The 57,671-nt window shown below is 71.8% G+C and carries 43 protein-coding genes, 1 other RNA gene and 3 pseudogenes (2 of these 47 running past the window's edge); 20 read left to right on the forward strand and 27 right to left on the reverse strand.

Features of this window, described 5'->3' with window-relative positions:
- The 3 genes in view from RWE79_RS15140 to RWE79_RS15150 are tightly spaced (at most 15 nt apart) and all read right to left on the reverse strand, a layout consistent with a single transcriptional unit that may run on beyond the window.
- Positions 1-69, reverse strand: the 5' portion of a protein-coding gene (locus tag RWE79_RS15140; protein ID WP_475940596.1) for a hypothetical protein. 1,002 nt of this gene lie to the left of the window's left edge; only the first 69 of its 1,071 coding nucleotides appear in the window; the start codon lies at positions 67-69; the stop codon falls past the left edge of the window.
- A 15-nt stretch (positions 70-84) separates the two neighbouring features.
- On the reverse strand, positions 85-372 hold the full coding sequence (locus tag RWE79_RS15145) for a DUF3039 domain-containing protein (protein ID WP_360906149.1): 288 nt from the start codon (positions 370-372) through the stop codon (positions 85-87).
- 11 nt (positions 373-383) lie between these two features.
- A complete protein-coding gene (locus tag RWE79_RS15150; protein ID WP_475940597.1) occupies positions 384-968 on the reverse strand; it encodes a YqgE/AlgH family protein in 585 nt (194 codons plus the stop codon).
- 238 nt (positions 969-1,206) lie between these two features.
- Between RWE79_RS15150 and murA the strand changes: the two genes are divergently transcribed.
- Positions 1,207-2,547, forward strand: coding sequence for a UDP-N-acetylglucosamine 1-carboxyvinyltransferase (murA, locus tag RWE79_RS15155; protein WP_475940598.1), 1,341 nt, complete (start codon positions 1,207-1,209; stop codon positions 2,545-2,547).
- Positions 2,548-2,639: 92 nt separating this feature from the next.
- Here murA and RWE79_RS15160 read toward each other — a convergent pair whose 3' ends face one another.
- The 7 genes from RWE79_RS15160 to RWE79_RS15190 all read right to left on the reverse strand — a co-directional run bounded on the left by RWE79_RS15160 (position 2,640) and on the right by RWE79_RS15190 (position 11,984).
- Positions 2,640-2,921 (reverse strand): HU family DNA-binding protein, encoded by a 282-nt coding sequence (locus RWE79_RS15160; protein ID WP_127360223.1) that lies wholly within the window; start codon positions 2,919-2,921, stop codon positions 2,640-2,642.
- A gap of 205 nt (positions 2,922-3,126) precedes the next feature.
- Entirely contained in the window at positions 3,127-4,548 is a 1,422-nt protein-coding gene (locus tag RWE79_RS15165; protein WP_475940599.1) for an NAD-dependent malic enzyme, read from the reverse strand.
- Positions 4,549-4,888: 340 nt separating this feature from the next.
- Positions 4,889-7,189, reverse strand: a complete 2,301-nt coding sequence (locus RWE79_RS15170) for a HelD family protein (RefSeq protein WP_475940600.1) — start codon at positions 7,187-7,189, stop codon at positions 4,889-4,891.
- A gap of 235 nt (positions 7,190-7,424) precedes the next feature.
- A complete protein-coding gene (locus RWE79_RS15175) occupies positions 7,425-8,027 on the reverse strand; it encodes a CGNR zinc finger domain-containing protein (protein ID WP_475940601.1) in 603 nt (200 codons plus the stop codon).
- A 96-nt stretch (positions 8,028-8,123) separates the two neighbouring features.
- On the reverse strand, positions 8,124-9,290 hold the full coding sequence (locus RWE79_RS15180) for a uroporphyrinogen-III synthase (RefSeq protein WP_475940602.1): 1,167 nt from the start codon (positions 9,288-9,290) through the stop codon (positions 8,124-8,126).
- A gap of 152 nt (positions 9,291-9,442) precedes the next feature.
- On the reverse strand, positions 9,443-10,825 hold the full coding sequence (locus RWE79_RS15185) for a nitrate/nitrite transporter (RefSeq protein WP_475940603.1): 1,383 nt from the start codon (positions 10,823-10,825) through the stop codon (positions 9,443-9,445).
- A gap of 127 nt (positions 10,826-10,952) precedes the next feature.
- Positions 10,953-11,984, reverse strand: a complete 1,032-nt coding sequence (locus RWE79_RS15190; protein ID WP_475940604.1) for a LysR family transcriptional regulator — start codon at positions 11,982-11,984, stop codon at positions 10,953-10,955.
- A 143-nt stretch (positions 11,985-12,127) separates the two neighbouring features.
- On the opposite strand from RWE79_RS15190, the gene RWE79_RS15195 reads away from it, so the two are divergent.
- Positions 12,128-13,378: an MFS transporter gene (locus RWE79_RS15195; RefSeq protein WP_475940605.1), complete on the forward strand. Its 1,251-nt coding sequence runs from the start codon at positions 12,128-12,130 to the stop codon at positions 13,376-13,378.
- Here RWE79_RS15195 and RWE79_RS15200 read toward each other — a convergent pair.
- On the reverse strand, positions 13,366-13,626 hold the full coding sequence (locus RWE79_RS15200) for a hypothetical protein (RefSeq protein ID WP_475940606.1): 261 nt from the start codon (positions 13,624-13,626) through the stop codon (positions 13,366-13,368). The genes RWE79_RS15195 and RWE79_RS15200 overlap by 13 nt on opposite strands.
- A gap of 158 nt (positions 13,627-13,784) precedes the next feature.
- Complete coding sequence (locus RWE79_RS15205) at positions 13,785-14,168, reverse strand: helix-turn-helix domain-containing protein (protein ID WP_475940607.1); 384 nt, start codon at positions 14,166-14,168, stop codon at positions 13,785-13,787.
- A gap of 196 nt (positions 14,169-14,364) precedes the next feature.
- Here RWE79_RS15205 and RWE79_RS15210 point away from each other — a divergent pair, with 196 nt between their 5' ends.
- The 4 genes from RWE79_RS15210 to RWE79_RS15225 all read left to right on the forward strand — a co-directional run bounded on the left by RWE79_RS15210 (position 14,365) and on the right by RWE79_RS15225 (position 17,702).
- Positions 14,365-14,580, forward strand: a complete 216-nt coding sequence (locus RWE79_RS15210; RefSeq protein WP_475940608.1) for a hypothetical protein — start codon at positions 14,365-14,367, stop codon at positions 14,578-14,580.
- Between the two features lie 98 nt (positions 14,581-14,678).
- The gene (locus RWE79_RS15215) at positions 14,679-14,897 is read left to right on the forward strand and encodes a hypothetical protein (protein ID WP_475940609.1); all 219 of its coding nucleotides are present in this window, start codon (positions 14,679-14,681) and stop codon (positions 14,895-14,897) included.
- 104 nt (positions 14,898-15,001) lie between these two features.
- Entirely contained in the window at positions 15,002-16,987 is a 1,986-nt protein-coding gene (locus RWE79_RS15220) for a zinc metalloprotease (RefSeq protein WP_475940610.1), read from the forward strand.
- A 46-nt stretch (positions 16,988-17,033) separates the two neighbouring features.
- Positions 17,034-17,702, forward strand: coding sequence for a hypothetical protein (locus RWE79_RS15225; RefSeq protein ID WP_475940611.1), 669 nt, complete (start codon positions 17,034-17,036; stop codon positions 17,700-17,702).
- Between the two features lie 70 nt (positions 17,703-17,772).
- Here RWE79_RS15225 and ssrA read toward each other — a convergent pair.
- From ssrA to ftsE, 5 genes are all read right to left on the reverse strand, one after another.
- Positions 17,773-18,161: a transfer-messenger RNA gene (gene ssrA / locus RWE79_RS15230) on the reverse strand.
- 88 nt (positions 18,162-18,249) lie between these two features.
- Complete coding sequence (gene smpB, locus RWE79_RS15235; RefSeq protein ID WP_475940612.1) at positions 18,250-18,732, reverse strand: SsrA-binding protein SmpB; 483 nt, start codon at positions 18,730-18,732, stop codon at positions 18,250-18,252.
- An 18-nt stretch (positions 18,733-18,750) separates the two neighbouring features.
- Positions 18,751-19,899: a S41 family peptidase gene (locus RWE79_RS15240; RefSeq protein WP_475940613.1), complete on the reverse strand. Its 1,149-nt coding sequence runs from the start codon at positions 19,897-19,899 to the stop codon at positions 18,751-18,753.
- 75 nt (positions 19,900-19,974) lie between these two features.
- The gene (ftsX, locus tag RWE79_RS15245) at positions 19,975-20,892 is read right to left on the reverse strand and encodes a permease-like cell division protein FtsX (RefSeq protein ID WP_475940614.1); all 918 of its coding nucleotides are present in this window, start codon (positions 20,890-20,892) and stop codon (positions 19,975-19,977) included.
- Positions 20,893-20,912: 20 nt separating this feature from the next.
- A complete protein-coding gene (gene ftsE, locus RWE79_RS15250; protein WP_475940615.1) occupies positions 20,913-21,602 on the reverse strand; it encodes a cell division ATP-binding protein FtsE in 690 nt (229 codons plus the stop codon).
- Between the two features lie 257 nt (positions 21,603-21,859).
- Here ftsE and RWE79_RS15255 point away from each other — a divergent pair, with 257 nt between their 5' ends.
- Positions 21,860-22,054: a hypothetical protein gene (locus RWE79_RS15255; protein WP_127360233.1), complete on the forward strand. Its 195-nt coding sequence runs from the start codon at positions 21,860-21,862 to the stop codon at positions 22,052-22,054.
- Positions 22,055-22,187: 133 nt separating this feature from the next.
- On the opposite strand, the gene RWE79_RS15260 is transcribed toward RWE79_RS15255, so the two are convergent.
- From RWE79_RS15260 to RWE79_RS15270, 3 genes are all read right to left on the reverse strand, one after another.
- Positions 22,188-23,060 (reverse strand): hypothetical protein, encoded by an 873-nt coding sequence (locus tag RWE79_RS15260; protein ID WP_475940616.1) that lies wholly within the window; start codon positions 23,058-23,060, stop codon positions 22,188-22,190.
- Positions 23,061-23,356: 296 nt separating this feature from the next.
- Positions 23,357-24,475, reverse strand: coding sequence for a peptide chain release factor 2 (prfB, locus tag RWE79_RS15265; protein ID WP_475940617.1), 1,119 nt, complete (start codon positions 24,473-24,475; stop codon positions 23,357-23,359).
- A gap of 69 nt (positions 24,476-24,544) precedes the next feature.
- Positions 24,545-27,610 (reverse strand): FtsK/SpoIIIE domain-containing protein, encoded by a 3,066-nt coding sequence (locus RWE79_RS15270; protein ID WP_475940618.1) that lies wholly within the window; start codon positions 27,608-27,610, stop codon positions 24,545-24,547.
- Positions 27,611-27,867: 257 nt separating this feature from the next.
- Here RWE79_RS15270 and RWE79_RS15275 point away from each other — a divergent pair, with 257 nt between their 5' ends.
- The 9 genes and pseudogenes from RWE79_RS15275 to RWE79_RS15315 all read left to right on the forward strand — a co-directional run bounded on the left by RWE79_RS15275 (position 27,868) and on the right by RWE79_RS15315 (position 42,324).
- On the forward strand, positions 27,868-29,637 hold the full coding sequence (locus RWE79_RS15275; protein WP_475940619.1) for a serine/threonine-protein kinase: 1,770 nt from the start codon (positions 27,868-27,870) through the stop codon (positions 29,635-29,637).
- A 147-nt stretch (positions 29,638-29,784) separates the two neighbouring features.
- Positions 29,785-31,029, forward strand: a pseudogene (locus RWE79_RS15280) (serine/threonine-protein kinase); the annotation flags it as partial.
- Positions 31,030-31,098: 69 nt separating this feature from the next.
- Positions 31,099-31,917: pseudogene (locus tag RWE79_RS15285) on the forward strand (DUF8189 domain-containing protein); the annotation flags it as partial.
- Positions 31,918-32,112: 195 nt separating this feature from the next.
- Positions 32,113-33,480 (forward strand): ABC transporter substrate-binding protein, encoded by a 1,368-nt coding sequence (locus tag RWE79_RS15290; RefSeq protein ID WP_475940620.1) that lies wholly within the window; start codon positions 32,113-32,115, stop codon positions 33,478-33,480.
- An 11-nt stretch (positions 33,481-33,491) separates the two neighbouring features.
- Positions 33,492-34,823 (forward strand): carbohydrate ABC transporter permease, encoded by a 1,332-nt coding sequence (locus RWE79_RS15295; protein ID WP_475940621.1) that lies wholly within the window; start codon positions 33,492-33,494, stop codon positions 34,821-34,823.
- On the forward strand, positions 34,820-35,734 hold the full coding sequence (locus tag RWE79_RS15300; protein WP_475940622.1) for a carbohydrate ABC transporter permease: 915 nt from the start codon (positions 34,820-34,822) through the stop codon (positions 35,732-35,734). The genes RWE79_RS15295 and RWE79_RS15300 overlap by 4 nt, the downstream gene beginning before the upstream one ends.
- Positions 35,735-35,858: 124 nt before the next feature.
- Positions 35,859-38,135 (forward strand): bifunctional glycosyltransferase/CDP-glycerol:glycerophosphate glycerophosphotransferase, encoded by a 2,277-nt coding sequence (locus RWE79_RS15305; protein WP_475940623.1) that lies wholly within the window; start codon positions 35,859-35,861, stop codon positions 38,133-38,135.
- Between the two features lie 55 nt (positions 38,136-38,190).
- Complete coding sequence (locus RWE79_RS15310; protein ID WP_475940624.1) at positions 38,191-40,428, forward strand: bifunctional glycosyltransferase/CDP-glycerol:glycerophosphate glycerophosphotransferase; 2,238 nt, start codon at positions 38,191-38,193, stop codon at positions 40,426-40,428.
- A gap of 213 nt (positions 40,429-40,641) precedes the next feature.
- On the forward strand, positions 40,642-42,324 hold the full coding sequence (locus tag RWE79_RS15315; RefSeq protein ID WP_475940625.1) for a hypothetical protein: 1,683 nt from the start codon (positions 40,642-40,644) through the stop codon (positions 42,322-42,324).
- On the opposite strand, the gene RWE79_RS15320 is transcribed toward RWE79_RS15315, so the two are convergent.
- Positions 42,209-47,158, reverse strand: a complete 4,950-nt coding sequence (locus tag RWE79_RS15320) for an NAD-glutamate dehydrogenase (protein WP_475940626.1) — start codon at positions 47,156-47,158, stop codon at positions 42,209-42,211. The two genes, RWE79_RS15315 and RWE79_RS15320, sit on opposite strands and share 116 nt — an antisense overlap.
- Positions 47,159-47,426: 268 nt before the next feature.
- Here RWE79_RS15320 and RWE79_RS15325 point away from each other — a divergent pair, with 268 nt between their 5' ends.
- Complete coding sequence (locus RWE79_RS15325) at positions 47,427-47,993, forward strand: DJ-1/PfpI family protein (RefSeq protein WP_475940627.1); 567 nt, start codon at positions 47,427-47,429, stop codon at positions 47,991-47,993.
- Between the two features lie 37 nt (positions 47,994-48,030).
- Here the strand turns inward: RWE79_RS15325 and RWE79_RS15330 are convergent, their stop codons facing one another.
- The 3 genes from RWE79_RS15330 to RWE79_RS15340 all read right to left on the reverse strand — a co-directional run bounded on the left by RWE79_RS15330 (position 48,031) and on the right by RWE79_RS15340 (position 51,762).
- Complete coding sequence (locus tag RWE79_RS15330) at positions 48,031-50,343, reverse strand: ATP-binding protein (protein WP_475940628.1); 2,313 nt, start codon at positions 50,341-50,343, stop codon at positions 48,031-48,033.
- Between the two features lie 41 nt (positions 50,344-50,384).
- Positions 50,385-51,044, reverse strand: coding sequence for an HAD family hydrolase (locus tag RWE79_RS15335; RefSeq protein WP_475940629.1), 660 nt, complete (start codon positions 51,042-51,044; stop codon positions 50,385-50,387).
- A gap of 211 nt (positions 51,045-51,255) precedes the next feature.
- Complete coding sequence (locus RWE79_RS15340) at positions 51,256-51,762, reverse strand: DUF6912 family protein (protein WP_475940630.1); 507 nt, start codon at positions 51,760-51,762, stop codon at positions 51,256-51,258.
- 163 nt (positions 51,763-51,925) lie between these two features.
- On the opposite strand from RWE79_RS15340, the gene RWE79_RS15345 reads away from it, so the two are divergent.
- Positions 51,926-52,375, forward strand: coding sequence for an Rv3235 family protein (locus RWE79_RS15345; RefSeq protein WP_475940631.1), 450 nt, complete (start codon positions 51,926-51,928; stop codon positions 52,373-52,375).
- Positions 52,376-52,435: 60 nt separating this feature from the next.
- On the opposite strand, the gene secA is transcribed toward RWE79_RS15345, so the two are convergent.
- Complete coding sequence (gene secA / locus RWE79_RS15350; protein ID WP_475940632.1) at positions 52,436-55,261, reverse strand: preprotein translocase subunit SecA; 2,826 nt, start codon at positions 55,259-55,261, stop codon at positions 52,436-52,438.
- Positions 55,262-55,444: 183 nt separating this feature from the next.
- Between secA and RWE79_RS15355 the strand changes: the two genes are divergently transcribed.
- Both RWE79_RS15355 and RWE79_RS15360 read left to right on the forward strand, forming a co-directional pair.
- Positions 55,445-56,032 (forward strand): GNAT family N-acetyltransferase, encoded by a 588-nt coding sequence (locus RWE79_RS15355; RefSeq protein ID WP_475940633.1) that lies wholly within the window; start codon positions 55,445-55,447, stop codon positions 56,030-56,032.
- Positions 56,033-56,071: 39 nt separating this feature from the next.
- Positions 56,072-57,256: a winged helix-turn-helix domain-containing protein gene (locus RWE79_RS15360; protein ID WP_475940634.1), complete on the forward strand. Its 1,185-nt coding sequence runs from the start codon at positions 56,072-56,074 to the stop codon at positions 57,254-57,256.
- A gap of 39 nt (positions 57,257-57,295) precedes the next feature.
- Here RWE79_RS15360 and RWE79_RS15365 read toward each other — a convergent pair.
- Together RWE79_RS15365 and RWE79_RS15370 are read right to left on the reverse strand one after the other, a co-directional pair.
- Positions 57,296-57,412 (reverse strand): annotated as a pseudogene (locus RWE79_RS15365) (response regulator transcription factor); the annotation flags it as partial.
- Positions 57,413-57,488: 76 nt separating this feature from the next.
- Positions 57,489-57,671: the end of a response regulator gene (locus RWE79_RS15370; protein WP_475940635.1), read on the reverse strand. Its footprint extends 537 nt past the window's final position; 183 of the gene's 720 nt are visible here — the last part of the coding sequence; its start codon lies beyond the right edge, outside the window — the gene reads right to left on this strand; the stop codon is at positions 57,489-57,491.

The following is a 57,671-nucleotide window of genomic DNA, read 5'->3' on the forward strand; positions in this document are numbered from 1 at the left end:
CTCGGTGGGGCGCCGCTCGTCCGCGAGGGCCTTGGCGCGCACCAGATAGTCGTAACTGTCGGGCACCACGAAAGACCGTTCCGGCTACTTCTTGCCACTCTTGTCCTTGTCGCCGCCACCACCGGCCGGCATCGACTCGAAGATCTCCTTGCACATCGGACAGACCGGGTACTTCTTGGGATCGCGGCCCGGCACCCAGACCTTGCCGCACAGCGCGACGACCGGGGATCCGGAGAGCGCGCTCTCCATGATCTTGTCCTTCTGGACATAGTGCGCGAAGCGCTCGTGGTCGCCATCGCCGTTCGACACCTGCGGGGTCGGCTCGACGAGGGTGCCGGTGCCCGCCCCGCGCTCGGGCTCAAGAGTGCTCATGACGGACAAGCCTAATTCAGAGACGGATCGTCGGGATACGTAGCCACCATCGCCAGTTCGCTGCGTTGCCGGCGCAGCACGGAGCGCCACAGCTGCTCGGGATCCGGGGCCGACACATCACCGGGCTCGGACTCCACCACGTACCAGGCGCCCTCGACCAGCTCGTCCTCCAGCTGGCCGGGGCCCCAGCCGGCGTAACCGGCGAAGATCCGCAAAGATCCCAGCTCGGAGGCGAGCAGTTCGGGCGGTGCCTCCAGGTCGACCAGGCCGATGGCGCCGTGCACCCGCCGCCAGCCCAGCGGATCGCCGGCGTCACGGTCGCGGGAGCGGGCCTCGCCGGGGACGACCGCCAGGGCCAGGGCGGAGTCCAGCGACACCGGGCCGCCCTGGAAGACCACCGGCGGCGCACCCGCCAGGGTGGCCCAGGACTCCAGTACGTCGCCGACGCCGACCGGCGTGGGGCGGTTGAGGACAACACCGAGCGTCCCCTCCTCGTCGTGGTCGAGAAGGAGCACCACCGCCCGGTCGAAATTCGGGTCCGCGAGCGCGGGCGTCGCCACGAGAAGACGCCCGGTGAGCGAGGACACCTCGGTCATGGTCAACATGATCCCGCATCCGGGGCCTTCGCGTATGGGCAATACCCGGGGCAAACGGTCCGGGGTGCCGGGCGGCGGTCAATACCGGCCACCCTCCGCTGTCACGCGTGCGCGGACCGTGCTGTAGCGAAGATATGACATGAGCAGTGCCTCACAGGGCTCTCTCAGGCGCTCCCGTGGCCATTACCCTTGCATCTTGGCTTCACAGCTCCACTGCCCCTCTCCAGGAACGAGAGCAATGACCGGCTCAGACGACGTACTGCTTGTCCACGGCGGCACCCCGCTGGAGGGCGAGATCCGCGTCCGCGGCGCGAAGAACCTCGTGCCCAAGGCCATGGTGGCCGCGCTGCTCGGCAGCGGACCGAGCCGCCTGCGCAACGTCCCCGACATCCGCGACGTGCGCGTCGTACGGGGCCTGCTGCAGCTGCACGGGGTGACCGTGCAGGCGGGCGAGGAGTCCGGCGAGCTGGTGCTCGACCCGTCGAAGGTCGAGAGTGCCAACGTCGCCGACATCGACGCGCACGCGGGCTCGTCGCGGATCCCGATCCTCTTCTGCGGCCCGCTGCTGCACCGCCTCGGCCACGCCTTCATCCCGGGCCTGGGCGGCTGCGACATCGGCGGCCGGCCCATCGACTTCCACTTCGACGTGCTGCGGCGCTTCGGCGCCGTCATCGAGAAGCGGCCCGAGGGCCAGTACCTGGAGGCCCCGCAGCGGCTGCGCGGCTGCAAGATCGAGCTGCCCTACCCGTCGGTCGGCGCGACCGAGCAGGTGCTGCTGACGGCCGTGCTGGCCGAGGGCGTCACCGAGCTGCGCAACGCCGCCGTCGAGCCCGAGATCGAGGACCTCATCTGCGTACTGCAGAAGATGGGCGCGATCATCACCATGGGCCTGGACCGCACGATCCTCATCACCGGCGTCGACAAGCTCGGCGGCTACAACCACCGCGCCCTCCCGGACCGCCTCGAAGCCGCCTCCTGGGCCTGCGCCGCGCTGGCGACCGAGGGCAACGTCTACGTACGCGGCGCCAGCCAGCGCGAGATGATGACCTTCCTCAATGTCTTCCGCAAGGTCGGCGGCGCCTTCGAGGTCGACGACCACGGCATCCGCTTCTGGCACCCCGGCGGCCCGCTGAACGCCATCGCGCTGGAGACCGACGTACACCCCGGTTTCCAGACCGACTGGCAGCAGCCGCTCGTCGTCGCCCTGACGCAGGCCTCGGGGCTGTCCATCATCCACGAGACGGTCTACGAGTCCCGGCTGGGCTTCACCTCCGCCCTGAACCAGATGGGCGCCCACATCCAGCTCTACAGGGAGTGCCTCGGGGGCACCCCCTGCCGCTTCGGCCAGCGCAACTTCCTCCACTCGGCGGTCGTCAGCGGCCCGACGAAGCTCCAGGGCTCCGACCTGGTCATCCCGGACCTGCGGGGCGGCTTCTCCTACCTGATCGCGGCGCTGGCCGCCCAGGGCACGTCCCGGGTGCACGGCATCGACCTGATCAACCGCGGCTACGAGAACTTCATGAGCAAGCTCGCGGAGCTCGGCGCGAAGGTGGAGCTCCCCTCCCCCGTACACACCTGATCCCCGCGCCCGCCCCGACCGGCGGGCGGACGGGCTCAGCACCAAGGGCGGCCACCCCGGTCCGGGGTGGCCGCCCTTGTGGATGCTGCCGCTTACTTGCCCTTGGCGGCTTCCTTGAGCTTCGAGCCCGCGGAGACCTTGACGCTGTAGCCGGCCGGGATCTGGATCGGGTCACCGGTCTGCGGGTTCCGGGCGGTGCGAGCGGCACGGTGGGTGCGCTCGAAGGTCAGGAAACCGGGGATGGTGACCTTCTCGTCGCCCTTGGAGACGATCTCGCCGACGATCTCGGCGAAGGCGCCGAGAACGGCGTCGGCGTCCTTGCGGGTCACCTCGGCGCGCTCGGACAGAGCAGCAACCAGCTCACTGCGGTTCATCTGAATCTCCTTGCATGGAAACCCCGGCGTTCACTGCCGGGGAAGACGCGTTGAAGACGCTTCTCGCGCTTCTTGCGGTGCGGCCCTCACCGCCACAGGAACGCATCCTGCCCCCATTTCTGGGGGAAAAGCCAATCCGCGCCCAGGTGAGTCACACAAAAAGCGGGTGACGCTCGGCACTATGACGCTGCGTTGTCACCAATGATCATCCCGCGACCGTGGAAGCCTGAGCCTTGGCCGCGTCCCGTACCGCGCCGGCCACCGCGCCGGCCACCTTGTCGTTGAAGACGCTGGGAATGATGTAGTTCGGGTTGAGTTCGTCCTCGCCCACGACACCCGCCAGGGCGCGCGCGGCGGCCAGCATCATCTCGGTGTTGACGGTGCGGCTCTGAGCGTCGAGCAGGCCCCGGAATACGCCGGGGAAGACCAGCACGTTGTTGATCTGGTTCGGGAAGTCGGAGCGGCCGGTGGCGACCACCGCGGCCGTCTCGCGGGCGATGCCGGGCTCGACCTCGGGGTCGGGGTTGGCGAGGGCGAAGACGATCGCGCCGTCGGCCATCGCGGCCACGTCCTCACCGTTGAGGACGTTCGGGGCGGAGACGCCGATGAAGACGTCCGCGCCGCGCACGGCCTCCTTGAGGGTGCCCGTCATGCCCTCGGGGTTGGTGTTGTCGGCGATCCAGCACAGCGGCGACTCCGGGTCGGCGTCGACCAGGTCCTTGCGCTCGCTGTGCACGACGCCGTGGATGTCGGCGACCACCGCGTGCTTGACTCCGGCGGCGATCAGCAGCTTCAGGATGGCCGTACCGGCCGCGCCCGCGCCGGACATGACGACCCGTACGTCGCCGACCTGCTTGCCGACCACGCGCAGCGCGTTGGTCAGCGCGGCGAGCACGACGATGGCGGTGCCGTGCTGGTCGTCGTGGAAGACCGGGATGTCCAGGGCCTCGCGCAGCCGTGCCTCGATCTCGAAGCAGCGGGGGGCGGAGATGTCCTCCAGGTTGATGCCCGCGAAGCCCGGGGCGATCGCACGGACGATCTCAACGATTTTGTCGGTGTCCTGGGTGTCCAGGCAGATCGGCCACGCGTCGATGCCGGCGAAGCGCTTGAAGAGCGCCGCCTTGCCCTCCATGACGGGCAGCGCGGCCTGCGGGCCGATGTTGCCCAGGCCGAGCACGGCGGAGCCGTCGGTGACCACCGCGACGCTGTTGCGCTTGATGGTGAGGCGGCGGGCGTCCTCGGGGTTGTTGGCGATCGCCATGCACACACGGGCCACACCCGGCGTGTAGATCATGGAGAGGTCGTCACGGTTGCGGATCGGGTGCTTCGACGCCATCTCGATCTTGCCGCCGAGGTGCATCAGGAACGTACGGTCCGAGACCTTGTCGACGACGACGTCCTCGATGCCGCGCAGCTTCTCGACGATCTCGGCCGCGTGCTCGGTGCTGCTGGCCGCGATGGTCACGTCGATACGGAGCTTCTCGTGGCCCGAGGCGGTCACGTCGAGGCCGTGCACCGCCCCGCCGGAGGACTCCACGGCGTGGGTGAGCTGGCTGACCGCGGATCCGCTCGCGGGCACCTCCAGCCGTACGGTGATCGAGTACGAGACGCTGGGCGCCGTTGCCATTCCGGTCTTCCTCCGCTGTAGCTGCTGTCGCGTCCCCGATGCTCCCACCTACCGGTGAGTACGGGTAACCCGGGCCGCTTTGCGTACTTAACGTTCATCGCGGCGTCCCCCATGGCGTCCCCGCGGCGTCCCCGCGGGGACGCCATGGGGACGAACGACGACGGGGCGCCCTTCGTGAGAAGGGCGCCCCGTCGGACGCTGTGACACCGGCCCGCCATGCTCGCCTCGCGGCAAGTGGGCGCTCGAAGCGCCTAAGGTTGGGCCCGGGGGCTTGGATCGAGCCGGTGCCTCACCCAGGCTAACAAACGTTCCCGGGATTCGTCGGCGAGTGCGCCGCCCGTCATGCCCGCAAGAGGTCGGGAACCCCTTCGGGGTCGGGCCGGTCGCGGTCGCCGGACAGGACGGTGAGCCGTTGCGTGGCGCGGGTGAGGGCCACGTACAGCACACGCAGACCGGCGGGCGACTCGTCGGCGATCTCGGCCGGGGACACGACCACGGTGGCGTCGTACTCCAGCCCCTTCGCCTCAAGGCTGCCCAGGGCGACGACCCGGTCACCGAGTCCGGCGAGCCAGCGCCGGGCCTCGGCGCGGCGGCCCATCGCCACCACGACGCCGACGGTGCCGTCGACCTCGGCCAGCATCCGTTCGGCCTCGGCCCGGACCGCCCTGCCGAGGTCGCCCCGGTCCGCCGCGGCGAAGCGCGGCACGACCCCGGTGGAACGGACCGCGCTGGGCGACTCCATCCCCGGCATGGCCAGGGCCAGCACCTTCGCCGCGAGGTCGGCGATCTCGGCGGGGTTGCGGTAGTTGACGGTGAGGGTGAAGCGGCGGCGGGCCCGCGCGCCCAGCGCCTCGTCACGGGCGGCTGCTGCCTCGTCGGGGTCGGTCCAGGAGGACTGCGCGGGGTCGCCGACGATGGTCCAGGTGGCGGTCCGGCCGCGGCGGCCGACCATCCGCCACTGCATCGGCGTGAGGTCCTGCGCCTCGTCGACGATGACGTGGGCGTACTCCGTGCGCTCCGCGTCGAGCCGGTCCTGACGCGACCGGCGGCCCGAGGCCATCCGGTCGGCGAAGGTGGTGACCTCCTCCAGGCCGGTGAGCTGGTCGAGCGGATCGGCGTCCCGGGCCCGCACCTTCGGGGGCGGGCCGAGCAGCGCCTCCAGTTCGTCGAGCACGGCGACGTCGTGGACCGACAGCGGCCCCTTGCCGGTCTCCGCGTCGACCCGGCGCAGCGAGCGGGCGACCCGCCGGACCTCGGGCGGGGTGAGGACCCGCCGGGCCCAGCGGCCGAGCCGCTTCTCGTCGGCCAGCGCGGCCAGCACACCGCGCGGGGTGAGGACCGGCCACCAGTCCGCCAGGAAGCCGGTGAAGGCGTCCTCGGTGGCGACGTCCTCGTCGAAGCCCTGGCGCTCCTCGGCGGCCAGCTGCTGGTCGTCGGGCAGGCTGCGGCCGGTCTTGCGCCACAGCGCGTCCAGCAGCAGCCGCCGGGCGCGCGGCCGCAGCAGGTTGACGGGGGCGGTGCCGCCGAGCACGGCGTGCCGGATGGCCGACAGCTCCTGCTCGTCGAGCTCCAGGCGCCGCCCGTAGGCCACCACGCGCAGCCGGTCGGGGGCGGCGGGGCCGTCCAGGACGCCACGGGCGGCGTTGCGGAGCACCTTGAGCATGCGCAGGGAGCCCTTGATGCGGGCGACGGCCGGGTCGTCGTAGGTGTCGGCCTCGGCGCCGTCGACGAGGGAGCCGACGGCGCGGATGGCGACCTGGCCCTCCTCGCCGAGGGACGGCAGCACGCCCTCGGTGTAGGCGACGAGCAGCGGGGTGGGGCTGACGACGAGGATGCCGCCGGCGTAGCGGCGGCGGTCCTGGTAGAGCAGATACGCGGCGCGGTGCAGCGCGACGGCGGTCTTGCCGGTGCCGGGGCCGCCGGTGACCTCGGTCACGGAGGCCGCGGGAGCGCGGATGACCAGATCCTGCTCCGCCTGGATACTGGATACAATATCCCGCATGGTGTGGCTTCGGGCCTGTCCGAGCGCCGCCATCAGCGCTCCGTCGCCGACCACCGGCAGGCCGGTGACCAGCTCCGGACGCAGCAGATCGTCCTCGACGCCCAGCACCCTGCGGCCCCGGGAGCGGATGACCCGGCGGCGTACCACCCGCCCCGGCGCGACCGGGGTGGAACGGTAGAAGGGCGCGGCGGCCGGCGCCCGCCAGTCGATGACCAGCGGCGCGTAGTCGGCGTCCAGGACCCCGATGCGGCCGATGTGCAGCGTCTCGGCGATCGCGGCGCGGTTGTCGCCGCCGATGGCGTCCTCGGCGGGCTCGACGGAGATGTACGCCCCGTCCGGGCCCTTCTTGCCGTCCATGCCACGCAGCAGATCGATCCGGCCGAAGAGGAAGTCCTCGAACTCGGCGTTGAGCCGGTTGAGGTGTATCCCGGCCTGGAACACCTGCGCGTCACGCTCGGCGAGCGCGCCGGGCGTGCCGACCTGCCCCCGCTTGGCGGCGTCGCTCACGAGGAACTCCGCCTCGTGGATCTTCTCCTCCAACCGGTCGTAGACGCGGTCCAGATGCGTCTGCTCGACCGCGATCTCCTGGTCCCGGACGCCAGCCCCCACCCCACCGGGTGCTGTGGTCTGCGCTGCCAACGCGAGACCCCCTTCTTCCTGGTGCTCGTACGCTCCGCGCGCGGCGCGGGGCAGCCTGCAACCGTACGCGAGTCGGAGGGGTTCCGCCCAGCCGACCGTCAGGCTCACGCCTCGCCGCCCCCCGCCAGGCCCGCGTCCGGCCCCCGTCAGGCCCGCGCCAAACCCGCGCCAAACCCGCGCCCGGCCCGCGTCAAACCCGCGTCCGGCCCGCGCCAAACCCGCGCCCGGCCCCGCGTCAGGTCTGTGCCAGGGTCCGGCGGCGGTGCCGGGCGACGCGTTCGCGGTTGCCGCAGATCTCGCTGCTGCACCAGCGGCGTCGGCGCCCCCGGGAGGTGTCGAGGTAGACCAGGGAGCAGTTCTCGCCCTCGCAGTGGCGCAGCCGCGTCCGGGCGTTCGCGTCGGTGAGCAGGTCGACGGCGTCGCGGGCGACGACCGCCAGCAGGCTTTCGCAGGTGGGCGGGCCGGCCAGGGCCCGGGTGAGCGTGCCGTCGGGGCCTCGGTGCGCGCGGGGCGCGGGCGGGGGTGCGAGCGCGGTGGCGTTGAGGGCGTCGAGGTCGGCGGGGGCCACCGGACGGGCGGCGAGTTCGGCGTCGACCAGGCGCCCCAGGACGGCCCGCAGCCCGTGGAAGCCGGTGAGCCAGGCCGGGTCCGGCGCCGGCGGGGTGCCGGGCGGTACGAGCCCGCTGCCGCTGAGCCACTCGGCGAGCCGGCCGGGACTGCCGAGCCGGTCCGCGACCGGCGCCTCGGGCCCGTCGGGCGCGGACACCGTCGCGACCAGGTCCAGGCTGATCCGCCCGGTGTCGTACCGGAGGTCGGCCGCCGATCCCGACATTGCCATGCCCCTGTCACCTCTTCACCGCGCCTGGTGAACCCGCCGGCCCACGGTTCCAGGGTGCCCTGCGGCCGGGCCCGCCCTCAACAGTGCGGCCCGGGGCTACGCGGGAGGCGCGTACTTGGCGTCGGCGGCCGAGGGGTCCAGGGCCAGCCGGTAGCCGCGCTTGACGACGGTGTGGATGAGCTTGGGGGCGCCCAGGGCGCTGCGCAGCCGGGCCATCGCGGTCTCGACGGCGTGTTCGTCGCGCCCGGCGCCGGGCAGCACGCGGAGCAGGTCGGCGCGGGGGACGACCCAGCCGGGGCGGCGGGCCAGGGCCCGGAGCAGGGCCATCCCGGCGGGCGGGACGGCGCGCAGCTCGCCGTCGACGAGCACGGCGTGGCCGCGGATCTCGACGCGGTGCCCGGCGACGGGCAGCGGGCGCACCCGGCCGGGCAGCTCGGCGGCGAGGAGCTGGACCAGCGGGCCGAGCCGGAAGCGTTCGGGCTGGAAGGTGGGCACGTCGTGGGCCTCCAGCGGCAGGGCGGTGACCGGACCGACGCAGGCGGGCAGGACGTCGTGCCGCAGCGCGTCGAGGACCTCGGCCCGCATGCCCCGCCGCTCGGCCCGGTCCAGCAGGGACGCGGCGGCGGGGGCGCTGGTGAAGCTGACGGCGTCCAGCGCGCGGGCCACGATGGCGTCGAGCATGCGGTCGACGGGCGCGATGTCCTCGGGCGGCATCCAGCGGTAGACCGGGACGCCGACGACCTCGGCACCCGACTCGCGCAGCGCCTCGATGAAGCCGGGCAGCGGCTCGCCGTGCAGCTGGATCGCCACCCGGCGGCCCTCGACCCCCTCGTCGAGGAGCCGCTCCAGGACCTCGGCCATCGACTCGGACGCCGGTGACCAGGCGTCCGTCAGGCCGGCGGCGCGGATGGCGCCGCGCACCTTGGGCCCCCGGGCGAGCAGTTCGACGCCCCGCAGCCGCTCCAGCAGGGCTTCGCCCAGACCCCAGCCGTCGGCCGCCTCGATCCAGCCGCGGAAGCCGATCGCGGTGGTGGCGATCACCACGTCGGGCCGCAGGTCGATCAACTGCTTGGTCGCGTCGAGCAGTTCGGTGTCGTCGGGCAGCGGCACGATGCGCAGGGCGGGCGCGCGCAGCACGGCCGCACCGCGCCGTTCCAGCAGCGCGGCCAGCTCGTCGGCCCGCCGGGCGGCCGTCACCCCGACCGTGAATCCGGCCAGCGGCAGCACGGTTCGCTGCTCAGGTGTCTGCGCTTGCGCCTGCATGGCTCTGCCTCGTTCCGGTGGAGGTACACGTGCATTCGCGGAGAGGAGCCGTCCCAGGGCTCCTCTCCGCGCCGGTTTTGCCGCATGTTGTCAACCCCGCGTGACGTACGCGGTTCGCCCGGATTTCACCCTTGTTACGCGACCGGGGGCGGCTACACCTCCGCGTAGCTCAGCTGCGGCTTCGGCTCGGCCTGCGCGGCCGGGGCCGGCGCCGCGGACCGGCCGCGCAGGTATACGGACCAGGTCAGGGCGAAGCACACCGCGTAGAAGGCCAGGAAGGAGACGAAGGCGGGGGTGCCGCTGCCCTGCGTCATGAAGGACTGCCGGAAGGCGAAGTTGATGCCGACCCCGCCGAGTGCGCCGACCGCGCCGATCAGTCCCATGGAGGCGCCGGACAGCCGCCGCCCGTAGGAGGCCGCCTCCTCGCCCTCCAGGCCCTTGGCGAGCGCCTTGGCGGCGTAGATGCCGGGGATCATCTTGTACGTCGAGCCGTTGCCGAGCCCGGTGAGGACGAACAGGGCGATGAAGGCCGCCGTGAACAGCGGCAGCGACTTCTGGCTGGAGGCGATCACGATGACGCCGGTGGCGACCGCCATGGCGAGGAAGTTCCACAGGGTGATCCTCGCGCCGCCGAAGCGGTCGGCCAGCCGGCCGCCGACCGGGCGGATGAGGGAACCCAGGAGCGGGCCGATGAAGGTGATGGAGGCCGCCTGCAGCGGGGTGCGGGCGAACTGGTTCTGCAGGACCAGCCCGAAGGCGAAGCTGTAGCCGATGAAGGAGCCGAAGGTGCCGATGTAGAGGAAGGACATGATCCAGGTGTGGGGGTCCCTGACGGCCTCCTTCGCGGCACCGGTGTCGTTGCGCACGGGGGCGAGGTTGTCCATGAAGAGCGCGGACAGGGTCGCGGCGACGACGACCAGCGGGATGTACACACCGAGCAGGATCCGGGGGTGGGTGGCGCCGGCCGTGCCGATGATCAGCAGTCCGACCAGCTGGACCACGGGCACACCGATGTTGCCGCCGCCCGCGTTGAGGCCGAGCGCCCAGCCCTTCCTGCGCAGCGGGAAGAAGGAGTTGATGTTGGTCATGGAGGAGGCGAAGTTGCCGCCGCCGACCCCGGTCAGCGCGGCGACCAGCATGAAGGTGCCGTAGGACGTGCCGGGCTTCATCACCAGGGCGGCGGCGATCGTCGGCAGCAGCAGCATCAGCGCGCTGAAGACCGTCCAGTTGCGGCCGCCGAAGCGGGCCACCGCGAAGGTGTACGGGACGCGGACGAGGGCGCCGACCGCGGTCGCCGTGGCCACCAGGAAGAACTTGCCGGCCGGGTCGACGCCGTACTCCGGGCCCATGAACAGGACCATGACCGACCACAGGCTCCAGACCGAGAAGCCGATGTGCTCGGAGAGAACGGAGAAGAGCAGATTGCGGTTGGCGGTCCTGCGTCCGCCGTTCTCCCAGAACTCGGTGTCCTCCGGGTCCCACTGCTCGATCCAGCGGCCCCCCTTGCGTGCGGTGGTCGTGCTAGCGGCAGTCATCACGCCTCGCCTCCAGGTACCTGGCCCTACTGAGCCCTGCTGACAGATGTCGGGGTCGTCGCTCACGACAGTAGGAACAGTGCGTTTCGCCCCGATGGCACGAGGTGACCGGTACGCAACCTTGCTCTCACCCCGGGCCGGGGCCCGCTGTGAGCCGCGCGTCCGGCTCGGGCAGCCACGCGCCCGGCGGCCGGGCCAGCCAGTGGCGGTCGGCCGAGAGCCGGGAGGCGGCACGTCGCAGCGCCGTGAGGCCGTCGTGCCGCAGGCCCCGGCGCCAGACGATGGAGACCGGCGACAGGGGGACGGGGTCGGTGAGCGGGCGCAGTACGAAGCCGCCGTCGGGCAGTTCGATGAACTCGGTACTGGCGAGAACCGGCCAGCGGTGCTTGGTGACCAGGCGGATGAACTCGTCCGGGCCGTCGATCTCCGGGAACGGGGCGGCGACCTCGATCCCGCGCCCCGCGAAGAGCCGCTCGGCCAGGTCGGTCCACTCGGCGGTGGCGGGGTTGCCGGCCGCCGCGTACAGCGCCTCACCGGCCAGCGCGTCCAGCGGTACCGCGGCGAGCGGGGCGAGCCGGTGGTCCTGCGGCAGCAGTACGGCCATCCGCTCGTACCGTACGGGCCGGTGCTCCAGGGCGGCCAGGACGGCCGGGGAGAGACCGGCGACCCGGCCGAAGGACACATCGAGCCGCCCGGCGAGGATGTCGGCCGCGGCACCGGTCAGGCCGCTGTGGAAACGGGCCGTCATCTCGATCGCCGGCGCGGCCTCCCGGGCGGCCGCCAGCACCTGGTGGGCGGTGCCGACCGGGGCGCCGATGTCGACCAGCAGTGGCCGTCCGGAGGCGGTGAACGCCGCGCCCAGCTCGTCATGGGCGGCCAGCACCCGGCGGGCGTACGGCAGCAGCCGCTCCCCGTCGGCCGTCAACTCCACCCTGCGGGTGCTGCGGAGCAGCAGTTCGGTACCCAACTCCCTTTCCAGACGGCGTACATCACGGCTGAGGGCCTGCTGCGCCACATAGAGCCGGGCCGCCGCCCGGGTGAAGTGCAGCTCCTCGGCGACGGCGACGAAGGCACGGAGCAGACGGGGGTCGGTGGAGGTCGGGGGCACCCGGTCATTGAACAGCAGCCCGCCACCGCGCTCCACGGGCGGCCCCGGCACGGCCCCGGCACCGGCCCGGCACGGCCCGGCACGGCCCGGCACCGGCCGGCCCTGAGCTGCCCCCGAACCGACAACACAGGTGCGTCAATCGGCGCCCGTCAGGTGTTGGACCGCGGCCGGCCGCCCACCCGATCGTGGGACCCGTGACCAACACCCGCGGCCGCACCCGTTTCCGGGTCCCTTCCGGCCGTCCCAGGAACCCGTACCGCCGTATCTTCGAGGCCCCGGGCAGCGTCGCGTTCACGGCGGGCGGGGTGCTGGCGAGGCTGCCGTCGGCGATGGCGGGGGTGAGCCTGATCGTGATGATCTCCTCGGCCCGCGGCTCGTACGCGCTCGCCGGTGCCGTCTCCGCGACCGGCCTGGCGGCCGGGGCGGTCGGGGCCCCGCTGGTGGCCCGGCTCGTCGACCGGCACGGACAGGCCCGGGTGGCGGTACCCGCGACTGCGGTGTCGGTGGCGGCGGCGCTGCTGCTGGTACTGCTGGTCCGCTGCCAGGCACCGGCGTGGACGCTGTTCGCCGCGTACGCGGGCACGGCGGCGACCCCCAACACCGGTGGCATGGCCCGCGCCCGCTGGGCGCACCTGTACCGGGACGATCCGGGCCGGCTCCATGTGGCGAACTCCTTCGAGCAGGTCGCCGACGAGGTCTGCTTCATGGCCGGCCCGGTGCTCGCGGCCCTGCTCTGCGCGGCCCTGTTCCCGGAGGCCGGCACGCTGGTCACGGCGGTGCTGCTGCTCGCCGGGGTGCTGCTCTTCACGGCGCAGCGGCGCACCGAGCCACCGGTGGCGCCGCGCCGGTCCGGCGCGGCGCCGGGCATGCCGGGGCTGGCCGCCGTGGTCGCCGCCTTCGCGTGCACCGGTGTCGTGTTCGGGGCCCTGGAGGTCACCACGATCGCCTTCACCGACGCGCACGGGCATGCCCCGGCGGCCGGCGTGGCCCTGGGTCTGGAGGCCGCCGGGTCGTGCGTGGCGGGCCTGGCCTACGGGCTGGCCCGGCCCGGCGGGACGGCCGGCGGCCGGTTCGTCACCGGGGTGGGGGCGATGGCCGCGCTGATGACACTGCCGCTGCCGGCCGCGGCGTCCGGGAGTGTCGCGGTGCTGTCCGCGGCCCTGTTCGCGGCGGGCCTGGCGACCGCGCCGACCATGGTCAACGGCGTGGCCCTGGTCCAGGAACGGGTGCCGGCCGCCCGGCTGAACGAGGGCATGACGCTGGCCGTCACCGGCATCCTGGCCGGCATCGCCGCCGGGGCGGCCCTGGGCGGCGTGGTGGCCCAGCGCCTCGGTCCCGGCACGGGGTACGGCTACGCGATACCGGTGGTGGCGGCCGTCCTGGCCCTAGCCCCGGCCACCGCGGCGCCCGGTGCGCGTGGACGGCGCGGCTCTCAGTCCTCGTAGACGGTGAGGACGGCGCCGTCCACCTCGATCCGCCGGGGGGCCGGGCCCTCGCCCCGGCACAGGTCGGTCAGACAGCGGCGGAAGAGCTCCATCTCCTCGCCGTCCAGTACGGCGGCGGCGAGGTCGAGCAGCGCGCTGATGCTGTCGTCGGTGAGTACCTCGGGCAGTTCCCCGGAGAGCAGGACGACGGATTCGCCGGTACGGCCCCGGACGACCGCTGTGGTGGTTCCACCGTGTACGAACAGCACTCATTCCCCCTCGCACCGGAGGGGTCGTGCGGCTCACGCGCCTCGGGCGGAATGAGACGATAGCCGGGGATCCCGGGCCGTTCCGGAGGTTCCGGATTCTTTACGGGTATTCGCCCGTTCCGGGAACCGAAGTGCGCGACGGCGCGTCCGAAGTACCTTCAGTCCGCTTTGGGGGTGCGGTCCAGCAAGGACTCCACGAGCGCGGCGACATGGCGCCGGTCGTCGGACGACAGCCGTTGGACACTGGCGATGAGCAGGTCCACCTCGGGGTCGGCGGGGGATGACGCGGACTCGCCGGCGTCGGCGTAGACATGGATGCCGCAGGCCTCGGCGGCGGCCCGGCGCACGGCGTCCAGCGGCAGTTCCAGCCCCTTGGCCAGGCCTTCCAGGGTGGTCGGCTGGGGCATCCGCACCAGGCGTTCACTGGTGGCCAGGTGATGGACGGTGGAGCGCGGGATGCCGCCGCGGCGCGCCACTTCCCCGTAGGACCAGCCCTGCCGGTCCAGCCGCTCTCTCATGATCTGCTGCAGTGCGTTGGCCACTGATGGTCGCTTCCCGCTCGCGGCCGGGCGGAACCCGTCCGAGTGGGACCGATTCTACGGAACCCCCTTGCGCGAGGTGTCCGACGGCTACTACTGTCCAATCTCGTTGGACAGAACGTCCGACCAAGTTGGACAGAGTTCGGGGGGAACCTGACTTCGTCCGACCGGAAACGCCCATCCCTGAGGGGGAATTGCCATGCTCGACCCGCGTGAGCTCGACGCCGAGTCCGCCGAACTGCTGCCCGGCCGCGAGGCCCTGGGCCGTCTGAAGTTCAGCTTCGGCAAGAGCGTCAACGTCTCCAAGCACATCGCCACCGTGCACGCCCACAACGAGTCGGCCGCGCTGAACGACCACTCGTTCGCCTCCGCGGCGGCGTCCCAGGCCAACCAGGCCATCGGCGTCAGCCAGTAGTTCACGGCGGCGCCCGCGCCACCACCCGAAGTACCCGAAGCATCCACGGCACCCGCGGTGCCGCACTGACAGCACCTCACCCGAAAGGCAGACCCATCATGAGCATGGACCCCCGCGAGCTCGACGCCGAGGCCGCCGAACTGCTCCCCGGCCGCGAGGCCCTGGGCCGGCTGAAGTTCTCCTTCGCCAAGAGCGTCAACGTCACCAAGCACATCGCGAACGTGCACGCCCACAACGAGTCGGCCGCGCTGAACGACCACTCGTCGTACTCCGTGGCGGAGTCGCAGGCCAACCAGGCCATCACCGTCACCCAGTAGTGACCGCCGGCAGGGCCGCGCCAGGGGAGGGCGCGGCCCTGCGGCCCGCACCATCGCCGTACCCGCAGCACCCGCACGACCCGTAATCCGGGGGGAGAGAGCAGATGACGGTGCTCGGCAACGACGAGCGCGAACGCAGTCCAGGTGCTCACCGCCGCCACCGCGCGCAGGGCGGCGACGAGCACCAGGGACATCCGGCCCAGACGCTCGCGTACGACACCGGCACGCTGCCGGTACCCGGTCCGGGCGGCTTCGCCGTGGCCTGCCAGGACCCGACGGAGAAGCCGACCCAACGGCTCGGCGCTGAACCCGGGGCCGTCGTCCCCCGGCTCAGCGCCGGGCTGCGGCTGCACGGCGAGTACCAGGGGTCGGGCTTCAACGAGCCCAAGTACATCGCCCGCCGGGGGGACGGGCAGGTCGTGCAGCTCACCCGGCTGCTGCACCTCGTCGCGGACGCCATCGACGGGATCCGGGACGCCGAGACCATCTCCTACCGGGTCAGCGCCCGCTACGGCCGCGAGGTCAGTGCCGAGAACATCACCTACCTCGTCGAGAACAAGCTCCAGCCGCTCGGTGTGACGGTGCCGTTCGGGCAGGAGGACGACGAGGTCGACGCCCCGCGCTCGGACCTGCTGCTGGCGCTCAAGGGCCACCGGGTGCTCTTCGACGAGCGCCGGGTGGCCCGCATCGCGGGTTCGCTGGCCTGGCTGCACCGGCCGCTGGTGGTGGCCGCCGTGCTGCTGTCGGCGGTCGCGCTCGACGTCTGGCTGTTCGGCGTCTTCGGCGCCATGGACCCGGTGCTCCAGGTGCTCGACCAGCCGGTGCTGCTCCTGGTCGTCTTCGGACTGACCGTGGCGTCACTGGTCTTCCACGAGTTCGGCCACGCCTCGGCCTGCAGATACGGCGGCGCCCATCCGGGGTGCATCGGCTGCGGGCTGTTCCTGATCTGGCCGTCCATGTACACCGACGTCACCGATGTCTACCGGATCGGCCGCGGCGGCCGGCTGCGCACCGACCTCGGTGGCGTCTACTTCAACGTCGTCTTCATGCTCGGGATGGCCGGCTGCTACTTCGCCACCGGCCAGGAGTTCTTCCTCGCCGCCGTCTATCTCGCCCACTTCGAGATCCTCGAACAGCTGATGCCCGCCGTCCGGCTCGACGGCTACTACATCCTCGGCGACCTGGCCGGGGTGCCGGACCTCTACGGCAAGATCAAACCGATCCTGCTCAGCATGATCCCGCGCCGCGCCATGCCGCCCGAGGTCGCCGACCTCAAGCGCTCGGCCCGGGTCATCGTCACCGTCTGGGTGGTGACGATGGTCCCCCTGCTGCTGGCCGAACTGGGCTACGCCCTGTGGAACCTGCCACGGATCATCAGCACCGGCGCCCGGTCCCTGACCGAGCAGCTCACCGGCACCTGGGCCGCCTTCGCCGACGGACAGATCGCCGCCGGCCTGGCCGGCACCGTCGGCAGCACCATGCTGGTCTTCCCGCTGGCCGGCATGGTCTACCTGACCATCCGGCTCGGCGGCCGGCTGATCCGGACCACCGTACGGTCCACCCACGGCAAGCCGCGACTGCGGGCCGTTGTGTGCGTCCTGGCGTTCGCCGCGCTGAGCGGCCTGAGCTACGCCTGGGTCAGCGGGGTGACCCCCAAGCCGCTGCCGCCGAAGCCACCGATCGCGCCGATCCTGCAGCCCGGGGTCTCCGCCGCCCCGGACCCGGCCAGGGACGCCGACGCCGTACGGCCCTCGGCGTCCGCCTCCCCGGCCTCGGTGCCGGGCACCGGGCCCGGCGCGGACGGCACCCCCGTCCCCGGGCTCAGCCCCTCCGACGGCGCCTCGGGCTCCGCGTCCGCCTCGGCCTCCGGCAGCCCCGACGCCGGCCGGACGCCCCGGCGCAGCGCCTCCGCGGCCGCGCCGGACGAGCCGACGCCGCAGTCCACGGCCTCGGCCGAGCCCAGCAGCGCGGCACCGTCCGAGCCGGTCGGCCCCACCACCTCCGGCTCGGCGACTCCCCCGCCGGACACGGAGACCGCGGCGCCCTCCGGGACCGCCAGCGACGCCGGGCCCGGCCCGGCGGCCACCTGACGACAAGAAGCGACACCTGACATCCGACCGCACAGGAGAACCACGCATGAGCCACCGCAAACCACGGACCGGCCGGAACCCGCTGTCCCGTAAGGCCATCCAGTTCGGCCTGCTCACCGCCGGCATCGCCGCCGCGGCGACCGCCGCCCCCGCGCAGGCGGCCCCCGTCGCGCAGGGCCACCACGGGGTGGCCGTCGCCAGCGACCACGCCGACTCGCACGCCAACCGCCGCCACCACACGCAGTTCCGGGACTCCTTCACCGTCCACCAGTTCGGCTCGGTGCAGGCCGCCGGGGTGCGCAACCAGGCCAACGCGGTCTCCGCCGGCTGCTCGGTCGACGCCCCCTGCCGCTCGGTCGCGCTGTCCTTCCAGATCGTCACCCTGGCGGGCGCCCGGACCCATCTGAACGCGGTCAACCTCAGCGACGCCGTCAACAAGCACTGTGACGGCTGCCAGACCCTCGCCGGGGCCTACCAGTTCGTGGTCAGCACCCCGCGTCCGTTCACCCTGAACGACAGCGCGCAGCACCAACTCACCGACATCCACCGCCGGCTGGACGCCCTGTCCCGCTCCAAGGACTCCGCGGCCGACCTCAAGGCCCAGGCCGACCAGCTCGCCGCCGAGGTCAACGCCGTCCTCAAGGACGCCGTGGCGCACGCCGACTTCACCCCCGAGGTCACCATGCACCGCCACTACGACGGCGGCTGGCACTGAGCCTGAGACGCCCTGAAAAACGAAGAGGGGCCCCGCCGTCACCGGCGGGGCCCCTCTTCGCACATGGGATGAGTGGAGATGGCGGGAATCGAACCCGCGTCCTGTGGTGCAGAACCAGAGCTTCTCCGAGCGCAGTCCGCTGTGCTTTTCTCGGCCCCGGCAGTCACGCGGACAAGCCGCCGACGGGCCCAGTCACTGTTTGGTTTCCCACCGTGCCCCGTGACCGGGCTCAGTGGTTTAGTTCCCTAGTTGACGCCAGGATCCGGGCCGGGAACACTCCCGGGCTGACGCTCCTTAGAGCTTTGCCTTAGCTGCTAATTAGGCAGCGAGGGCGAAAGCGGAGTTATCGCTGTTGGAATTGGCGATTATTTTTTTGCGACATATGGTTAACGAGATCATTGCCGCTTCCTCGGCTCGCTTCCTCTGCCTCGACATCCCCAGTCGAAACCGATCATCCCCATGTTGTTTTTTCAAGGTGCCACCACCCTCGCGGGTGGCTGCTGGGTCCATCATACGTTGGCAACCCGTTCAGGTGCCAACGCATTCCTCAGTGCCCGCGCTCGCGCCGCTTCACCGCGGAGATCGCGCGGTCGGTCTCACGGCGGTCCTGCTTCTCGCGCAGGGTCTGCCGCTTGTCGTACTCCTTCTTGCCCCGGGCGAGGGCGATCTCGACCTTCGCCCGCCCGTCCTTGAAGTACAGGGCCAGCGGCACGATGGTGTGCCCGCTCTCCTGTGTCTTCTGGACGAGCTTGTCGATCTCCTCGCGGTGCAGCAGCATCTTGCGCCTGCGGCGCGCGGAGTGGTTGGTCCAGGTCCCCTGGGTGTACTCGGGGATGTGCACGTTGTGCAGCCAGGCCTCGCCGCCGTCGAGCTGCGCGAAGCCGTCCACCAGGGAGGCACGTCCCTGGCGCAGCGACTTGACCTCGGTGCCGGTCAGCACGAGGCCCGCCTCGTAGGTGTCGAGGATGTGGTAATCGTGTCGCGCCTTCTTGTTCTGCGCGATCAGCTTGCGACCCGTCTCTTTAGCCATAGCGTGGTCATTCTCGCACTACGGAGGGGTGCCCAGGCCACCCAATACTTCACGGGCCTTCGCCGGGGCGTCCGCGTCCGGCCCGACCTCCACGTCGGGCTCGACACCCACCCCGTCCACGCTGCGCCCGCCGGGGAGCCGGTAGTGGCCGACGGTGAGCTCGGCGACCGATCCGTCGGACAGCCGGCTGGGCATCTGGACCGAACCCTTGCCGAAGGTCCGGGCGCCGATGACGACCGCGCGGCCCCGGTCCTGGAGGGCGCCGCTGAGCAGTTCGGCGGCGCTCATGGTGCCACCGTCGACCAGTACCACCAGCGGGATCCTGGTGTCGCCGCCGGTGTCCGCGTACAGGGAGCGCTGCTTGCCGTGGACGTCGTACGTGGCCACCAGGCCGCCGTCCAGGAAGTCGGAGGCGACGGAGACGGCCTCGGTGACCAGGCCGCCGGAGTTGCCGCGCAAATCCAGGAGTAAGCCGGTGGGCGCCGGCGTGCCGGCCTTGCCGCTGTCGCGGATCGCCTCGCGCACCCGGGTTCCGACGCCCTTGGTGAAGGCGTCGATCTTGACGGAGGTGACGCCGTGCGCGAGGCGGCGGACGGTGACCGTCTCGGCCGGCAGCAGGGCGCGGTGCAGCGCCGCGTCCCAGGAGCGGCCGTCGCGCCGCAGACCGAGCCGTACGGAGGTGCCCGCCCTGCCGCTGCCGCGCAGTCTGGCGACGACCTGGGTCACGGCGCGGCCGGTGACCTCGACCCCGTCGATGGTCTGGATCCGGTCGCCGGCCCGGATGCCGGCGCCGGCCGCGGGGCTGTCGTCCTGTACCCGGGCGATCACTATCCGGCCGTCGCCCTTGCGCCGCACCCACAGGCCGACGCCCACGTACCGGCCGTCCAGGGACTGCTGGAAGCCCTCGTACTCCTGTGCGGTGTAGAAGGCCGACCAGCGGTCGCCACTACGGCTGACCAGGGCCTGCGCCGCCTGCGGGCCGACCTTGCCGTTGTCGATGGCCTTGGCGATCTCGTCGGTGCCGGCCGCCCGGGCCGTGACGACGCGGGTGGTCTCACCGAAGGAGCCGGTCGCGGCCCCGGTGGCCAGCACCGCCCCGAAGACCAACGTCAGGGCCGCCCCGCGGCGGAAGCCGCGGGGCCGGGCTGACAGGCACGGTCCGAACACGACGGGCAGTCTAGGCCAGAAGCGGTCGGTATACGGCACGTTGGGAAGTTGGCCGTAATTCGCTCTTGGCGGGAATCAGACCTTGAGGTACTTGCGCAGCGCGATGAACGCCGCGAAGGCCGGGATCAGGACACCCGCCACGAAGACCAGCGGCAGCACCGCGATGACGTCGCCCCAGCCGAGGAAGTCGATCAGGGTGATCTTCTCCGAGAGGGCCAGGCCGTGGTCGATCAGGAAGTACCGGCCGACCAGCAGCATGACGCTGGCGAGCCCGGCGCCGACCACACCCGCGAAGGCCGCCTCCATGATGAACGGCATCTGGATATAGAAGCTGGACGCGCCGACCAGCCGCATGATGCCGGTCTCACGGCGGCGGCTGAAGGCCGAGATGCGGACCGTGTTGACGATCAGCAGCAGCGCGATCAGCAGCATGAACACCACGACCGCCCAGGCGACGTACGTCATGCCGTTGAGCAGGTTGAACAGGTTGTTCAGCAGCTTGCGCTGGTCCTGGACCTCCTGGACGCCGTCACGGCCGTTGAAGGCGCTCGCGACGACCTCGAACTTCGTCGGGTCCTTCAGCTTGACCCGGTAGGACTCCTGCATCTGGTCCGGGGTGAGCGAGTCGACCAGCGGGGAGTCCTTGAACTGCTCCTTGTAGTGCTTGTACGCGTCCTCGGACGACTCGTAGAAGACCGTATCGACCACGGCGAGCTTCTTCAGGTCCACCTTGATCTGCTTCTTCTGCTCCTCCGTGACGGCGCCCTTGGTGCAGTTGGGGTCGCTCTTCGCGTCGTTCTTGTTGCAGAGGAAGATCGATACCTGGACCTTGTCGTACCAGTAGCCCTTCATCGAGCCCACCTGCTTGTTGGCGAGCAGCGCGCTGCCGGCCAGGGCGAGCGAAAGGGCCACGGAGATGATCACCGCGAAGGTCATGGTGAGGTTGCGCCGGAGACCGACGCGGATCTCCGAGAGCACGAACTGGGCGCGCATGATGTCCCTTTACTGGTCGGTCAGTGCTGGTAGCCGTAGACGCCGCGCGACTGGTCGCGCACCAGTCGGCCCTTCTCCAGCTCGATGACGCGCTTGCGCATCTGGTCGACGATGTTCTGGTCGTGGGTGGCCATCACCACGGTGGTGCCGGTGCGGTTGATCCGGTCCAGGAGCCGCATGATGCCGACCGAGGTCTGCGGGTCGAGGTTTCCGGTCGGCTCGTCCGCGATCAGCAGCATCGGGCGGTTGACGAAGGCCCGGGCGATCGCGACACGCTGCTGCTCACCGCCGGACAGCTCGCCCGGCATCCGGTCCTCCTTGCCGCCGAGGCCGACCAGGTCGAGCACCTCGGGGACCGTCTTGCGGATCGTGCCGCGCGGCTTGCCGATGACTTCCAGCGCGAACGCCACGTTCTCGGCGACGGTCTTGTTGGGCAGCAGACGGAAGTCCTGGAACACGGTGCCCAGTTGGCGGCGCATCTGGGGCACCTTCCAGTTGGACAGCCGGGCCAGGTCCTTGCCGAGCACATGGACGGCGCCGGTGTCCGTGCGCTCCTCGCGCAGGATCAGCCGCAGGAAGGTCGACTTCCCGGAGCCCGAGGAGCCCACCAGGAAGACGAACTCACCCTTCTCGATCTCCAGCGAAACGTCCCGAAGTGCAGGACGGTTCTGCTTGGGGTAGGTCTTGGTGACGTTGTCGAATCGGATCACGTTCGCACTCCGGTTACAGGGGAACGGAGGCGACCTTACGCGAACGGCGTTGTCACGCGCAGTCCGCGTCCGGGGTTGGCCGGTTTATTCACCGGCCACAGGGGGACGAAACAGGCATTGGCCTCATCTGTCACCGTGCGGAGTCGGGTGGATTCCCGTGGGCCGCGCCGAACGACCCGGAACCTGGCACAGTGGAAGGCGGACCCGAAGGAACCTCCAAGGTCCCTGACGCGTTGGACGGACGAAGGAGGAGCCGCATGACCTGCGATCATCTGGTGTGCGCCAACTGCGCCGGCCCCGTCAGCGAGGGTCGCTGCGCGGTGTGCCGCGCCGAGCGCGCCCGCCTCCACCAGGACAATCCGTTCGCGTCCCTGACGCCGGCGACGCTGATAGCCCTGCTCGTGGCGCTACTGGCCGTGGTCTGGGCCGTCCACGAGGCCGCTGCGGTCTGACCGGCCCGACAACCCGGCGACCGACGGAACACCGAAGCCCCCGTACGTACACGGAGGGCCCGGAAGCGCTTGCAAGCGCCCCGGGCCCTCCGTGTACGTACTACCGCTGCCGCGAGCCGTACCGCTGTCGCGGTCAGGCGGCGATGTTGCCCCGGCCGCCGACCATGCGCGGCATGAGACGGAAGCCGACACCGCCGGCGATCATGGTGGCGGCGCCGACCAGCAGGAACAGGGTCTCGCCCGCACCGGTCTCGGCGAGCTCCTCCTTGGTGTCACCCTGGGTGACGACCTCGTTGGAGCCGACGTTGTCGGTGCCGGTGTTGTCCGCGCAGCTCACACTGTCCCCGTCGAGGGTGCAGGTGCCGCTGTCGTCGCCGCCGGTGGTGGAACCGGAGGAGCTCGACGAGCCGGACGTGCCGGAGGACGAGGAACCGCCGGTGGTGGAACCGGAGGAGCTCGACGAGCCGGACGTGCCGGAGGACGAGGAACCACTGGTCGACGAACCGGAGGTGGAGTCGCCACCACCGCTGGTGGAGTCGTCACCGCCCGTGGTGCTGGTGTCACCGGTCGTGCTGGTGTCACCCGTGGTGGACGTGTCACCGGTGGTGCTGGTGTCGCCCGTGGTGGACGTGTCGCCCGTGGTGCTGGTGTCACCGGTCGTGCTGGTGTCACCCGTGGTGGACGTGTCACCGGTGGTGCTGGTGTCGCCCGTGGTGGACGTGTCGCCCGTGGTGCTGGTGTCACCGGTCGTGCTGGTGTCACCCGTGGTGGACGTGTCACCCGTGGTGGACGTGTCACCGGTCGTACCCTCGGTCGTGCCCGCGGTGACGCCCGTCGTCGTACCGTCCGAGTCGCCGTCCACGTCGACGGAGGCACTGACGCCACCGAGTCCGACATTGATACCCACAGCCTGCGCGGCACCTGCGGCCGTCAGCGAGGCCCCTGCCGCGATCACGGCGGCGGCGGCTATTCGCGCCACACGCAGCCGGGTGTTCTTCTTGCTCATCTGGCAACTACCCCCAGTAGCTGATTAGTCATACGGAGCAGCGTGCACAGGGGAGCATCCATCACGGGGCGTGCGAGTACCCGGACCTTTGACGGTCCGCTCGCCCCCGTTCGCTCACGCCCCAGTCATACGCATGCCGGGGCCCACCCTTCCCATTTTTCACAGCCGAGTCAAGGTCATTGCACACGTAATGCCTGAATTGGCGCGCTATGCCGCCCACTTACTTATGGGGCTGTGACCTAAAACGGCAACTGCCGCCCAATGGGCGGCAGTTGCCGATGGCGATATGGGCCGGTTCAGTCCCGTGCGGCCTGTTCCTGCTGCTTGCGCCAGCGAATGCCCGCTTCCAGGAAACCGTCGATGTCGCCGTCCAGGACGCCCTGGGGGTTGCCGACCTCGTGATCGGTGCGCAGGTCCTTGACCATCTGGTACGGGTGCAGGACGTAGGAACGCATCTGGTTGCCCCAGGAGTTGCCGCCGTCGCCCTTGAGGGAGTCCATCAGTGCCTGCTCCTCCTGGCGGCGGCGCTCAAGGAGCTTGGCCTGCAGGACGTTCATGGCGCTGGCCTTGTTCTGGATCTGGGAGCGCTCGTTCTGGCAGGAGACCACGATGCCAGTGGGCAGGTGGGTGATGCGGACCGCGGAGTCGGTGGTGTTGACGCCCTGGCCGCCGGGGCCGGAGGCGCGGTAGACGTCGATGCGCAGCTCGGTCTCGTCGATGTCGACGTGGTCGCTGGACTCGACGACGGGGAGCACCTCGACGCCCGCGAAGGAGGTCTGGCGGCGGCCCTGGTTGTCGAAGGGCGAGATGCGCACCAGGCGGTGGGTGCCCTGCTCGACGGAGAGGGTGCCGTAGGCGTAGGGCGCCTTGATCACGAAGGTGGTCGACTTGATGCCGGCCTCTTCGGCGTAGGAGGTCTCGTAGACCTCGGTGGAGTAGTTGTGACGCTCGGCCCAGCGCAGGTACATGCGCTGCAGCTGCTCGGCGAAGTCCGCGGCGTCCACACCGCCCGCCTCGGCACGGATGTTGACCAGGGCCTCACGGGCGTCGTACTCGCCGGACAGGAGGGTGCGGACCTCCATCTCGTCCAGCGCCTTCTTCACCGACTCCAGCTCGGCCTCGGCCTCGGCCAGGGTGTCCGGGTCGTCCTCGCCCTCGGCGAGCTCGAAGAGGACTTCGAGGTCGTCGATCCGGGAACGCAGGGCCTCGGTCTTGCGCACCTCCGCCTGGAGGTGCGAGAGCTTGCTGGTGATCTTCTGCGCCGCCTCCGGGTCGTCCCACAGGGACGGGACCGCGGCCTGCTCCTCGAGCACGGCGATGTCGGCCCTCAGTTTGTCGAGGTCCAGGACGGCCTCGATCGACCCCATGGTCGATGAGAGGGACTTCAGCTCTTCGGATACATCCACGACTGCCACGCCCCCCAGGGTACCGGTCCGCCGCCGTTCGGCTCCCTCGGCGGGTACCGCACCGTCCCGGCCGGGATCTCACAGCAGGGGCGGGGCGGTCTCCGCGCCCGCGGATTCCGCGGCGCGCTGCAAGGCACTGGCGAGCAGGGCCAGATCGGTCGGACCATTGCCCAGTTCCCGGACCGGACGCCGGGTCGGGGGGTCGCCCATCCGTTCCCATTCCAGGGGGACGACGGTGGGCCGCAGGGTGGCGGTGCGCGGGATGCGGGCACTGATGCGGCCCGTCTGGAAGGTGGTCACACCGCCGCCGGGGCGCAGCAGATAGCCGCGGCCGGGGACGGATTCGTCCAGGCCCGCCGGGTCGTCCACATGGACGAGCAGGGTCGCGGACTCGGCCTCCTCCGTGCGAAGGGCGATCCGCAGCCGGGCGGCGTCGTCCGCGTCCGTACCGGTGGTGCGCTCGGGGCGGCCGGTGGCGGCGACGAGGTGGACGCCGAGGCGTCCGCCGTCGCGGGCGACGGCCTCCAGGGCCCGTACGACGGAGCCGGCGGCGGGCCGCCCGGTGCTGCCGAGGGCGGGGGCGACCAGGGCGTCGAAGTCGTCGACGACCACGACGAGGCGGGGCAGCGGGGTGGCGGTGCGGGTCTGCACCTTCAGCGCGCCCTGGGCGGAGGGCTTGCGTCCGCCGTCGGCCTGGCGCGGGACGACGGCGCGGCGGGCGGCGTGCCACTGGCCGAAGTCGGCCCCGGCGAGCAGGGCGTCCCGGCGCTTGAGCTCGGCGGACAGGGCCTGGGCGAACTCCCGCATCCGCACCGGGTCCGAGGCGGACAGATACGTCGACACATGGGGCAGGTCGGTGCAGGCCCGCAGCCCCTCGCCGCGTTCGGTGCCGGCGCCGTCGACCAGAACCAGCCCCAGCCGGTCGGGGCGTTCGGCGGCGGCCAGGGCGGCGGCCAGCGAACGGAGCAGCTCGGTCTTGCCGGAGCCGGCGGCCCCGCCCGCCATCAGGTGCGGGCCCTCGGCGACCAGGTCGATGGTGACCCGGCCCTCGGGCCCCGCGCCCAGGACGGCCGTGGCGGTGCCGGCGGCGGCCGCGGGGCCGGAGACGGCGGCAGCCCAGCGGGCGGAGATCTTGGCCGGTGTGGCCAGGGCGAGATCCAGCTCGTCCAGCAGCCGGGCGGCCGTTGGCAGCACGGGACGTGTCGCCCGGGGCAGGGCCGCGTCCCCCTCCCGCAGCGGCGCCAGGGCGCGGGCGAACCGCTCGGCCCAGGCGGAGGACACCGCGTCCAGCGTGAGCCGGTCCGGGCCGTGCGGCTCGATGCGCAGGGTGGTGGCCACCTCGCCGTCGAGGATGGCCAGCACACCGCACTCGGCGGCCAGCCGGTCCGAGGTCTCGGCGAGACAGAGCACATGGACGCCCACCGAGGGGCCGGCGGCCGCGATCCGCTCGACCGCCTCGCGCAGATACGCCGAGCCGGGGTCGCCGTCCACCACGAGCAGGGTGTACGGACCCTCGCGCCGGGCGGCCGCGGCGGCGACGGCGGCCGGTTCCGCCGAGGCCCAGCCGGAACCGAGCGGTCCCTCCTCGCACCGCCTGACCAGCTCGGCGGTACGGGCCTCGGCCTGTTCGCGGTCGAGCGCGGTGAGCAGCCGGCAGTCCTGTCCATGGGCGGGGAGCAGATGCGGCAGCCAGTTGAGCCAGGCCCACTCGTCGGCCCGCTGTTCGGCGGGGCGGGCCCGGTCGGCGCTGACGAGGACGACTTCCAGGACCGAGGGCGCGTGCAGCGCGGCAAGCTGGGCCAGGACCGACCGGGCCAGGCCGGACAGCCGGGGGCGGGGGCCGGCCAGGCCGAGTACATAGGTGTGCGGATCGCGCAGGTCGATGGTGAAGGGCACGGCCGGGAGCATGCCGAAGCCGTCCTCGGCGGGCAGGTCGGCGGTGCCGAGCCGGACCGTCAGCGCGTCCGGATGGCCAGGGGCGCGCTCCCACAGACGCGGTCCGGGGCCGAGGGCGGTCAGCAGGACGGTCGCGGGGTCGGGCCAGCGCTCGCGCAGCGCGGCTGCTTCGGCGGCCGGCCTCGCGGGGTCCTGGGCCGGGGCCGGGCCGTCCGCGACGGGCGGCCGGGCGGCGGTCAGCTTCCGGGCCCAGGCGCCTATGGCTCCGGCCATGGCGCGCGGCGAGCGCTGCTGCTGCGACTGCGACTGCTGCTGTGACTGCTGCTGGGGCAGCCGTACGACCCGGGTCCGATCCGCGTCGTCGCTCCCGGCAGGGCCGGCGGGGCCGGAAGGCGCGGGCTGCGCGGGCTGCCAGTGGGCCGCGTCCGGCGGGCCGGGCGGCACCGGCGGCGCGGACGGTGCGGCGGGCGCCGCGCCCGGGGCCAGGGCCCGGGCCACCGGGGCGCCGCCCGTCGCCGGCCCGGCGGACCGCTCCACCGCGGGCGGTACCCGCTCGGCCCAGGCCGTCGGGGGCAGCGAGACCCGCAGGTACCCCTCGCCGTCGGGGATGGCCGGGACGGAGGCGGGCGGGGGCGGCACGGGGGAGCCGGGAGGGGAGGGCTCCAGCCGCAGCGAGGACTCGCCGACGCGCAGCAGCGCCCCCGGCGGGAAGGGCGCCGGGTGGACGTCGACCGGGCGGTCGTCCACCCGGGTGCCGTTCGTGGAGCCGAGGTCGGCGACGGTGACCCGGCCCTCGGGGTCAACCGTCACGACGCAGTGCAGCCGGGAGACGTCGGGGTCGTCCAGCGCGACATCGGCGTCGGCCGACCGGCCCACCCGGGCCCGGCCGCCCTGGAGCAGGTGCACCCCGCCCGCGTCCGGGCCGCCGACGACGTGCAGCCGGGCGGCCGACGGGGTGCCGGGGCGCGGGCCGGCGTGCTGGTCGGCGGGGGCGTGCAGGGACAGCACCGCGCCGTCGACCAGCGGCGGCACGCCCAGTACGGCGGTGGCCGGGTCGAGCCGGTCGGTGCCGGCGTAGAGCGCGGGCGTGGAACCGGAGGCGCGCGCGGGCTGCCCGGATCCGGAGCCGGAGGCGAGCGCGCCTGCCACGGCCCCGAGCGGCGTGCCCGCGGGGGCGGTGACGAGCACGTCGTAGGAGCGTGCTGCGCGGCCGCTGCGCGGCCCGAGAACGGTCAGCCGGATCCGCATCGGCGTTCGCGTCCCTTCTGCTCGGGAGCGGTGTCCCGAGGACACCGCGCTACCGCATACTCCCACTAGCCACCGACAAGCCGCCGCCGGTCTCCATAAAAATGATCTTGGATGATCGGTTCCTGGCCGGAACGGGCAACCAGGCGACCGTACCCCGCGTCCCAATCCCCGGGGCCGTGCCGCGTGAGAAGCCGGGTACCTCTCAGGTCGCGGCACTACAGTGGGCCGGAAAGGCCACGGACCAGGGAGCGCAGATCGTGCGGCCGGTAGGCAGCAAATACGTACTGGAGGAACCGCTCGGGCGCGGTGCCACGGGCACCGTGTGGCGGTCCCAGGTGTGCGAACCCGGGGAGAACTTCGGCAAGGCTGTCGCGATCAAGGTGCTCAAGGAAGAGCTCGCGAGCGACCCGGACATCGTGATGCGGTTCCTGCGCGAGCGCGCGGTGCTGGTCCGGCTCACGCATCCGCACATCGTCAAGGTCCGCGACCTCGTCGTCGAGGGCGATCTGCTCGCCCTGGTGATGGATCTGGTCGACGGCCCCGACCTCTACCGCTACGTGCGCGAGAACGGCCCGTTCAGCCCGGTCGGCGCCGCGCTGCTCACCGCCGCCGTCGCCGACGCGCTCGCCGCCAGCCACGCGGACGGGGTGGTGCACCGCGACCTCAAGCCCGCGAACGTCCTGCTCGCCACGGTCACCGGCGCCGACGGCAGCCCGCAGATGCACCCGATGCTCACCGACTTCGGCATCGCCCGGCTCGCCGACTCCCCCGGCGTCACGCGCACGCACGAGTTCGTCGGCACGCCCGCCTATGTGGCCCCCGAGGCCGCGCAGGGCCGGCCGCAGACCTCGGCCGTCGACATCTACGGTGCCGGCATCCTGATGTACGAGCTGCTGACCGGCCGGGCGCCGTTCCGCGGCGACAGCGCGATCGAGGTGCTGCACCAGCACCTGACCGAGGAGCCGCGCCGCCCCTCGACCGTGCCCGAGCCGCTGTGGACGGTCATCGCACGCTGCCTGCGCAAGGAGCCCGAGGAGCGCCCCAGCGCCGAGAGCCTGGCCCGCGCCCTGCGGGTCGTGGCGGCCGGCATCGGGGTGCACGCGAGTCCGGACGCAGCCGAGGCCGCGTTCGCGGTCGGCGCGCTGCTCGGGCCCGACCTGTCGCCTGCCACCGTCCCGGACAGCCGGCTCGTTCCGCCGGGGTCCGCGGACCCCACGCAGGTGCTCTCCCATCAGCAGCCCTCGTCGTACGACATGAACGACATGCACGACATGAACGCGGCCACCAGCGTGCTGCCCGCGGCCGCCCCCGACGGGACGCGGGTCATGCCGCCGATGCCGGACGGTCCTCCACAGCAGGCCGGGCAGCAGCCGCCGCAGGGCCCGCACCCCTGGGAGTCCCAGCTCAACGCCGCCCGGAACCGGGCCGAGCAGACCGAGGTCCAGTACCTCGATCCCAGCCAGGACCCGCTGCGCCGCCGTCCCCGCCGTCAGGCCGCGCCGCAGCAGCCGCCGCAGCAGCAGCCACCCCAGCAGAGTGCCCAGCCGCAGGGGTACGCCCAGCAGCAGCCGCAACACCAGCCCCAGCCCCAACCGCAGCACCAACCGCAGCACCAGCCCCCGCCGCAGTACCAGCAGCAGCCCCAGCGGCGGCAGCAGCCACCCCAGCAGCCCCGCTACCAGCAGCCGCCGCCCCAGCAGCAGCAGCCCCGCTACCAGCAGCCCCAGCCCCAGCGGTACGAGCCGCAGCGCCCGGCCGCCCCCGAACCGGCCCCGCGCAGGGAGCCGCGGCAGCGCGGCGCGAACCCGATGAAGATCCCTGGTCTGGGCTGCCTCAAGGGCTGCTTCACCATGATCCTGGTGCTGGCCGCCATCTTCCTGCTGGCCTGGTACGTCGGCCCGCTGCAGGGCTGGTTCAACACCGGCAAGGGGCTCTGGGACAGCGTGAGCCACTGGGTCCACCAGGCCTGGGACTGGGCGTCCTCGATCGGTGACGCGGCCGGCGGCGGCCCCGGCGGAGGGCCGTAGAGCACCCGAGGTTGGAGATTTGTCGACTTCCAGAGGGTGATTTCTCCCGCAGAAGCCACAGTCGCCCCCGACTCGTTCCCCCAATCGGCTCTCATCCGCGTAGCTTTGTCGCCAACACGACGGATCGTCGGAGGAGTCGAAGCAGCCTTGGCACGGAAGATCGGCAGCCGGTACACCGCCCACCAGGTGCTGGGGCGGGGTTCCGCCGGGACGGTATGGCTGGGCGAGGGTCCCGACGGGCCCGTCGCGATCAAGCTGCTGCGCGAGGACCTCGCCTCCGACCAGGACCTCGTCGGCCGCTTCGTGCAGGAGCGCACCGCCCTGCTGTCGCTGGACCACCCGCACATCGTCGGCATCCGCGACCTGGTCGTCGACGGCAGCGACCTCGCCCTGGTGATGGACCTGGTCCGGGGTACGGACCTGCGCTCGCGGCTGGAGCGTGAGCACCGGCTGACCCCCGAGGCGGCCGTGGCCATCGCCGCCGACGTCGCCGACGGGCTGGCCGCCGCGCACGCCGCCGGGGTCGTGCACCGCGACGTCAAGCCCGAGAACGTACTCCTGGACTCGGCCGCGCCGCCCGGACCGGGCGGCGCCCCGCCCGCCCTCCTCACCGACTTCGGCATCGCGCGGCTGGTGGACTCCCCGCGCCGCACCCGCGCGACCCGCATCATCGGCACGCCCGACTACCTCGCCCCCGAGATCATCGAGGGCCTGCCGCCCCGCGCCTCCGTCGACATCTACGCCCTCGCCACCGTCCTGTACGAACTCATCGCGGGGTTCACGCCCTTCGGCGGCGGCCACCCCGGCGCCGTACTGCGCCGCCATGTCACCGAGTCCGTGGCGCCGCTGCCCGATCTGCCGGACGAGCTGTGGCAGCTGCTCGCCCAGTGCCTGGCCAAGGCCCCGGCCTCGCGGCTCAAGGCGAGCGAACTGGCTGCCCAGTTGCGCGAGTTGCTGCCCCAGCTGGCCGGGCTGCCGGTGATCGACGTCGACGCGCCGCACGACGCGCCCGAGCCGGTGGGCGGCGACCTGTACGAGGTCGACTTCGACGCGGAGCCCTACGAGCCGCCCGGCCGGCGCGGCGCCGTGCCCCTGGTCCGGGGGGCCGCGCCCGACTCCACCCGCGACACCCACACCAGCATCAAGCTCCCCACCGCGCAGGAGCTGGCCGCAGGCCGGGCCCCCGCACCCCCGGGCGCCCCCCGGCACCGGCACCGCGCCGGAGCGCAGGACAGCCTGCGCCGGCGCCGGGTCAAGCTCGGGGCCGCCGCCGCTGCCGCGCTGGTCGCCGCCGGGATCGGCGGCTGGGCCGCCGCCTCCGGTGGCAGCGACGACAACGGCTCCGGCTCCACCAGCCGCGAGGACCGGCCCAGCGGCACCCCCACGGCGCCGGCCGCCGGCGCGGCCTCGCCGCAGGGCGCGGTCGACTCGGCGCAGACCACCACGACCACCGATACCGCGGCCGTGGTGTCGAAGTGGTCCGGCTTCCGCGCCCTGCCGTCACCGGGGGTCAGGCTGACCGGCGGACCACGGGCGGTGAACCACGCCGGGACCACGTATGTCTTCGCCCGGGGCGCGGACCGCAGCGTCTGGTACTACGACGGCGGCTGGCACCGGCTCACCGGGATAAGCGTGTCCGACGACCCGGCCGTGGTCTCCGCGAGCAGCGGCAGCCTGGACCTGTTCGCGCTGGGCACCGACCACCTGCTGTACCGCCGTACGCTCACCGCCGCCGGCTGGGGCGGCTGGTACCAGGTCGACCAGCGCACCGAGTTCGACTCCGCTCCCGCCGCCGCCTCCTCCGAGCCCGGCCGTATCGACCTCGTCGGCCGGGTCGGCGGCGACCTCGTCACCGCCTCCCTGGTCGACGGCCGCTGGAACGCCTGGGCCCTGGTGCCCACGGCGGGCAGGATCACCTCCGCCCCCGGGCTGGTCTCGCTGCGCAAGGGCTCGCTGGACGCCTTCGTCGTCCGCAAGGCCGACGGCGCCGTGCTGCGGCTGTCCTACGTCAACGGCGCGTGGCGCCCGTCGGAGGTGGTCGAGGGGCTCGACACCACCGGCCGCCCCGAACCGGCCGCCGTGGGCTCCGCCCTCCATGTCTACGCCCCCGCCTCCGACGGCTCCGGCCTGACCGAGGCCGTCCGTACCGCCGGTGACTGGTCCCTGGCGCAGCTGCCGTCCGGCACCGCCTCGGCCGCCGGGGTGGCCGCGTCCGGCGACCGGCTGACGGTCTATGTGCTCCGCTCCGACGGCACGCTCGCGCAGGCCCGGCAGAGCTGACGGGTCACATCCGGGTCACGATCCAACACCCCCGCGCGGACGCGCTATTGCGGCGCTCAAGAGCCAGGGCGTAGGACTGACGCGGAACGCGAAGCGGACAACGCGGGGACGGGACGCCCGGCGCAGCTGACACCGCCGGGACCGGGGCTGCCGTCGCGTGGGGCGCTGATCCGCGCTGAGGGGATGGCAAGGCACATGCACACATCCAGCAGGCGCACGCGCACAGTGATCATCGGTGTCGTGGCAGCTGCCACGCTGACAGCGGGAGCCGCGGGCTGCGGCGGAGGTGACGACAGGACACCCGCGAAGAACGGCGGTTCGAGCGCGGGCGGACTCGAACTGCCCAGCCTCACGGGGCAGAAGCTCGAAGTGGCGGCCGTGTGGACGGGGCCGGAGCAGAAGAACTTCGTCAAGGTGCTCGACGAGTTCGAGAAGCGGACGGGCGCGACCGTGAAGTTCGTGCCGACCGGCGACAACACCTCCACCTTCCTCGGTACGAAGATCCAGGGCGGTCAGCCGCCGGACGTGGCGTTCCTCCCCCAGGTGGGCGTGCTGCGGCAGTTCGCGGCGAAGGGCTGGCTCAAGGAGGCCGGCAGCGCCGCGCAGGCACAGCTGTCCAAGAACTTCTCCCAGGGCTGGCAGGACCTCGGCGCCTACAAGGGCAAGCAGTACGGCGTCTACGCCAAGGCCGCGAACAAGTCGCTGGTCTGGTACAACACGGCGGCGTTCGACACCGCGGGGATCAAGAGCACCCCCACGAGCTGGGACGAGTTCCTCACGACCGCCGACACGCTCTACGCCTCCGGCACCGGCCCGGTGTCGGTCGGCGGGGCCAACGGCTGGACGCTCACCGACTGGTTCGAGAACGTGTACCTGTCGCAGGCCGGCCCGCAGAAGTACGACCAGCTCGCCGAGCACAAGATCAAGTGGACCGATCCCTCGGTCAAGCAGGCGCTGACCACTCTCGGCAAGCTCTTCGGCAACAAGAACCTGGTGGTGGGCGGCGCCCGCGGCGCGCTGCAGACCGACTTCCCCAAGTCGGTGACGCAGACCTTCACCGGCAGCCCCGCCAAGGCGGCGATGGTCTACGAGGGCGACTTCGTGTCGGCGTTCATCTCGGCGAACACCAAGGCCAAGGTCGGTACGGACGCCAAGGTGTTCCCCTTCCCGGCCGTGGACGACGGGAAGGCGCCGGTGGTCAGCGGCGGTGACGTCGCGGTGGCGCTGAAGGACTCCAAGGGGGCGCAGGCCCTGCTGACCTTCCTGGCCTCGGCCGACGCGGCGAGGATCTGGGCGTCGTCGGGCGGCTTCCTGTCCCCCAACAAGTCGCTGGAGCTGTCCGCCTATCCGGACGACGTGTCGCGGGCCATCGCCAAGTCGCTGATCGCGGCGGGCGACGACTTCCGCTTCGACATGTCCGACCAGGCGCCGGCCGCGTTCGGCGGCACCGACGGCAAGGGCGAGTGGAAGGATCTGCAGGACTTCCTGAAGAACCCGAAGGACATCGCGGGCACCCAGTCCTCGCTGGAAGCGGACGCCGCCAAGGCGTACGCGAACAGCTGAGGCGGGCGCAGATGGCCACCACGGCTGCGAGCGCACCCGTACCGAAGAGCCGCAGGAGCGTCACCCGCACCCGCCTGTGGGTGGCGGCGCTGTTCCTGCTGCCCGCCCTCGTGCTGCTGGGCGCGCTGGTGGTGTACCCGATCGGGTACACCGTCCGGCGCAGCCTGTACGACGCCGCGGGCGGCGGCTTCGTCGGGCTGGACAACTACGGCTCGGTCTTCAGCGACGACAGCACCCTGACCGCCCTGAAGAACACCGCGGTCTGGGTGGTGGTGGCCCCGGTGCTGGCCACCGCGCTCGGGCTGGTCTTCGCGGTGCTGACCGAACGGGTCAGCTGGGGCACCGCGTTCAAGCTGGTCGTCTTCATGCCGATGGCGATCTCGATGCTGGCGGCCGGGATCATCTTCCGGCTGGTGTACGAGCAGGACCCGGCCCGGGGCGTGGCCAACGCGGTGGTGGTCGGCGTGCACGACACCTTCTCCGGGTCCTCGGCCTATCCGGGGGCCGGGGCGCGCGACGGCGGGCCGCTGACGAAGTCGGCGGGCGGCTCGTTCACCACCGGGGCCACCGTGCGGGCCGGGACCCCGGTCGCCCTGCCGCTGATCGGCATCGCGGCCGCCAAGCTGCCGGCCGGGACGCGGGACGCCCGCGCCGCCGACCCGGGCCCGGGGGTGACCGGCACCGTGTGGCTGGACTTCACCCCGGGCCAGGCCGGCGGCTTCGGGAAGATCGGCGCGGGTGAGAAGGCCCTCAGGGGTGTCCGGGTGGAGGCGGTCCGGGACGGCCGGGTCGTGGCCACCGCCACCTCCGGCGCGGACGGCACCTTCTCGCTCCCGGAGTCCGCCGACGGGGCCCGGCTGCGGCTGCCCGCCTCGAACTTCGCACAGCCGTACAACGGCATCGACTGGCTGGGCCCGTCCCTGGTCACCCCGGCCATCATCGGCTCGTACCTGTGGATGTGGGCGGGCTTCGCGATGGTGCTGATCGCGGCCGGGCTGGCGGGGCTGCCGCGCGAACTGCTCGAAGCGGCCCGGGTGGACGGCGCCAACGAGTGGCAGGTCTTCCGCAGGGTGACGGTGCCGCTGCTGGCGCCGGTGCTCGTGGTGGTGCTGGTCACGTTGATGATCAACGTACTGAAGATCTTCGACCTGGTCTTCATCATCGCGCCCGAGCCGTCCCAGCCGGACGCCAACGTGCTGGCGCTGCAGCTGTATCTGTCCTCCTTCGGCGGGGGCAACGACCAGGGGGCGGCCAGTGCGATCGGCGTGGTCCTGCTGCTGCTCGTGGTGCCCGTGATGGTGGTCAACATCCGCCGTATCCGCAGGGAGAGGAAGGGCAGATGACGATGACTTCGCCACCGGCGCCGTCCGCACCGCTTTCACCGCCGGCGCCGCCGTCCGCGAAAGGCGGCGCCGCCGCACGGCTGGCCGGCCGCGCCGGCGGCGGGGTGATGCGGGTCTTCCTGATCCTGGTCGCGCTGTTCTGGCTGATGCCGACGATCGGCCTGCTGGTCTCGTCCTTCCGGGGCCCGTCGGACATCGGGGCGACCGGCTGGTGGACGGTGTTCACCGAACCGGCGCAGCTGACCTTCGCCAACTACCACCAGCTGCTGGGCAATGACGCCGTCACCTCGTCACTGCTCAACACCATCCTGATCACCGTCCCGGCGACCCTGCTGGTGGTGGTGATCGGCTCGCTCGCCGGCTACGCCTTCGCCTGGCTGGACTTCCCCGGCCGGGACTGGTGGTTCCTGCTGGTGGTGGGGCTGCTGGTGGTGCCGGTCCAGATCGCGCTGATCCCCATCGTGAGCCTGTTCCGCGACCTCGGGATCTTCGGCAGCATCGTCGGGGTGGTGATCTTCCACGTCGGCTTCGGGCTGCCGTTCGCGATCTTCCTGCTGCGGAACTTCTTCGCGGAGATCCCCCGCGAACTGCTGGAGGCGGCACGCCTGGACGGGGCGGGCGAGCTGCGGCTGTTCGCCACCGTGGTGATGCCGCTGGGCGGGCCGGCCATCGCCTCGCTGGGCATCTTCCAGTTCCTGTGGGTGTGGAACGACATGCTGGTGGCGCTGATCTTCACCAACGGCGACTCCCAGCCGCTGACGGTCGCACTCCAGCAGCAGGTACGCCAGTTCGGCAACAACATCGACGTCCTCGCGCCGGGCGCGTTCGTGTCGATGGTTGTTCCGCTGATCGTATTCTTCGCCTTCCAAAGGCAGTTCGTCTCCGGGGTGATGGCCGGAGCCGTGAAGTAGCCGTAACCAGATCACCGTTCGCGGCGTTGCCCGGAATATAACGGGCACACGCCGCGTACGTCGCAGCTCATCCTATAACCGGCGCAGCCCGCTCCGTGCCCGCTGCCGACGTTACGGATGTGCCTTGACCCGCTTCAGCGTCATCGTGCCCGCCTACAAGGTGCAGGCATACCTGCACGAGTGCATGGAGTCGGTCCTCGGACAGAGCTTCTCCGACTTCGAGCTGCTCGCCGTCGACGACTGCTCGCCCGACGCGAGCGGCGGCATCCTCGACGAGTTCGCGGTCCGTGACGCGCGGGTGACGGTGCTGCACCTGCCCGAGAACGTCGGCCTCGGCCGGGCCCGCAACGCCGCGATCTCCCGCGCCACCGGCGACTACCTGCTCTTCCTCGACAGCGACGACACCCTCACCCCCGGCTCCCTCCAGGCCGTCGCCGACCGGCTCAAGGAGACCGACGAGCCCGACGTACTGGTCTACGACTACGCCCGCACCTACTGGGACGGCCGCAGCACCCGCAACCAGCGCGCCGACCTGCTCGCCCACCGCCCCGGCGAACCCCCCACCTTCACCCTCGCCGACCGGCCCGGCCTGCTGCGGCTGCTCCAGGTCGCCTGGAACAAGGCGTACCGGCGGGAGTTCGTCGAACGGCGCGGCTTCACCTTCCCGCCGGGCTACTACGAGGACACACCCTGGACCTACCCGGTACTGCTCAACGCCCGCAGCATCGCCGTACTGGACCGGGTCTGCGTCAACTACCGGCAGCGGCGGCAGGGCAACATCCTCAGCACCACCAGCCGCAGACACTTCGACATCTTCGACCAGTACGACCGGGTCTTCGGCCACATCGACCGCGACCCCTCCCTGGACCGCTGGCGCCCCGCCGTCTTCGCCCGGATGACCTCCCACCTCGCCACCGTCTACGGCTCCCCCGGACGGCTGCCGCGCTCCGCGCGCGCCGCCTTCTTCACCCGCTGCCGGCAGTACCACAAGCGCTACCGCCCGGCCGGCGGCGGCGCGCGCACCCAGGCCCGGCACCTGCTCCTCGGCCTGGGCGCCCGCCGCACCTTCGACGTGCTGCGCGCAGCCGGCCGGCTGCGGCGCGTCCTGCGCCGCCGGGCGGCCGCGGCCCACCGCACGCTGCGCGACGCCGCCCTCCGGCTCCACTACGCCGTACAGCGCCGCCGCCCCCTCGACCCGGAACTGGCCGTCTTCAGCGCCTACTGGGACCGCGGCTACGCCTGCAACCCGGCCGCCATCGAAACCGCCGTGCGCGCCCTGGCCCCGCACATCCGCACCGCCTGGATCACCACCGCCCGGCACGCCCACACCCTCCCCCCGGGCGTACACCGGCTGCACCCCGGCTCCGCCGCCTACTGGACGGCCCTGGCCCGCGCCACGTACGTGGTCAGCAACGTCAACCTGCCCGACCGCTACGCCAAACGGCCCGGCCAGATCAACGTCCAGACCCACCACGGCACCCCGCTCAAGCGCATGGGCGTGGACCTGATGGACCGCCCGGCGGCCGCCCGCGACACGGACTTCGGGCGGCTGCTGCGGCACGCCGACCGCTGGGACTTCAGCGTCTCCGCCAACCGACACTCGACCCTGACCTGGGAACGCGCCTACCCGTCCGGCTTCACCACCCTCGAATACGGCTACCCGCGCAACGACGTCCTCCAGCGGGCCACCGCCGAGGACGTACTGCACATCCGCGCCGGCCTGGGCATCCCCCCCGACGCCACCGCCGTGCTGTACGCCCCCACCCACCGCGACTACCGGCGCGGCTCGCACACCCCCGCCGACCTGCGGCGCCTCGCCCGCGAACTGGGGCCCGGCTTCGTGATCCTGCTGCGCACGCACCACCTGACCGAGGGCGGCCCGCCGACGGCCCCGCCCGAGGGCGTCATCGACGTCTCCGCGCACCCCTCGGTGGAGGAGCTGTGCCTGGCGGCCGACGTACTGCTCACCGACTACTCGTCGATCATGTTCGACTACGCCAACCTCGACCGCCCGATCGTGCTGCACACCGAGGACTGGGCGGCCTACCGGGCCGCCCGGGGCACCTACTTCAACATCGTCGCCGAGCCGCCCGGACCGGTCGCCCGCACCGAGGACGAACTGATCGGCATCCTCACCGGCGACGCCTGGCGCGGCCCCCGCTCCGCCGAACTGCGGGCCGCCTTCCGAGCCCGCTTCTGCCCGTACGACGACGGGCACGCCGCCGAACGCGTCGTACGCCGGGTCTTCCTCGGCGAGGACGGCGGCCTGCCCGCCGTCATCCCGCTGCCGCACCGCCGCCCCGCCCCCGCGCCCAACCGGGCCCGCGCCCTGACCCCGCGCCCGCCCAGCGGTGTGCCCGCACCCACGCTCAGCCCCTTCGAGGTCCATCCGCAGGCATGACCTCGCGAGGTGAATCCCGGTGAACCATCTGTCCCCGGCACAACAGGAACCCCCCATGCCCCGCTTCAGCATCATCGTCCCGGTCCACAAGGTGCAGGGCTACCTGCGGGAATGCCTCGACTCGGTCCTGTCGCAGTCGTTCCCCGACACCGAACTGATCGCCGTCGACGACGCCTCGCCCGACAACTCCGGCCGCATCCTGGACGAGTACGCCGCCCGCGACACCCGCGTCATCGCCGTCCATCACGACACCAACCGCGGTGTCGGCGCCTCCCGCAACACCGGGGCGGCCGCCGCCACCGGCGACTACCTGCTCTTCCTCGACGGCGACGACACCCTCGCCGCCGGCTCCCTGGACGCCGTCGCCGACCGGCTCAAACAGAACGAGGACCCGGACATCCTCTACTTCGACCACGTCCGCACCTACTGGTGGGACTCCGCCGAGAAGAGCCTGTTCGGCGAACTGCTGGCCTCGGCAGGCACCGACGTCTTCCGCATCACCGAACGGCCCGAGTTCCTCAAGCTCTTCGCGATGACCTCCAACCGCGTCTACCGCCGCGACTTCTACCGGGGCGACCCCGGGTTCGCCTTCAGCGACGGCATCTACGAGGACGCGCTGGTCTCGTACAAGACCATGCTCACCGCAGAACGCATCGCCTGCCTCAACCGGGTCGTCCTGGAGTACCGGCAGCGCCGCAACGGCGCCAGCACCCGCAGCCCCGGCCGCAATCACTTCGTCATCTTCGACCAGTACACCCGGCTCTTCGCCTTCCTCGACGGCAAGGACCACCTGGACGCGCTGCGCCCCCAGCTCTTCGAACGGGCCCTGGCCCACTTCCTGTTCTGCCTCAACAACCCCGACCGCATCCCGCCCGCGCTGCGCCGCGAGTTCTTCCGGCTGGCCGTGGCCTGGTACCGCCGGCACCGGCCCGCCGGGTTCGTCCCGCCCGCCGAGCTGCGGCCCTTCGCCCGCGGCGGCTACGCCCGGCTGCGCGCCCGGGAACGGGCCGCGCGCGCGCACCGCGACCTGACCAGACGCCGCCGCAAGGCGCGGCGCACCGCCGCCACCCGCTTCAAGTCGGCGCTGTACCGCTTCCACCTGCGGCGGCCCGTCGAGCCCGACCTCGCGGTCTACGCGGCCTACTGGGACCGGGGAGTGCTCTGCAACCCGGCGGCGATCTTCCACAAACAGCAGGAACTGGCCCCGCACATCCGCGCGGTGTGGGTGATCCGCAAGGCCGACACCGGCCAGGTGCCCCAGGACGTGGACTACGTGGTGCCGGGCACCAGGCGCTACTGGCGGACCATGGCCCGCGCCCGGTACCTCATCAACAACGTCAACTTCGCCAACGCCGTCGTCAAGCGCCCGGGCACCGTGCATGTGCAGACCCACCACGGCACCCCGCTCAAGAAGATGGGCATCGACCAGCAGCGCTACCCCGCCTCCGCCAACGGCATGAGCTTCCGCCGGCTGCTGGACCGCGTCGACCGCTGGGACCTCAGCCTCTCCTCCAACCCGCACTCGACGGAGGTCTGGGAGCGGGTCTACCCCTCCTCCTTCCGCCAGCTCGAATCGGGCTACCCGCGCAACGACGTCTACTTCACGGCCGGCGCCGCCGAGGTCGAGGCGGCCCGCACCGCGCTGGGCATCCCGGCCGGCCGCACCGCCGTCCTGTACGCCCCCACCATGCGCGACTACCAGAAGGGCTACGTCCCCCGCCTGGACCTCGCCCGGGTCTGCCGCGAACTCGGCCCGGACTTCGTACTGCTGGCCCGCACCCACTACTTCCACGCCGGCGACGAGACCCTGACCGAACTCCACGACCGGGGCCTGGTCATCGACGTGTCCCGGCACCCGTCGGTCGAGCAGCTCTGCCTGGCCGCCGACGCCCTGGTCACCGACTACTCGTCCATCATGTTCGACTACGCGAACCTGGACCGGCCCATCGTCATCCACGCCGACGACTGGCCGGTCTACCGGGCCTCCCGCGGCGTCTACTTCGACCTGCTGTCCGGCGAGCCCGGCGAGACCCCCGGCGCGGTCTCCACCTGCGACGAGGAGTTCGTCCGGGTCTTCCGCGACGGCGCGTGGAACAGCGAGCGCTCCGCCGAACTGCGGGCCGCGTTCCGGGCCCGCTTCTGCGCCTTCGACGACGGCCGGGCCGCCGAGCGCGTCGTCCGCCATGTCTTCCTCGGCGAGGACCCCCTCCTGCCCCACATCCCGCCGGCCGACCGCACCCTGCCCCCGCCGCCCTCCGCGATCACCGACCGCACTCCGGTGCCCGCCCCCTGAACGGCCGGCGCCGTGGCCGCAGGCGTTCACCGGGTCGCGCAGCCCTCGGCCGCGCTTGTCCTCAATCGCCGGACGCGACCCGGGGAACCGACCCGGTCACAACGCCGGCGCCGGCGATGTCCCTAGCCCGTACGGCCCAGCCGCTGTGGCAACCCGCCGGAACGCCCGGAAAGCTCGTGCGTGACCGTGACGAGAGGGGCCGCAGTGGCTGGGGTGCTGACCACGATCCAAGAGAGTCCGCAGGTCATCGGGTACCGGGCGGGACAGGCAAGGCAGGCGGGACGGGGAGGACAGCCGGGACTGGGCACGGACCCCGGCCGCCGGCTCACCTCCTACCGGCTGGCCGGAGGCCTGTTCTGGCTGCTCGTGTCCGTCCGGGCCTGGCACAGCACCGTGGCCGCCGACTTCGGGCAGCACGCCGCCGCCGTGGAACGCGTCAGGGCCGACTGGCTCCACCCGGCCAACCCGCTGCTGGACCTGCCTGCCCACAGCAGCCCGTACTTCACGCCCTACACCGTCGCCCTGGGGCTGATCGCCAAAGCCACCGGCCTGGCCGGCTGGGAGATCCTCAAGGCCTGCGGCCCGCTCAACCTCGCCGTCGTCGTCACCGGCATCGGCGCCTTCACCCGCACCCTCAGCAACCGCCGCCGGGCCCCCGTACTGGCGCTGGCCGCGTACGTACTGCTCTGGGGGCCGGTGTACGCGCAGTGGAGCGGCTTCCTCGGCCTGCAGTCGCTGACCAGGGGCGTGTCCTACCCCAGCGCGCTGGCCGTCGGCCTGACCTTCCACGTGTGGGCGCTCACCCGGCGCTTCACCTGCGACGGCGCCGGGCCCTGGGCCCATGTCGGGCTCGGCGTGCTCACCGGGCTGGTGCTGCTCGTCCACCCCTTCACGGCCATGGGCGCCCTGGTCGGCATGGTGGCCCTGATCATCGGCGGCCAGCGCCGCTGGGCCCGGGCCCCGATCGCCGGGCGGTGGGCGCTGACCGGCGCCGTGGCCTTCGCCGTGGCCGCCTGGTGGCCGTACTTCAGCGTGTTCGCCCTGGCCGGCGACCCCACCGTGGACCCGGTCCACCGGCTGCTCTACCAGCACCTGTGGGCCTGGTACGGGCTCGCCCTCGCCGGGCTGCCCGCGCTCGTCCGGCGGGCCCGGCGGGACCTGTTCGACCCGCTGGCCGTCATGTTCGCGCTGGGCTGTGCCATCGCCGCGTACGGCTGGTTCAGCGGGCACTACGCCTACGGGCGGATCTTCGGGCTGCTGCTGGTGCCGCTGCAGTTCTCGCTGGCCGTCGAACTCGCCGAGGCCCCGCCCTGGACCTGGCGGCACCGGCTGCTCGGCCTGCTGGCCGCCGTCGCCGCCTGCTCGGGGCTGGTGGCCCAGGCCGGTGCCCTGGTCCCGCGGCGCTACGAGCCCGTCGTGCTCCAGCGCCTGCCGCAGTGGCCGAGCTACCGCTGGGCCGCCGGGGCCGTCCGCCCCGGCGACACCGTCCTGGCCCACGGCTACCACGCCACCCGTGCGCTGCCCGCCTACGGTGTCTTCCTGGTGGCCCCGACCTGGCCCGACCCGTCGGTGCCCGCCGCGCTGCGGGCCCGCCGCGCGGCGGCCGTACGGGCCTACTTCGCGGCGGGCACCGGCCCGGACGAGCAGTCACGCCTCGCCCGGGACTACCACGTGCGCTGGGTCCTCACCGAGCCCGGCGACCGGGCCCCGGCGGACGGGGTCCTGGCGGCCACCGGGCGGGCGACGGGTGAGCGGCTCTACCAGCTGTCCCCGCGCGCCCCTAGCGATGCGTTCGCAGCAGCGTACGGATCGTGCGCATCGCCACCGACAGATTCGCCAGGTCGTACGACTCCGACGTCTGGATCTCCTCCAGTGTCGTGCGGGCCCGCCCGATGAGCGCCCCGTTCGACTCCTCCCAGGCCTCGAACCGCTGCTCGGGCGTGGAGGTGCCGTTGCCCACCGACAGCACGTCGGCGGTGAGGGCCGCGTGGGCCGCGAAGAGGTCCTCGCGGATGGCGGCCCGCGCCATGGACTGCCAGCGGTCGGCGCGGGGCAGTTCGATGATGCGATCGAGCAGCCCGGTGATGCCCAGCCGGTCGGCGATGTCGTAGTAGACCTCGGCGACGTCCAGCGGGTCCTCGTCGGTGCGGTCGGCGACATCGACGATGTCCAGGGCCGGGAAGGCGGAGGAGAACCCGGCGACCCGCGTCGCCAGTTCCTCCGGCACGCCCGCGCCGGTCAGCTCGTCGTGGATGGACTGGTACCACTCCAGGTCGGCGCCGCGCAGCAGCTTGGGCAGGGCGGCCCACACCGTGGCGACGCGATCGCCGAAGAAGTCGATGGTGCCGGCGATCTCCAGCGGCTGCGGGCGGTTGTTGAGCAGCCAGCGGGTGCCGCGCTCGACGAGCCGCCGCGAGTGCAGCCGGACGCGGGTCTGGACGGCGGCGGGCACCGCCCCGTCCAGCGCCTCGACCTCGTCCCAGATGCGGCCCAGGCCGAAGATGGCGCGGGCCGCGGTGTGGGCGCGGACGATCTCCTCGGTGGTGGCGCCGCTCTCCTCCTTGAAGCGGTGGAGGAAGGTCGTACCGGCCGTGTTGACGGTGTCGTTGACCAGGATGGTGGTGACGATCTCGCGGTGCAGGGCGTGCTGCTCGATCTGCGCCTCGAAGCTCTCGCGCAGCGGGAGCGGGAAGTACTCGTGCAGCAGGGCCCGCAGGTACGGGTCGTCGGGCAGCCCGGTGCCGATGAGCTCGGCGGCGACGGTGATCTTCGTATAGGCCAGCAGTACGGCCAGTTCGGGCTGGGTCAGGCCCCGTCCGGAGGCGAGGCGTTCGCGGATCTGGCGGTCGGTGGGCAGGAACTCCAGGGCCCGGTCCAGGTCGCCGTCGCGCACGAGGCGGCGCAGATAGCGCTGGTGGGCGTGGAGCAGACTGCCGGACTGGGCCATGCCGTTGCCCAGCGCCACGTTCTGGGCGTAGTTGTTGCGCAGTACGAGGGCGCCGACCTCGTCCGTCATCCCGGCGAGCAGCTTGTTGCGCTGCTTGACCGTCATGTCGCCGTCGGCGACGACCGCGTTGAGCAGGATCTTGATGTTGACCTCGTGGTCGGAGGCGTCGACACCGGCGCTGTTGTCGATCGCGTCACTGTTGATCCGCCCGCCGGCGAGGGCGAACTCGATCCGCCCCAGCTGGGTCAGGCCCAGGTTGCCGCCCTCGCCGACGACCTTGGCGCGCAGCTCGTTGCCGTCGACCCGGATGGGGTCGTTGGCCTTGTCGCCGACGTCGGCGTGGGACTCCGTGGAGGCCTTGACGTAGGTGCCGATGCCGCCGTTCCACAGCAGGTCCACCGGGGCCTGGAGGATGGCCTTCATCAGCTCGGCCGGGGTGAGCTTGGCGACGGCCTGGTCGATGCCCAGCGCCTTGCGGATGTGCGAGGTGATGGTGATCGACTTGGCGGTACGGGGGAAGATGCCGCCGCCGGCCGAGATCAGCGAGGTGTCGTAGTCGGCCCAGCTCGACCTGGGCAGTTCGAACATGCGGCGCCGCTCGGCGTACGACGAGGCCGCGTCCGGGTTGGGGTCGAGGAAGATGTGCCGGTGGTCGAAGGCGGCGACCAGCCGGATGTGCTCCGACAGCAGCATGCCGTTGCCGAAGACGTCGCCGGACATGTCGCCGACGCCGACGACGGTGAAGTCCTCGGTCTGGGTGTTGTGGTCCATCTCGCGGAAGTGCCGCTTGACGGACTCCCAGGCGCCCTTGGCGGTGATGCCCATCTTCTTGTGGTCGTAGCCGACCGACCCGCCGGAGGCGAAGGCGTCGCCGAGCCAGAAGCCGTAGGAGACGGCGACCTCGTTGGCGATGTCGGAGAAGGCCGCGGTGCCCTTGTCGGCGGCGACCACCAGGTAGGTGTCGTCGCCGTCGTGCCGTACGACGTCGGTGGGCGGCACGACCTGGCCGCCGACGAGGTTGTCGGTGATGTCGAGCAGACCGGAGATGAAGGTCTTGTACGAGGCGATGCCCTCGGCCAGCCAGGCGTCGCGGTCCACCGACGGGTCGGGCAGCCGCTTGCCGACGAAGCCGCCCTTGGCGCCGACCGGCACGATCACGGTGTTCTTGACCATCTGGGCCTTGACCAGGCCGAGGACCTCGGTACGGAAGTCCTCGCGGCGGTCGGACCAGCGCAGCCCGCCGCGCGCGACCTTACCGAAGCGCAGGTGGACGCCCTCCACGCGCGGCGAGTACACCCAGATCTCGTACGCCGGGCGGGGCGCGGGCAGGTCGGGGATCGCCTGCGGGTCGAACTTCACCGACAGGTAGTCGTGGGGGTGGCCGTCCTCGCGGCGCTGGAAGTAGTTGGTGCGCAGCGTCGCCTTGATGAGGGTCAGGAAGGCCCGCAGGATGCGGTCCTCGTCGAGGCTGGCGACCTGGTCGAGGGCGGCGTCCAGCTCCTCCATCAGCGCGTCGGTCAGCTCACTGCCCGCGCGCTGGTGGTCCGGGGACATCCGGGCCTGGAAGAGGTTGACCAGCAGCCGGGTGGTGTGGACGTTGGAGTGGAGGGTGTCCTCCATGTAGTCCTGGCTGAAGGTGGAGCCGGCCTGCCGCAGGTACTTGGCGTACGAGCGCAGCACCACGGCCTGACGCCAGGTCAGTCCGGCGCGCAGCACCAGCGAGTTGAAGCCGTCGTTCTCGGCCTGGCCGGTCCAGACGGCGGCGAAGGCCTCCTGGAACCGCTCGCGGGCGTCGTCGCCGAGGTCGCCCAGCGAGCGGTCGACGCGCAGCCCGAAGTCGTAGATCCAGGCGCGGCTGCCGTCCCCCCGGCGCAGCTCGTACGGGCGTTCGTCGACGACCTCGACGCCCAGCCGCTGGAGGATCGGCAGCACGGCGGAGAGGGAGACGGGCGCACCGGTGCGGTAGATCTTGAAGCGGCGCTCGTCGGGCGCGGCGCTGACCGGCTCGTACAGGCTGAGGGTGAAGCTCGAACCGTCGGGGGTGTCGCCGGGCGTGAGCCGCTCGATGTGCTGGAGGTCGGCGACGGCGGTACGCGGGGTGAAGTCGGCCTTGTAGCCCTCGGGGAAGGCCTGGCCGTAGCGGCGGCCCAGGCCGGCCGCGCGCTCCTCGCCGCACTCGGCGACCAGGGCCTCGGCGAAGCCGTCGGCCCAGGAGCGGGTGGCCTCGGAGAGCCGGTGCTCGATCCGCTCGACGTCGGCGTCGGTGAGGTGGACCAGCTCGGTGCCGGGCTCGACCCGCACCACGAAGTGCAGCCGGGACAGCACGGATTCGGTGTGCAGGGCGGTGAAGTCCACCGGGTGCCGGCCGTTGAGCTCCTCGACGAGGATGTCGGTGAGCTTGAGCCGTACGTCGGTGGTGAAGCGGTCGCGCGGCAGGTACACCAGGGCCGAGTAGTAGCGCCCGTACTCCTCCTGACGCAGGAACAGCCGCAGCCGGCGGCGCTCCTGGAGGTACAGCACGCTGGTCGCCACCGACAGCAGCTGCCCGACCGGGGTCTGGAACAGCTCGTCGCGGGGGTAGGTCTCCAGGATCTGCAGCAGGTCCCGGCCGTCGTGGCTCTCCGGGCCGAAGCCCGCGTCGGCCAGCACCTCGGCGACCTTGCGGCGCACGACCGGCACCCGGCGCACCGACTCGGTGTACGCGGCCGAGGAGAACAGTCCGAGGAAGCGGCGTTCGCCGACGACGTTGCCCTGCTCGTCGAACTTCTTGACGCCCACGTAGTCCAGGTAGGAGCGGCGGTGCACAGTGGCACGGCTGTTGGCCTTGGTGAGGACGAGCAGCTTGTGCTCGCGGGCCTTGGCCCGCACATCGCGCGGCAGCCGGTGGAAGGACGGCGACACGGGGTGCGGGTCGTTGTCCCGGTGCGACGGGTCGGAGCGCAGGATGCCCAGGCCGGTACCGGGGACGGGCGCCAGCACGTCCTCCTCGTCGCCCTCCGGACCGGTCTCGGTGACCAGCTGGTACTCGCGGTAGCCGAGGAAGGTGAAGTGGTCCTCGGAGAGCCAGATCAGCAGCTCCTCCGCCTCGGCGATCTCCTGCCCGGACAGCCCCTTGGGCGGGGCCGCCGCCAGCTCGCCGGCCACGAAGAGCGCGCGCTCGTGCATCTTCGTCCAGTCCTCGACCGCCTCGCGGACGTCGGACAGGACACGGCGCAGGTCGGAGGTGATCTGCTTGAGGTCGGCGCGGTCGGTCTCGCGGTCGATCTCCACATGGATCCACGACTCGACGCTCGCGTCGTGCGGCAGTTCACTCACGTCGGCGGGCCGGTCGCTGCCCAGGACTTCGAGCAGCTTGCCGGTCACGTCGCGGCGGACCACGACCTGCGGGTGGATCACCACATGGATCGCGCGGTCCTGCCGGGACAGCTCGTTGGTGACCGAGTCGACCAGGAACGGCATGTCGTCGGTGACCACCTCGACGACGGTGTGGCTGCACGTCCAGCCGTTCTCCTCGACCGTCGGGGTGTGCACCCGGACGTTCGCGGTGCCCTGGGGGCGGGTCTCGGCGAGGCGGTAGTGCGACTGCGCGGTACCGAACACGTCCACCGGGTCCCGGGAGACCAGGTCCTCGGCGGCGGTGTGGAGGTAATAGCGCTGAAGGAACGCGCGGAGCGTCTCCTCGTCGAACCCCTGGCCAGGTGGTCCCCCCGCCGGGCTGTTCTCAGCTACGCGGGCCGCCCGTGCGAGCAGGTCGGCCTTGGCTTCGTCCAGCTTGGTCTGCATGTCCTCATGCTCCTGTCGCGCGCCGTTGCGTGACGTAGGTGACGGTGTTCCGATGATCAGCGCTGATCACGCTGTAAGGCTATCGCCCCGGCAGGGGGAGCTGTCAGCGGCTCTTTGTGTACAAAACCACGAACCAATCTTTGACGAACTGGACAGTGCGGGCCGCCGGGTGCAGGTTGTTGTAAAGAACTGTTAGCGGGCGGTATCGAGAGTTTTCACAGGAGTTACAGGAACAGTCGGAAACAGCAGGAGGAGGGCGGAAGCCGCCATGACTGCCAAGATCCTGATCGTCACCGGCGACGCGGCCGAGTCGCTGGAAGTGCTCTACCCGTACCAGCGGCTGCTGGAGGAGGGCTACGACGTGCATATCGCGGCCCCCCGGAAGAAGACGCTCCGTTTCGTCGTCCACGACTTCGAGGACGGCTTCGACACCTACACTGAGAAGCCCGGCTACACCTGGCCCGCCGACCTCGCCTTCGCGGACGTCGATCCCGGCGCGTACGCCGCCGTGGTGATCCCCGGCGGCCGCGCCCCCGAGTACCTGCGCAACGACGCCGAACTGCGCAAGATCCTCAAGGCCTTCTTCGACGCCGACAAGCCCGTCGCCCAGATCTGCCACGGCCCGCTGATGACGGCCGCCGCCGACGGCCTCGCCGGCCGCCGGGTGACCGCCTACCCGGCACTCGAACCCGACATGCAGGCCGCCGGAGCCGTCTTCCAGGACTCCGAGGCCGTCGTGGACGGGGTCCTGGTCTCGGCCCGGGCCTGGCCCGACCATCCCGCCTGGATGCGGGAGTTCCTCAAGGTGCTGCGCGAGAAGGCACCGGTGGACTGACCGCCGGCGGTCCGCCGCGCGGTCGGGGCGCCGGCGGTCAGTCGCCGGCCAGCGCGGCGATCTCGGTGCGGGACGACGCCCCGAGCTTGGCGAGGATGTGCTCGACATGCGCGTCGGCGGTCCGCTTGGAGATCACCAGCTGCTCGGCGACCTCCCGGTTGGACAGCCCCTGCGAGACGAGCGCCGCGACCTCCCGCTCCCGGGGCGTCAGCCCGTCCGCCCCCGACCGGCGCTCGGAGGCCTGCGCGGGCACCCGTAACGGCGAGTCCGCGTCGGCCAGCACCAGCTCCACCGCCCGCTCCAGCGGGAGCAGGGCGCCGCGCTCGAAGAGGCGGTCGTAGGTCCGGCGGCCGAGCGCCTCACGGGCGGCCAGCTCGGAGCGGGCGTGCCGCTGCAGAAGGATGTCGACCCCGAACATGGGGGTGCCGATCCGCCGCCAGAGGGTGTGGGCCGCGCCGAGCATCCAGGCGGTGCGGGCATGCCGTCCGTCCTGTGCCGCGACCCAGGCCAGCGCCTCCGTGCAGTGGGCCAGACCCCACACCTCGCCCAGCTCGCGCTTCTTGACCAGGGCCGCCCGGATCAGCCGGGCGCACTCCTCGCGGTCGTCGGCCTCCCAGGCGACGATGCCCTTGATCAGCATGATGTTGGACCGGATCATGCACTCGCCGGCCGCCCCCTCGCCCAGATAGCCGGCCGCCAGGTCGCACATCTCGATCGCGCCGGGGATGTCGTTCATGACGGCCCGCAGGAAGCCCTCCTGGTAGTGGGACATCACCAGGCCCAGCCGGTCGTCCAGGGCCCGCAGCCGGGCCCTGGCGTCGTCGGTGAGCTCACGGGAGCGCTCCCGGTCGCCGTACAGCCCGTGGACGCCGCCGATGAAGCCGATGGCGTACGCCAGGGCCCTGGCCTCGCCGGCCCGCTCGGCGGCGGCACGGGCCTGGTCGAACCGGGCCAGCGCCGGGTCGAGGTCGCCCTGCATGAGGGCCAGCATCCCCGAGACGACCAGGGCGTGGGCCCGCTCGGCCCCCGGGTCCGCGTCCGCGGTCAGCGACAGACCCTTGTCGAGCCAGTACCGGCCCTCGGTGGGCAGCCCGGCGGTCAGCCAGTACGCCCAGAGCCTGGCGGCCAGCACCAGGCCGTGGAGGTGGCCCTGCGGCTCGGCGAAGGCGTACTCCAGGGCCGCCCGGACGTTGGCCTGGTCCCGGACGAGTGCCTGGTAGAGGCTGACCTGGTCGTCGGTGAGCAGCCGGTCGTAGAAACGCTCCGCCAGCAGGACGTGGTGGTCGCGGTGGCGGCGCCGGCAGGCCGGCACACCACCGGACTCCGCCAGCCGCTCGGCACCGTACTCCCGGATGGTGTCCAGCAGCCGGTAGCGGGCGCCGCCCCCGGACCCGGCCGCGTCGTCGACCCGCAGCACCACGGACTTGTCGACCAGGGCGATCAGATGCTCCACGACGGCGGCCGGCGGCAGGTCCCCGCCGGAGCACACCTGCTCGGCGGTGGTGAGGTCGAAGGTGCCGGCGAAGACCGACAGCCGGGCCCACAGCAGCCGCTCCGGCGCCGAGCACAGCTCGTGCGACCAGCCGATGGCGGTCCGCAGCGTCTGGTGCCGGGGCAGGCCGGTGCGCCGGCCACGGCCGCCGTTGAGCACCCGGTAACGGTCCTCCAGGCGGGCGGTGAGCTGGTCCAGCGGTATGGCCCGCAGCCGCACGGCTGCCAGCTCGATGGCGAGCGGGATACCGTCCAGCCGGCGGCAGAGCACCAGCACGTCCGCCCGGTTGGCGTCGGTGACCGCGAAACCGGGGACGACCGCCGCCGCCCGCCGCCCGAACAGCGCCACGGCGTCCTGCACCGGCAGCGGCGGGATCTGCAGGGTGTGCTCCCCCGGCACGTCCAGCGGCTGACGGCTGGTGGTGAGCACGGTGACCTTCGGCGCCTCGCGCAGCAGCACGTCGGCGAGCATCGCGCAGGCGTCGACCAGATGCTCGCAGGTGTCCAGGACGACGAGGACCTGGCGGTCCCGCAGATACTCCACCAGCAGGTCCAGCGGCGCCCTGGCGGGCTGCGCGGGCAGCCCGAACAGGGCCGCCAGGGTCTGCGGCAGCAGCTCCGGGTCCGTCAGCTCGGACAGCTCGGCCAGACACACCCCGTCCGCGAAGCCCGGCCCCGCCTCGGCCGCGCCGCGCAGCGCCACCCGGCTCTTGCCGACCCCGCCGGGACCGGTCAGCGTCACCAGCCGGGCCCGGCCCAGAAGCCTGCGCACCTTGCCGAGCTCCGCACTCCTGCCGACCAACTCGGTCACTTCAACCGGGAGTTCCCCGCCACGCCGCCCACCGAAGCCGAGTGCCATACGTCACAGCGTACTGAGACCACTACATCGGGTGAGTCCTTTCACCCGACCAGGGCCTCCGCGACCTCGACCGCGTCCGCCAGACTGTCGACCACCGGGACACCGGCCACCGCCAGGCTGGCCCGGCTGTGGGAGCCCCCGGTGTAGAGCACGGCCCGCGCGCCGACATGCGCGGCGGCCACGGCGTCGTCCACCGCGTCCCCGATCACGACGACCCGGCGGGGCTCGATGTCGATGCCCTCGATCGCCGCGAGATGCCGCGCCATCTGCTGGGACTTGCCGGTGTGGCTGCCGTCGACCCGGCCGTCCACCCGGATGAAGTGGTCCTCGATGCCGTGCGTACGGATGATCGGCAGCAGCTGCTCGTGCGGCGCGAGCGAGCACAGCGACTGTGTCAGGCCCTCGTACCGCCGGCGGGCCAGGATCTCGGCCGCGCCCTCGGCGAGACCGCAGGTGCCGGCGAGCGTCCAGTAGTGGCGGTGGAATATCTCGTCCATCACCTCCCACTCGTCGTCGGTGGGCAGCCGGCCCATCAGCCGCTCGTAGAACTTCGGGACCGGTACGCAGTACAGCTCCCGGTAGCGCTCCAGGGTGATCCGGGGCAGCCCGATCTCGGCGAAGGAGGCATTGGTCGCCTCGATCACCGCGTCGATGTCATGGAGCAGCGTGCCGTTCCAGTCCCACACGAGATGCGCGTTCACATCGAGCACCGTACCCAGAGGTACCGACAAACGGTCAAGAGCCCAGGTCAGGAAGGACCACCCCGAGACCCTCCGGCGTTACGGGGTGCTACCTGTTCCTACCTGCCGCTACCGAACCGGGTGGCGGCCTTCGGCCGTACTCCGGCCCCGTTCATCCTCGTTCATCCCTGTTCATCCCTGTTCATCGCGGTCTCCTCGCGGTCTCCTCGCGTCAGCCGAGGAGACCGGGGATCTCCTGCGCCGCGAACCACAGCAGTTCGTGGTCCTCGGCGCCGTCCACGACGAAGCGGGCGTCGTCGTCCCCGGCGTCGGCGGCGCCCAGCGCGTCGGCGGCGGCCGCCACGTCGGCCCGCGCGTCGTCGGCGTCGGCGTGCACCGCCGCGACCCCGGCCATCGGCACCGCGCCGGTCAGCCGCACCTCGCCCAGCACGGCCGGGTCCAGGGTCCGGGACGGGTCGTAGGAGACCGCATGGTCGTCGATGTCCACCGCGACGACCACCCGGCGGCGGGGGGCGTCGGGCGCCAGCGCGACCAGGCGCAGCGAGGCCTGCGCGGCGCGGGTCAGCGCGGCGTACTCCAGCTCCTCGATGTCGTCCGAGACGTACCACTCGCGCAGCGCGGGTGTGACGGCGTGGGCGTCCAGCGGAGCGGGACCCAGCTCACCCGCCTTGTGGGCCTCGGCGAGGCCGGGAAGGGTCGTGGGGATGTAGACGCGCATGGCGTCAGCATACGTGCGGCCGCCCGCGCCACCCACTGATAGGTGAACCGTCCGCACGGCCGCCGGCCGCACCGGCCGGGCTCCCGCCGGACCGCCCGGCCCCGCTACAACCCGGTTACCGGCCAGTAAGGCCGGGACGCCGACCTGCCACGGGGGCACCGCCATGACCGTCACCAGCACCACCGGACGCCACCCCGCCGCCCCGCACCGCCCACCCGGGGCCCGGACCGCCCGGACCACCCCTCGCCCGCCCGTCCCCCCGCCGCCCCACCTGTGGTTCGCCGACCGGCTGCTGGGCATCCTCACCGGCCGCCGGCCCCTCGTCAGCCTGGCCGGCCTCATCACCGACGAGGACTACGACCGCCTCTGGGACCTCACCAACGCCCGCGCCGACTGGCGCCACCGCGCCCGCGGCCACCTGCCCGCCCTGCGCCGCTGCCGCTGGGCCGCCACCGACGGCGGCGCCGTCGAGGTCACCGCCGTCGTCGCCCTCACCCGCGACTGCGTCCGGGCCATCGCCTTCCGCCTGGAACGCGCCGCCGCCTCCGCCCACGGGCCGCACAGCGTGCGCGGCTGGACCTGCACCGCGATCGAGGCCGTCGAGGCGGGCTGACACACGGCCGGGGCCGGCCCCCCTTGAGGGAGCCGGCCCCGGCCGGAAGGACCCGTACGACTACTTCTTGCGGCGCCGGCCGCCACGCGCCGCCTTACGGCGCTCCGCGCGGGTCAGACCGTCCGACCCGGAGTCGCCGTCGCCGGCGTCACCGCTGTCGAAGTCACCCTCGACGACACCGCCCTCACCGTCCACCGTCGGCGCGGAGAAGTGCAGCCGGTCCGCCCGCTTCGGGGCCTCCAGGCCCTTGGCCCGGATCTCGGGACGGGCGTCCTGCCTGACCGGCGCCGGGACCTCGTCCTCGACGGCGTCGGTCACCGGGACCTCCTCGACCTGCTGCTCGACCTGGACCTCCAGGTTGAACAGGTAGCCGACGGACTCCTCCTTGATGCCGTCCATCATCTGCGTGAACATGTCGTAGCCCTCGCGCTGGTACTCCACCAGCGGGTCGCGCTGCGCCATCGCCCGCAGACCGATGCCCTCCTGGAGGTAGTCCATCTCGTAGAGGTGCTCACGCCACTTTCGGTCCAGCACCGACAGCACGACCCGGCGCTCCAGCTCGCGGGTGATCTCCTCACCCAGCGACTTCTCGCGCTCCTCGTAGCACTCGTGGATGTCGTCCTTGACCATCTCGGCGATGAACTCGGCGGTGACCCCGGCCCGGTCGCCGGCGGCCTCCTCCAGCTCGTCGACCGTCACCGTGATCGGGTAGAGCTGCTTGAAGGCACCCCACAGCCGCTCCAGGTCCCAGTCCTCGGCGAAGCCCTCGGCGGTCTCGATCGCGATGTAGTCGTCGATCGTGTCGTCCATGAAGTGCCGCACCTGCTCGTGCAGGTCCTCGCCCTCCAGGACGCGGCGGCGCTCGCCGTAGATGACCTCGCGCTGGCGGTTGAGGACCTCGTCGTACTTCAGGACGTTCTTGCGGATCTCGAAGTTCTGCTGCTCGACCTGCGACTGCGCGGAGGCGATGGCACGGGTGACCATCTTGTTCTCGATCGGCACGTCGTCCGGCACATTGGCCATGGACATCACACGCTCGACCATCTGCGCCTTGAACAGCCGCATCAGGTCGTCGCCCAGCGAGAGGTAGAAGCGGGACTCGCCCGGGTCGCCCTGACGGCCGGAGCGGCCGCGCAGCTGATTGTCGATCCGGCGCGACTCGTGCCGCTCGGTGCCCAGCACATACAGCCCGCCGAGCTCCTTGACCTCCTCGAACTCGGCCTTGACCGCCGCCTCCGCGCGCTCCAGCGCCGCCGGCAGCTCGTGCGCCCACTCCTCGACGTGCTCCACCGGGTCCAGACCGCGCTGGCGCAGCTCCGCCTCGGCGAGGTCGTCGGGGTTGCCGCCCAGCTTGATGTCGGTACCACGGCCGGCCATGTTGGTGGCGACGGTGACGGCACCCTTGCGGCCCGCCTGCGCGACGATCGAGGCCTCACGGTCGTGCTGCTTGGCGTTGAGCACCTCGTGCGGCACCCCGCGCTTGGCGAGCTGCTGCGACAGGTACTCGGACTTCTCGACCGAGACGGTGCCGACCAGGACCGGCTGGCCCTTCTCGTGCTTCTCGACGATGTCCTCGACCACCGCCGCGAACTTCGCCTCCTCGGTGCGGTAGATCAGGTCCGCCCGGTCCAGCCGCTGCGCGGGGCGGTTCGTCGGGATCGGGACGACACCCAGCTTGTAGATCTGGTGGAACTCGGCCGCCTCGGTCATGGCCGTACCGGTCATGCCGGAGAGCTTGCCGTAGAGGCGGAAGAAGTTCTGCAGGGTGATCGTGGCGAGGGTCTGGTTCTCGTCCTTGATGTCCACCCCCTCCTTCGCCTCGATCGCCTGGTGCATGCCCTCGTTGTAGCGGCGGCCGGCGAGGATACGGCCGGTGTGCTCGTCGACGATCATGACTTCGCCGTCCATGACGACGTAGTCCTTGTCCTTCTTGTAGAGCTCCTTCGCCTTCAGGGCGTTGTTCAGGTAGCCCACCAGAGGGGTGTTGACCGACTCGTAGAGATTGTCGATACCCAGCCAGTCCTCGACCTTGGCGACACCGGGCTCGTGGATCGAGACCGTGCGCTTCTTCTCGTCGAAGTCGTAGTCGCCGGTCTCCTGCTGCGGCTTGCCGCTCTGGTCGCGCTTCATCGGGTTGGCGGCCTCACCGGCCTTCAGACGCCTGACGAGTTTGGCGAAATCCGAGTACCACTTGGTGGCCTGGTCGGCCGGACCCGAGATGATCAGCGGCGTACGGGCCTCGTCGACCAGGATCGAGTCGACCTCGTCGACGATGGCGAAGTTGTGACCGCGCTGCACCAGTTCGTCCTGCGACCACGCCATGTTGTCGCGCAGGTAGTCGAAGCCGAACTCGTTGTTGGTGCCGTAGGTGATGTCGCACGCGTACATCTCACGGCGCTGCGCCGGGTTCATGTTGCCCAGGATGCAGCCGACCTCCAGGCCGAGGAACTTGTGCACCCGGCCCATCCACTCCGAGTCGCGCTCGGCGAGATAGTCGTTGACCGTGATCAGGTGCACGCCCTTGCCGGAGAGCGCGTTGAGATACGCGGGCAGCGTACCGACCAGCGTCTTGCCCTCGCCGGTGCGCATCTCGGCGACATAGCCCAGGTGCAGGGCCGCGCCGCCCATCAGCTGTACGTCGTAGTGGCGCTGCCCGAGCACACGCTTGGCGGCCTCACGGACCGTGGCGAACGCCTCGGGGAGCAGGTCGTCCAGACTCTCACCGTCCGCGTACCGCTCCTTGTACTCGTCCGTGAGAGCCCGCAGCTCGGCGTCGGAGAGGTTGATGAAATCCTCTTCGATGGAATTGACCTGGTCCGCGATGCGGTGCAGCTTGCGCAGGATCTTGCCTTCGCCTGCACGCAGGATCTTGTTGAGGACGGACACGTAGGTTGGCTCCTTGCCGGTCGGGCCTGGCACACACTTCGCGCTGGGCACAGCAGGCTATGCGCCGCTGCAACGGCCATCGTAAGCGAGGACACCAATGGCCTGGGAGGTCCGTCGCCACACCGGGCGGTTCTGAGTCACCTTTTCTGCGATTCCGGTGACGCTGCGGCGATACTGCCAAGCATGGATCCGATAACCCTCACGACGGAACGCCTGGTGCTCCGTCCCTTCACCCCCGGTGACGCCGGGGCGGTGCACGCCGCCTGCCAGGACCGCGAGATCCCGCGCTGGACGTCGGTGCCGTCCCCCTACACCCACGAGCACGCCGAGGGGTTCGTCGGCCGGATCTGCCCGGACGGCTGGCGCGACGAGACCATGTACAACTTCGCCGTCACCGCCAAGGACACCGGGCAGCTGGTGGGGGCCATGGGGCTGGTGCGACTGGAGTTGGGGGCACCGCAACGACTGGCCGAACTCGGCTACTGGACGGTCAAGGAACTGCGCGGCCAGGGCTACACCGCCGAGGCGGCCCGCGCCGTGGTGCGCTGGGCCTTCGAGGATCTCGCCGTCGAACGCCTGGAATGGTACGCCGAGGCCGGCAACGAGGGCTCCCGCGCCGTCGCCCTCAAAGCAGGCTTCCGCATGGAAGGCACCCTGCGCGCCAGGATCACCCACGAGGACACCCGCCGCGACGCCTGGGTGGGCTCACTCCTCCCGCACGACGTCGGCATGCCCTCCGCCACCCCCTACCTGCCCTACCCGAAAGACTGACAGCCCTCGTTGTCGGTGCCGCGCCCTAGGCTGACGGTCATGACGAAGCCCGTGCCGCTCTCCGCCGACGACGCCCGACGGATCGCGCTGCGCGCCCAGGGATTCCTGGGCGCGCCGGACCGGCGCTCAGGCGTCCGGGGAGTGCTCCGGCACCTGGGCGCTGTCCAGCTCGACACCATCTCGGTGCTCGCCCGCTCCCACGAACTGATCCCGTACGCCCGCCTGGGCGCCGTCGGCCGCCCGGCCGTGGAGGCCGCGTACTGGACGGGCAGCACCGCCGACGCGCCGCCGGCCCAGCCCCACGCCTTCGAGTACTGGTCGCACGCCGCCTGCATCCTGCCCATCGAGGAGTGGCCGCACTTCGCCTTCCGCCGCCGGGCCCGGCGGGCCCGCGGCCACCGCTGGCACGTGATGCAGGACGCCGACCGCTCCTGCGCCGCCGTCCTGGACCGGCTGAAGAACGACGGCCCGCTCACCTCAACGGAGTTGGGCGGCGCGAAGAACGGCGGCCCCTGGTGGGACTGGTCCGAGACCAAGATCGCCGTGGAGTGGCTGCTCGACACCGGTGAGGTCGTCTGCACCCGGCGGCGCGGCTGGAAGCGGATCTACGACCTCGCCGAGCGTGCCGTCCCGGACACACTGCTCCACGACGACCTCGACGACACCGAGTGCACCCGCCGCCTCGTCGCCCAGGCCGGCGCCGCGATGGGCGTAGCGACCCGCGCCGATCTCGCCGACTACCACCGCCTCAAGGGCGAACAGGTCGACGCGGTGGTGGCCGACGCGGGCCTGGTACGGGTCGAGGTGGAAGGCTGGGGCAAGCCCGCCTGGGCCGACCCCGCCGCCCTCACCACCCCGCCGCGCGGCCGCCACCGCACCACCCTGCTGTCCCCCTTCGACTCCCTGATCTGGGACCGCCCCCGCACCCAGCGCGTCTTCGGCTTCACCCACCGCCTGGAGGCGTACGTCCCCAAGCCCCGGCGCATACACGGCTACTTCGCGATGCCGCTGCTCTCCGGCGGCAAGCTGATCGGCCGCGCCGACCCGGCCCGCGAGGGCTCCACCCTCGTCGCCCGCCAGGTCTCCCTGGACGGCCCCGCAGCGGTCGAGCCCATGGCCACCGCCCTGCGCGAAGCCGCCCAGTGGGTCGGCTGCGACACCGTACGCGTGGACCGCCTCGACGACCCCAAGCTCGCCGCCGCCCTGGCCGCCGCACTCACCTGACCGCCGGGGCCGCCGGCCCGAGCCGGACCGGCCCCACCCTCAGCGGATCTCCAGGATCTTCTCCCGCATCGCGTACACCACCGCCTCCATCCGGGAATGAAGCTGCAGCTTCTCCAGGATGTTCCGCACATGGTTCTTCACGGTGTTCTCGCTGATACTGCGGTCCCTCGGGGGATAACCCCCGAACCCCCAGCATCACCCGCCCCCGGCCCGAGCCGGACCGGCCCCACCCTCACCGGATCTCCAGGATCTTCTCCCGCATCGCGTACACCACCGCCTCCATCCGGGAATGAAGCTGCAGCTTCTCCAGGATGTTCCGCACATGGTTCTTCACGGTGTTCTCGCTGATGAAGAGTTCCTTCGCGATGTCCCGGTTGTTCATCCCCGTGGCCACCAGCTTGAGAACCTCCAGCTC

This window comes from Streptomyces sp. RLA131 (genome assembly GCF_056270125.1).

What these genes read in the sequence shown, in the direction of transcription:
- RWE79_RS15320 (WP_475940626.1), bottom strand. Translation starts at nt 47,158, where the DNA reads ATGCAGACCAAGCTGGACGAAGCCAAGGCCGACCTGCTCGCACGGGCG.
- RWE79_RS15220 (WP_475940610.1), top strand. Translation starts at nt 15,002, where the DNA reads ATGACGGTGCTCGGCAACGACGAGCGCGAACGCAGTCCAGGTGCTCAC.
- RWE79_RS15175 (WP_475940601.1), bottom strand. Translation starts at nt 8,027, where the DNA reads ATGGCAATGTCGGGATCGGCGGCCGACCTCCGGTACGACACCGGGCGG.
- RWE79_RS15185 (WP_475940603.1), bottom strand. Translation starts at nt 10,825, where the DNA reads ATGACTGCCGCTAGCACGACCACCGCACGCAAGGGGGGCCGCTGGATC.
- RWE79_RS15165 (WP_475940599.1), bottom strand. Translation starts at nt 4,548, where the DNA reads ATGGCAACGGCGCCCAGCGTCTCGTACTCGATCACCGTACGGCTGGAG.
- ftsX (WP_475940614.1), bottom strand. Translation starts at nt 20,892, where the DNA reads ATGCGCGCCCAGTTCGTGCTCTCGGAGATCCGCGTCGGTCTCCGGCGC.
- RWE79_RS15290 (WP_475940620.1), top strand. Translation starts at nt 32,113, where the DNA reads ATGCACACATCCAGCAGGCGCACGCGCACAGTGATCATCGGTGTCGTG.
- smpB (WP_475940612.1), bottom strand. Translation starts at nt 18,732, where the DNA reads ATGGCTAAAGAGACGGGTCGCAAGCTGATCGCGCAGAACAAGAAGGCG.
- RWE79_RS15325 (WP_475940627.1), top strand. Translation starts at nt 47,427, where the DNA reads ATGACTGCCAAGATCCTGATCGTCACCGGCGACGCGGCCGAGTCGCTG.
- RWE79_RS15310 (WP_475940624.1), top strand. Translation starts at nt 38,191, where the DNA reads ATGCCCCGCTTCAGCATCATCGTCCCGGTCCACAAGGTGCAGGGCTAC.
- RWE79_RS15225 (WP_475940611.1), top strand. Translation starts at nt 17,034, where the DNA reads ATGAGCCACCGCAAACCACGGACCGGCCGGAACCCGCTGTCCCGTAAG.
- RWE79_RS15360 (WP_475940634.1), top strand. Translation starts at nt 56,072, where the DNA reads ATGACGAAGCCCGTGCCGCTCTCCGCCGACGACGCCCGACGGATCGCG.
- RWE79_RS15180 (WP_475940602.1), bottom strand. Translation starts at nt 9,290, where the DNA reads ATGCAGGCGCAAGCGCAGACACCTGAGCAGCGAACCGTGCTGCCGCTG.
- RWE79_RS15295 (WP_475940621.1), top strand. Translation starts at nt 33,492, where the DNA reads ATGGCCACCACGGCTGCGAGCGCACCCGTACCGAAGAGCCGCAGGAGC.
- RWE79_RS15150 (WP_475940597.1), bottom strand. Translation starts at nt 968, where the DNA reads ATGACCGAGGTGTCCTCGCTCACCGGGCGTCTTCTCGTGGCGACGCCC.
- RWE79_RS15145 (WP_360906149.1), bottom strand. Translation starts at nt 372, where the DNA reads ATGAGCACTCTTGAGCCCGAGCGCGGGGCGGGCACCGGCACCCTCGTC.
- RWE79_RS15330 (WP_475940628.1), bottom strand. Translation starts at nt 50,343, where the DNA reads ATGGCACTCGGCTTCGGTGGGCGGCGTGGCGGGGAACTCCCGGTTGAA.
- RWE79_RS15210 (WP_475940608.1), top strand. Translation starts at nt 14,365, where the DNA reads ATGCTCGACCCGCGTGAGCTCGACGCCGAGTCCGCCGAACTGCTGCCC.
- RWE79_RS15215 (WP_475940609.1), top strand. Translation starts at nt 14,679, where the DNA reads ATGAGCATGGACCCCCGCGAGCTCGACGCCGAGGCCGCCGAACTGCTC.
- RWE79_RS15300 (WP_475940622.1), top strand. Translation starts at nt 34,820, where the DNA reads ATGACGATGACTTCGCCACCGGCGCCGTCCGCACCGCTTTCACCGCCG.
- RWE79_RS15160 (WP_127360223.1), bottom strand. Translation starts at nt 2,921, where the DNA reads ATGAACCGCAGTGAGCTGGTTGCTGCTCTGTCCGAGCGCGCCGAGGTG.
- RWE79_RS15255 (WP_127360233.1), top strand. Translation starts at nt 21,860, where the DNA reads ATGACCTGCGATCATCTGGTGTGCGCCAACTGCGCCGGCCCCGTCAGC.
- RWE79_RS15260 (WP_475940616.1), bottom strand. Translation starts at nt 23,060, where the DNA reads ATGAGCAAGAAGAACACCCGGCTGCGTGTGGCGCGAATAGCCGCCGCC.
- RWE79_RS15355 (WP_475940633.1), top strand. Translation starts at nt 55,445, where the DNA reads ATGGATCCGATAACCCTCACGACGGAACGCCTGGTGCTCCGTCCCTTC.
- murA (WP_475940598.1), top strand. Translation starts at nt 1,207, where the DNA reads ATGACCGGCTCAGACGACGTACTGCTTGTCCACGGCGGCACCCCGCTG.
- RWE79_RS15270 (WP_475940618.1), bottom strand. Translation starts at nt 27,610, where the DNA reads ATGCGGATCCGGCTGACCGTTCTCGGGCCGCGCAGCGGCCGCGCAGCA.
- RWE79_RS15340 (WP_475940630.1), bottom strand. Translation starts at nt 51,762, where the DNA reads ATGCGCGTCTACATCCCCACGACCCTTCCCGGCCTCGCCGAGGCCCAC.
- RWE79_RS15345 (WP_475940631.1), top strand. Translation starts at nt 51,926, where the DNA reads ATGACCGTCACCAGCACCACCGGACGCCACCCCGCCGCCCCGCACCGC.